The sequence below is a fragment of the Burkholderia sp. NFPP32 genome, from assembly GCF_900119325.1.
In the GTDB taxonomy this organism is placed as follows: Bacteria; Pseudomonadota; Gammaproteobacteria; order Burkholderiales; family Burkholderiaceae; genus Burkholderia; species Burkholderia pyrrocinia_C.
In genome coordinates, this window is sequence record NZ_FPJP01000003.1 from 270166 (window position 1) to 326632 (window position 56467).

The window sequence follows — 56467 nt, forward strand, 5'->3', positions numbered from 1 at the left end:
CGCATTCATCGTGTGATGCGACTTGTGGCAATGGAACGCCCAGTCGCCCGGGCGATCGGCGGTGAACTCGATCGCGCGCATCTGGCCCACCGCGACATCGGCCGTCACTTCGGGCCAGCGCGCCGCCGGCGGAATCCAGCCGCCGTCGGTGCCCGCGACTTCGAAGCTGTAGCCGTGCAGGTGGATCGGATGGTTCGTCATCGTCAGGTTGCCGAAACGAATCCGCACGCGGTCGCCCGCGCGCACCGGCAGCGGGTCGATGCCCGGGAACACGCGCGAGTTGAAGGTCCACATGTTGAAATCCGTCATCTCGTTCACGCGCGGCGTGTAGCTGCCGGGATCGATGTCGTACGCGGCGAGCAGGAACACGAAGTCGCGATCGACCGGCATCGTGCCGCGATCCTTCGGGTGCACGATGAACATGCCCATCATCCCCATCGCCATCTGCACCATCTCGTCGGCGTGCGGGTGATACATGAACGTGCCGTGCGATTCGAGCTGGAACTCGTAGACGAAGGTCTTGCCTGGCGGGATATGCGGCTGCGTGAGGCCGCCGACGCCGTCCATCCCGTTCGGCAGCCGCAGCCCGTGCCAGTGGATCGTCGTGTGCTCGGGCAGCCGGTTGGTCACGAAGATGCGGACCTTGTCGCCTTCGACGGCCTCGATCGTCGGGCCCGGCGACTGGCCGTTGTAGCCCCACAGGTTCGCGTTCATGCCGGGCGCCATCTCGCGCACGACGGGCTCGGCCGTCAGGTGGAATTCCTTCCAGCCGTTCTTCATCCGCCACGGCAGCGTCCAGCCGTTCAGCGTCGCGACGGGCGTGTACGGGCGGCCGTTGGGCGGCACGAGCGGCGGCTGCGTGGCGGTTTTCGCCATCGTGGGCGCTTCGGGCAGCGACGCGGCGCCGGCCTTGCTGACCATCGCGGCGCCCAGCAGCGCGGCGCCCGAGCCGCTGAGAAATTGTCGACGGGACACCATGTCAATGACCTTCAGGATGCGTTGCGGGCGCCGGTTGCGCCGCGGGTGAGGAAGCCGGCTGCGGCGCAGCATCGGCGTTGGGTTCGGGTTCGGCGGAAACCGCCGCGCGCGGCGCGGGGCCCGAAGTCGGCAGCCGGCCGCCGACGGCCATCTGCAGATCGGTTTCGGCGAGCCAGTAGTCCTTCAGCGAATCGATGTAGCCGTTCACCGCGCCGACCTGCTCGCGCGCATCGGCCAGCAGCTCGAACACGCTCGCGAGCATCCCGTTGTAGCGCAGCAGCAGCTCGTCCGAGATCGTCTTGCGCAGCGGCACGACTTCGTCGCGATAGTGCTTCGCGACGTCGTAGCTCGTCACGTATGCCGCGTATGACTCGCGCACTTCGGAGCGCGCGTCGATGGCCGTCTTCGCGAGCCGGTTCGCCGACTGCATGTAGACGGCCTCGGCCCGCGCGACCTTCGCGCCGCCCCAGTCGAACAGCGGAATCTCGACGCTGATCTCGTAGCCGTGCTCGTGGCCCTTGCCAGTCTCGTAGTTGTTCACGTAGCCGAGATCGACCGCGTTGACGAAGCGCGTGGCCTTGCTGAGGCCGAGCGACGACGCGACGCCCTGCGTCTGCAGCTTCGCGGCCTGGATATCGAGGCGGTTGCTCATCGCAAAGCGTTCGAGATCGGGCAGGTCCGGGCGCGCGTTCGGCAGGTCGGGCAAACGGTCGGGCAGCGCGTACTGCATGCGCTCGCCCCACAGCCCCATCGCGCGCGTGAGCTTCTCGCGCGCGGCCACGGCCTGCTGGCGCGCCTTCGCGTGCTGCGCGACCGCGTCGGCATGGAACGCCTGTTCGCGCGCGTAATCGAGCCGGCTGAAGTTGCCGGCCTGCCGCATGCGCTGTGCGAGTTCGGCAGCCGCGCTCGCGGCATCGCGCACCTGCTGCGCATAGTTCGCGGCCTGCTCGGCGGCGACGGCCTCGACATACGCGCGGCGCGCGTCGGCCGCCGCCTTCAGCATCGCGTCGGCCGTTTCGAGCTTGGTCTGTTCGAAACGGCGGCGCTCGATGTTCGTCGCGAGCGGCATCGTCAGCAGCGCGAACACGTTCGCCGAGAACGTGCGGCCGAGGCTCAGCTCACCGTCGCCGGCGCGCGTGCGGCTGAACGAGAAGCGCGGGTTCGGCAGCCGGCCGGCCTGCACGAGGTCGGCCTCCGACAGCCCGAGCTCCGCATACGACGCCTGCAGGCCGCGATTGTTCAGCAGCGCGACCTGCACCGCGTCGTCCATCGACAGCGGCTGCGCGAGCAATTCCCGGGTCCGCTGGTCGACGGCTTCGCGGTCGGCATCGGTGCGGACGACGACGGCGTCTTTTCCGATCCGTTCCGACGCGGTGGACGACACGGCGCCGAAGCCGCCGTCCTTCGAAAACGTCGTGCAGCCCGCGAGGAATGCCAGCGCGACCGCAGCCGCGACGATTCGCGGCGATATCGACAGGTTCTTCATCGCGCGGCCCCTCCGTGCATCGAATGGGCGCCGCCGTTGCCCGCCGGGTCGCCGGGCTTCGCGGCGCCGGTCGTGCGCCCCTTCGCGGGCCGTTCCATCACGTCCCGGTTCAGCTGCTTCCAGCCCGGGCCTTCGTCGTCGCGATACGGCCGGTAGCCGTCGAACGCGGACGTCACGGTGACGTCCGGCACCGTCGCGGCGGCGTCCGCCGGATCGGGAAGCGGGGGTTGCGCAGGCGCGAGCGACGGCACGATGGCCGCCGCGCTCAACAGCGCCGCAGTGATCAATCGCATGAATGAGTCTCGTCGTGAGTCGTCCGGCGGCTGGCGTGCAGCCGGCGGAATGGATTGCGGGTCGCGGCCGGTCGGCCGCGGGCAGGGACTAGACGGGAGTCCGGCGAGGCGGCCGCTCGATGCCGCCGGTCAGGAACGACACGACGACGGCCGAAGGCGGATACGACGCGATCGCGATGCTGGCGTCCGCCGCAGCCGGCACCGCTCGCACACCCGACATGCCCGTGCCGAAGCAGCAGGACACACAGGCGGCGCACGACGCCGCGCGGCTTTCGTGATCCCCGTGGTTCCCCCGCGCGCCCTGCTCGGTCGACATCGTGTGCGGCGCCTCTTCCGCATGCGGCACCGCAGCGCCCGCGCACTGCATCGAAACGGTCGCGAACGACTGGATCGGCAGGCTCAACGCCAGCAGCACGACGAGGATGAATTTGCGCCAGTACGACATGGAAACGGAATCAGGCAGGCAACGATCGGATCGGCCGGCGCAGCGCCGCGACGGCGCGCTCCGGGGACAACACGGCTGCAGCTTATCGCCGCCGCCGTGACGACGACATGGTCGAAACATGACAGGATTTTCATGAAACGCGGGCGAAGCGGCGAGTAAGCACTTCATGAAATTTCCGTCATCCGGCGGTCATCTTTCGCGCACGCTCGGCGCCGTAAGCTCAGGCGTTACACTGACCGGCTGGAACCACGGACAGCCTGCCTCACCATGCGGATACTGATAGTCGAAGACGAACCCAAGATGGCGTCGTACCTCCGGAAGGGGCTGATGGAGGCGAGCTACACGGTCGACATTGCGGAGAACGGCAAGGACGGGCTGTTCCTCGCGCTGCACGAGGATTTCGATCTCGTCGTGCTCGACGTGATGCTGCCGGAGATGGACGGATTCGAAGTGCTCCGGCGGCTGCGCGCGCAAAAGCAGACGCCCGTGCTGCTGCTCACGGCCCGCGAGGCGATCGAGGACAAGGTCGCCGGCCTCGAACTGGGCGCCGACGACTACCTGCTCAAGCCGTTCGCGTATGCCGAGTTCCTCGCGCGCATCCGCTCGCTGCTGCGCCGCGCGCCGCGCAACGTGCGCGACATCCTGAATGTGGCCGATCTCGAAGTCGACCTGATCAAGCGCCGCGTGCGGCGCGCCGACCACCGCATCGACCTGACCGCGCAGGAATTCGCGCTGCTGCAACTGCTCGCGGAACGCGAGGGCGAAGTCCTGACGCGCACCTTCATCACGTCGCAGATCTGGGACATGAATTTCGACAGCGACACGAACGTCGTCGATGCGGCGATCAAGCGGCTGCGCGCGAAGATCGACAATGCTTACGACAAGAAGCTGATCCACACGATCCGCGGCATGGGTTACGTGCTCGAGGATCGTTCGTGACCGCGAGCCCGGCTTCGTATTCGCTGCTGCGGCGCCTGACGCTCGCGTTCGCCGTCGTCGCCGCGCTCGTGTTCGCGCTGACCGGCGCGTACCTCTATCGTTCGCTGTCCGCCGAACTGACGCGGCGCGACGACATCGAGATCTCCGGCAAGCTCAACCAGTTCCTGCAGCTCGCGCACGCGAGCGGTTCGACGGCCGCGCTGCGCGCCGATCCGGCCGTGTTCCACGAGGTGCTGCTGTCGCATCCGGGCGTCTATCTCGGCATCTACGACGGGCAGAACCGCACGCTCGTCGAGCACACCGACGAAGCCGGCAATACGCTCGCCACGGTGATCGCCGCGCCGCATGCGGCCAGCGGAACCGGTAAACCCGGCGACCCGTTCACCTGCTCGCCGCCCGGCATCGGTGCGTCGCGCTGCGTCCATGCACGCGCCACGCTGCCGTCCGGCGAGGCAATCCAGGTCGCGCTCGCACGCACGGCGACGGATCGCCAGTCACTGCTCGAAAGCTATCGCGTCGACATCTGGCTCGCGGCGGCCGTCGGCGCGCTGCTGGTCGGCGCGCTCGGTTATGCGGTCGCGTCGCGCGGCCTGCGCCCGGTCGAGAGCCTCGGCCGGCAGACGTCGCTCATCGAGGCGCACAACCTTAACGCGCGCCTCGACGCGCGCGGCGGCCCGGTCGAGCTGCGCGAGCTCGCGACCTCGGTCAACCGGATGCTCGACCGTCTCGAACGCGCGTTCGTGCGGCTGTCGCAGTTCTCGTCCGATCTCGCGCACGACATGCGCACGCCGCTCGCCAACGTGATCAGCTCGTCGCAGATCACGCTGTCGCGCGCACGCACGACCGAAGAATACGAAGCGCTGATCGATTCGAATATCGAGGAATGCGAACGGCTGCAGCGGATGATCGAGAACATGCTTTTTCTCGCGCGCACCGACAATGCGCGGCAGCACCTGAAAACCGCAGAACTCGACGCGGGCAGCGAACTGCGCAGGCTCGCGTCGTATTTCCAGGCACTGGCCGACGAGGCCGGCGTGCGCATCGACGTGCGCGGCAATGCGCCGGTCGTTGCTGACGCAACGCTATTCCGGCGTGCGGTCAGCAACCTCGCGTCGAACGCGCTCGAACATGCGCAAGCCGCGTCGACGATCGAGCTGGCCGTTTCCGTGCAGGCCGGTTACGCGGTCGTCGAGGTCACGAATCGCGGTGCCGCGATTCCGCCCGAACAGGTCGACCGGATCTTCGAGCGCTTCTACCGCATCGATTCGTCGCGGCACGGTGCGGCGCGAAACGCGGGGCTCGGGCTGGCGATCGTCAAGTCGATCATGGAATTGCATCGCGGCAAGGTCGAGGTCGCAAGCAGCGACGGACGCACGACGTTCGCGCTTTACTTTCCGCGCGGCAGCGATAGTTAGTTTGGCCGTTCGCTGCCGGCTTGCGATCACCGCGCTTGCGCGGCGCCGAACGATCCGCGCAGGCGCACAAGCAGCACGATGGTCGCCGCGCTGAACACCGCCCCCGCGTAGAACGTGGCCGCGGCGCCCACGCTGTCCCACAGGATGCCGGCGACGACGCTCGATACGAGCGTCACGACACCGCTGAGCAGATTGAAAACGCCGAACGCCGTGCCTCTCAATTCGGACGGCGCGGCTTGCGCGACCATCGTGGCGAGCAACCCTTGCGTCATCCCCATATGGAGCCCCCACAGCGCCACGCCGACGAGTACGGTTCCCCAGTGCGTGCCGTGCGCGAGCACGAGATCGGCTGCGATCAGCATGACGAGTCCGGCCACCATCAGCTTCGTGTGGCTCGTCGTGTCGGCGAGCTTGCCGAACGGATAGGCCGACAACGCGTACACGGCGTTCATCGCCACCATCACGAGCGGAACGAGCGCGACGGGTACACCGCTGCCCATCGCTCGCAGCACCAGGAAAGCCTCGCTGAAGCGGGCCAGCGCGAACACGGCACCGACGGCGACGACCCACCAGTAGCGCGCGCCGAGTTGCTTCACGACGTCGCGACGGATCGGGTTAACGCGCTTGTCGCCCGGTGCGCGCGCCGGCTCCTCGATACCGAACGCGAGCAGCGCCACGGCCAGCATGCCCGGGATCACGGCCAGCCAGAAGGCTAGGCGGAAGTCGTCGCGCCACATCAGCATGATGGCGACGGCCAGCAGCGGCCCGAGAAACGCACCCACCGTGTCGAGCGACTGCCGCAGTCCGTACGCGGCGCCGCGCAGGTGGACCGGCGTGACGTCGGCCACGAGCGCGTCGCGCGGAGCACCACGGATTCCCTTGCCGATCCGGTCGACGATCCGCGCCGTCACCACGACGCCGATCGTCGGCGCGATGGCGAACAGCGGCTTGCTGAGCGCGCCGAGCCCGTATCCGGCGACCGCCAGCCACTTGCGATTGCGCAGATAGTCGCTCAACGTGCCGGAGAACACCTTGACGACCGGCGCCGTCGCCTCGGCGATCCCCTCGATGACACCGATCGCGGTCGCGCTCGCGCCGAGCCCCGCCATCAGGAACATCGGCAACAGGCTGTGGATGATCTCCGACGATACGTCCATCAACAGGCTGACGCAGCCCAGCACCCAGACGCTGCGCGGAATTTGACGAAGAATGCCGGTCGACGATTCGGTCTGCATGGGTCGCTCTCGATTCGGGAATCCTGACACGGGATACCACCGATACTATTGCAGGCCCGTGACACGCGGCAGGCATGGGCTATCTCGCGCGCCTGATACGTCCTTCCGCGCCATCTGCAAAGCAGGACATAAGCTGGCCGCTTCAGGCTTTCGCTACCACCATCACATCGGGCTGGGCATCTAGCGCGGGACATCACCGGATGCGCCGTCAAAGCGGACGCGCGCGGCATGGATGTCGGGATAACGACGATCGGCCCAATCGATGAGGGCCGCCATCGGGTCCAACAGGGATTGGCCTAGCGGGGCCAGACGATATTCGACGCTTGGCGGGCTGGTCGGAAAAACATGGCGGGTGATGAGTCCGTCGCGCTCCAGATCGCGGAGTGTCTGGGTAAGCATGCGCTTGGAAATGTCCGGGATGGCTCGGTGAAGCTCACTGAAGCGCTGCGATCGCGTCGCGAGTTCCATGATCATGAGCATGCTCCATTTGTCGCCGATGCGGTCGAGCACGTCGCGAACCGCGCAGTGTGCGGGCTGGGCGTCGCCCACTTGACGTTGATATCGGCTGAATCTCTCGATCGCATTCCGGGCGGTGCTCATTCGGGTTCCCTTTAACTCTTCTGGTAACAAAAAAGTGCCTCCTTCCGGCGCGAGGCTTAGGTCTCTATGATAGACCTGCCCTCAAACAAGGACCGTCCATCAGGGAGTTCCCATGTTAGACCCCGTTCCCGGCGGCCTTCCGTACCAGTCACCCCAGCCGCAGCCCCAGCCGCAGAAATGTTGGCGTTCAAGGGCAATATCAATTTCAGGAGAAACACATGTTCTTAGTAATGGGAATTACAGGACGCGTAGGTGGCGCAACAGCCCGACATCTGCTGGCGCAAGGCAGGAAATTACGGGCGCTAGTCCGCAATCGAGAGAAGGCGACGAATTGGGCGGATCGAGGTGTGGAACTGATCGACGGCGACTGGAATGATGCGGCCGCCGTAGAGCGGGCGCTCGAAGGGGTCGAAGGTGCATTCGTCATGCTGCCGGCTGTTTGGGCACCCTCGCCTGATTTCAGCGAAGCAAAGAGCGTGATCGCGAACTATGTCGAGGCGCTGACCAGGGCGGTACCGCCGCGGGTGGTCGTGTTGTCGTCGATGGGGGCGAACCGAACCAGCGGGCTGGGAATGATCACGGCCCTGTCGCTTCTGGAACAAGGACTGCGCCGCCTGACGTTGCCGATCGCCCATGTACGAGCCGGCGGGTTTTTCGAAAACTTCCTTTACGGCCTGCACGTCGCCCAGGGCGGCACGCTACCCGTCTACTACAACCCGACGAGTCGGAAGTCGACCATGGTCGCGACCGACGATGTCGGCGCCGAGGTAGCGGCGCTGCTGACCGGGCCCGCGTGGTCCGGGCATCGCGTCGTAGAGCTTGGCTCGATGGTCAGCGCGGATGAAGTCGCGGCCCAGCTGGGCGAAGTCTTGCAGCGCGACGTCAAGGCCTTTGCCATCCCGCGGGCCGGGTGGCCGGCGGCATTCGAACAGATTGGCATCCCGAAGGGCCAGACCGGATCGGCCGAAGCGATGTTCGATGCCGTCAACGCAGGCTGGATGGACCTCGGCGTCGCGGGTACGGAGCACGTCGTGGGCACGACGTCCCCTCGCGATGTCTTTGCGGCGGCCCGCAACGCCGCTACGGCATGAACAACGGAGATCGGCCGGCCACGCGGCCACACTGGCCCTCGGCAGCGCCCTCATCAGGGAAGGTAGAACGAATGTCCAAGATTTCCTGGCGCCAGGTATTACCTTGGGTTCTCGCCGCCTTTTTCGTCGTGGGATCGCTCAGCAACATCATCGCCCCGCGATCTATCGTTGAGGAATACTTGAAGTGGGGATATCCGCACTGGTTCCATTTCGTGACTGGTTCGCTGGAACTCATGACCGCCGTTCTGCTGGCGCGAGCACCGACGCGGCTGTGGGGCGCGGCGCTCGGCTGCACCGTGATGCTGGCTGCGCTGGCAACCGTCACGGTCAACGGCGAATACGGACATGGAGTGGCGCCACTTGTCGTGGCGACACTATCGATTGCTGTCGGCTGGATTGCCTGGCGTCAGCGGCTCGCTGCCGGTTCCAAGGCGTGGTCCTGAACCTTGCGCGGCCTTCAAGATGATTCCGCGCGAGCAGGTCGTGCGCGACATCGTGGCGGGTATCGGGCGACGCGCCGACATGATTGTCGCGCCAAAGTCCAACGCCATCGCCGCCAAGGCGCCCGGTTTCCTCAGGCGCTTCATTGAACGCGCCACTTTTCGCAGCGGCGACATCGAACGCGCTGCCCGGCATTGTTGTGCGCAGCCGCCAGTAGACCCCAACGCGTGTTCGTCATCAGGTTGAATTGAATGACGCATTTTGAGGGTTATACGACCTTTGAGCCATTCGAGTCGGGTTCCATAATTTGCACAGGTATCAAGCCGGAACACGAGCACAAGCGCGATTGCGCGTTGTGCGTCCGGTTTGACCAATCTCGAGCAAAGAAAGGAACCGAAGATGAGGCTCAAGGACAAGTCAGCTTTGATTACGGGCGGTACCAGCGGCATCGGTCTCGCGACCGCCAGGCTTTTCATTGCAGAAGGCGCCCGAGTTGCGGTTACCGGTCGCGACGATGCAGTGTTCGAGCGCGTGAAGGCCGAGCTTGGCGAGAATGCGTTGGTTCTCAAGGGCGACGTACGTTCGATCGAGGACATGCGAGCGATTGCCGCAGAGGTAAAAGAGCAGTTCGGCGGGCTGGATGTCGTGTTCGCCAACGCTGGTTGGGCTTTCCCGTCCGCGGTCAACGACATCGACGACCACCTCTACAACGAGATCATGGACATCAACGTCAAGGGCGTGGTGTTCACGCTTCAAGCGGTGCTGCCGGACTTGCGAGAGGGTTCCTCAGTCATCCTCAACACGTCGTTCGTCGCCCAGACCGGCAAGCATGGCATCTCGTTGACCGCGGCGGCGAAGGCCGCCGTGCGATCGCTTGCCCGTAGCTGGTCCTACGAGTTTCTCGATCGCAAGATCCGGTTCAACGCGATCGCGCCTGGCGGCACGGACACGCCCCTGCTCAGCAAGTGGGGGATGTCGGACGAGGATGTCCGCAACTTCAAAAGCGAGTTCGCGAAGACCATACCGGTCGGCCATCTGGGAAAGGCAGAGGACATTGCCTACGCGGCGCTCTATCTCGCCAGCGACGAATCCTCCTACGTTGTCGGCAGCGAGCTGGTTGTCGATGGCGGCGCCTCGCAGCTTTAAGCCTGCGCTTTCCGATTCAAGAGCCCTGCACGTTCTTCCGGCTCGTCCACACCTTGATCACACGTCCACCCGCATGCGTGTCGTGGTGGTTTTCAATCCGGCCCCAACCCTGTTGCGCACGGAGGGGGCCGAAGCGCAAGGAGAAATGATCTTGACCGACAGTAGCGAAAAGAATGCCTACGGAAAGGCACTCACCGGAGCAGGCCGCTCGCGCCGCGATATTCTCAAGCTCGGCAGCATCGCCACGCTCGGCGCCGTGCTGGGTGGCGGAGCCCTGCTTGGCCACACCACGCCTGTTCTCGCGCGGGCCGCCAGCAACGGAGAACTTGCTCCGGATGACCCGCTCAACATTTTGATTGTCAATTACGACGGCGGGACGCTTCTCGACTTCGCCGGCCCCAGCGAAATTTTCCACCGGCTACCGAATACGAACGTTCGCTATGCGAGCCTCAATGGGGGTAACGTGACCCTCGAATTCGGGGTCGTGTATGGCAAGACCGAACGACTGGCCGATATCGAAAAGACGGACCTGATTCTGGTGCCCGGCGGGTCCGATTTGACGGCGCCGATGCGGCCCGAGTATCAAGCGCAGATCCGGCGTCTGGCGGAAAGCGCCAAACATGTAACGTCGGTTTGCAACGGATCGCTGGTGCTTGCTGCGACGGGCATTCTCAAGGGCAAGCGAAGCGCCTGCCATTGGGCCTTCGTCAACAAGCTGTCCGACTATGGCGCGATCCCCGTGCCGGATCGGTTCGTGGAAGACGACAACGGCCGCTTCATGAGCGGCGGCGGCGTGACGGCGGGCATCGATTTCGCACTTCGCGTCGCAGAGAAGCTGCGCGGTCGGCAGGCCGCCGAATTCACGCAACTCGTGATCGAATACGATCCCGCTCCGCCGTTCCATTCCGGTCATCCCAGAGACGCACGGCCGGAACTCATCGCGATGGTCGACAAGGAACTGCCTGGTGCATCCAAGGGGCTCGCACGAATCCCTGGCGTTCGCTGAGATGCACGCGGTCAATGTCTGCGAGGACTTGCACGCGTTTCGATGAAGCCGCGGCCGACATCGCTTGCCTCACCTGCCCAAGCTGGCGCAGGCCCTTCGATTCAAACCCTGATCGGAAATCCTGAAATGCAACAGATTCGTCGTTTTACTGCAGCCCTTGCAGCCTGCTCTTCCTTTTTCGCGTTTGCGGCGCCAGCCATTGCCGGCGGCCCGCAACCTCAAACCGAAGCGGCCATCAAAGCCGAGAACGCGCGATGGGCGGATGCCTTTGCGCGAGGGGACTACGACGCGATAGGCCGTCTGTATACGAAAGACGGCGCACTCCTGCCGCCCGGCGGCGACAGGGTGACGGGGGGCAGCGCGATTGCCGCGCACTTCGCCAACGGGTATGCCGGGGCAAAACCCGACACCGTATCGTTCAGCAATTACGAGTTCTACGGTAACGACCGGACCGTGACGGAGGTTTCGGATGCGGAAATCCGCGACCATGTTGGAAACCTCAAATACCGCGGTAAGCAGGTCCTCCTCTTTCTGAAGGAGGGCGGCGCTTGGAAATTGCATCGCGACATCTGGAATGATTACGCTGCCCGGAAGTCCGATGGCCATTGAGCGCCCCGCGATCCAGGCAGTCACGTACCGCGAGCGCCAATAGCCCGGCGCTCGATCAGCGCGCACTGTTCAATCTGCTCTCGCGTCGGATCGCCTGCGGAGGGTGGCCATACAGTTTGATAAAGGCCCTCCGCATGCGTTCCGGATCAGTGAATCCCACGGCCAGAGCAATTTGTTCGATGGGTTCACTACCGTCCTGCAGGCGCAGCCTCGCAGCTTCGACGCGCAAACGTTCGACCGCCTTGGCAGGGGTTTCGCCGGTTTCCCGACGAAACGCTCGTCCGAACTGCCTCGGACTCAATCTTGCCGCATCGGCGAGTCGTTCCACTGGTAGCGCTTCGGCCAGATGTTCTCTCGCGAAGTTCAGCGCGATGCGGATACGATCCGATTCAGGCTCCATTTGCGACATGGCGGAGAATTGGGACTGCCCGCCCGGTCGACGGTACGGAACAACCAGAAGCCTGGAAACAGCGCGCGCGACTTCCGCACCCATATCTCTTTCGATCAAGCCGAGCGCCAGGTCAATTCCGGAGGCAATGCCCGCCGACGTCCAGATGCGGCCGTCTACGATATAGATGCTATCGCCCTCGACCCGGGCGCGAGGGAAGCGGGACTGCAACAGCGCCGCGTACCGCCAGTGCGTGGTTGCTCTCAAGCCGTCCAGCAAGCCGGTTTCCGCAAGCAGAAACGCTCCCGTACACACGCTCGCCACCCGCGACGCCCTGGCGCACAATTTCCTGGCAGCGGCGATGTTCCCCGGTGTCTGCATCGGGCTGATATCACCGCCCACGAAAACGACGGTGTCAAACATGCGCCTTCCGACCGGCTTGGTCTCGATCGAAAGGCCGGTATTGCCACGTACCGGGCCTCCAGACTCCGAGATGACATGAAGATCGTACGGAGTATGGCCGGCGGCTGTGGCCACCTGATTAAAAGCCGACAGTGGCCCCCCAAGATCGAGAGCGTCGTAGCCACTGCAAACAAAAAACCCGATTCGATGCATGACGGAGTCGTTGGCCGAATACCCTGAGAAGGCGTATTTTACGGACATCCCTCAAATCGTGCCATGCAGGCGGAAATGACGGAAAAACGTCATTTGCCCGTCACCCACCAGCTGAAGTGTCATTGGAACGGTAACGACTTCGATCGATTACGCGCCGCGGCACGCCCCGCGACCGGCTCACTCTGCCAGCAATTCAGCACCGCGGCGCGACGAGATGCCGGCCAGCTGGTCGGCGGGCTGCGGCCGTGCGAACAGGAAACCTTGTCCCTGGTGGCAACCGATCTCCTGCAGGAAAGCCAGCTGCTTTGCCGTCTCGACGCCCTCCATCACGACATCGAGCCCCAGCGCGCGCCCCATCGCAACGATCGCTCGCACGATCGCGTCGTCCGTGCTGCCCGAACCGCAGTCCGCGAGGAACGACTGATCGATCTTCAGCGTATCGACGGGCAGATCCTTCAGATACACCAGCGACGAATAGCCCGTACCGAAATCGTCGATCGCCAGGCTGATCCCCCGCGTCGCCAGTTCGCGCAGCAGGATGCCCATTTCCTCGCGAGTGTTCATCGCCATGCTTTCGAGCAACTCGAGCTGCAGGCATTCGGCCGGCAATGCGGTTTCGCTGAGAATGGTCGTCAGGTCGCTGAGGAAGTGGTCGGTAAAACACTGCCGTGCCGACACGTTCACCGACACACGCCCGAACTCGAAGCCCTCGTCGAGCCAGCGGCGCGCCTGCCGGCAGGCTTCGTGCAGCACCCACCTGCCGATCGGGACGATCAGCGCGGACCGCTCCGCCAGCCCGATGAAATCGCCCGGCGGCACCAGGCCCCTGCGTGGATGCAACCAGCGCAGCAGCGCCTCCACGCCGACGATCCGGCCGCTGGCCAGATCGTATTGCGGCTGGTAGAACAGGCGGAATTCATTCTGCTCGAGCGCGCGGTGCAACTCGCCGAGCGTCTCCAGCTGCTCGATCGCCGACGACGTCATCTTGCTCTCGAAGAACTGGAACACGTTCCTGCCGCGGCTCTTCGCGCCGTACATCGCCTGGTCCGCGAGCAGGATCAAGTCCTCCGCCTCGGTGCCGTCGTCCGGATAGATGCTGATGCCGATGCTCGGCGTCACGAAGATCTCGCGATCGCCGATATCGATCGCCCGCCCCACTTCGTCCAGCAGCTTGCGCGCAACTCGCCCGACGTCGCGGACATCGTCGACCTCCTCTAGCACGAGCGCGAATTCGTCACCGCCCATGCGCGCCACCGTGTCGTTCGCGCGCACTTTCGCGACGATGCGCTCCGCGACCATCTTCAGCACCTCGTCGCCGGCGTTGTGGCCGAGCGTATCGTTGACCAGCTTGAAGCGGTCGAGATCGAGGTACATCACCGCGACCTTGCGACCGAGCCGCTTCGCGTGGACGATCGCGTGCGCGAGCCGCTCCTCGAACAGCATCCGGTTCGCGAGATTGGTGAGCACGTCGTGCGTCGCGAGATAGCCCAGCCGCTCCTCCGCCTGGCGCCGCTGCGTGATGTCGGAAAAGATCGCCGCGTAGTGGGAGATCTCGCCTTCGCTGTCGCGAATGCTGGTGATCGTCAGGTATTCGAGAAACAGCTCGCCGGTCTTGCGGCGGTTCCAGATTTCGCCTTGCCAGTGGCCATCGGTCGTTAGCGAATGCCACAGCTGCTTGTAGAAATCGGGCGTCTGGCGCCCGGAACTCAGCAGGCCCGGGTTGCGCCCGATCACTTCGTCCTCGGTGTACCCGGTCAGGCGCGTGAAGGCCTGGTTGACGCGCTCGATCTTCGCGTGCCGGTCGGTCACCATGATGCCTTCGAGTGCCGATTCGAACACCCGGTCCGCCATGCGCAGGTTGAAGCGCGCGAGACCCAGCGCTTCGTCGCGCTCGCGCAAGGCGCTGCGCAGCTCGTTCGCGTATTCGTGCTCGATGCTCTGCAGCACGTCCGCGAAACAGAGCAGCCCGGTCAGCCTGCCATCGTCATCCTGGATGCCGACATGCCGCATATTGTGCTCGGTCATGAAGCGCTGCGCCGCATACAGGCTCTGCTTGGCAGTCAGCATCTGCAGCGGCTTGCTCGCATAGGCCCCGACCACACCTTGGGCCCCGCCGTCCGCCAAGAGCCGGACGATGTCCCGTTCGGTCAGGATGCCATGCTCGCCGTCGTCGTAGCCGACGAGGATCGCATCGAGCCGTTGCGCGCGCATCCGCGCGATGACTTCGTGCAGTGCGACCTGCTCGGGCACCACAACGGGCGGATGGACGCAGATCGATTCGATCGGCTTCAGGTGCAGGAAAAATTCCGGCCCCTGGTTCACGACGACGTCGGTCTGCGTCAGCACGCCGATCGCGGCGCCATCCCGGACCACCACGAAGTGCCGCACGCCCGACTGCTTGAACTTCATCGCGGCTTCACCCAGCGGCGTATCGGCCTCGAGCGTCAGTACCGGACGACTCATCACCTCGCAGACCGGCCTATCGAGTTCGCGCGGATCGTCGCCGGCCGACAGTGCATCATGCTCGGTCCAGATCCCGACGACCTGTTCATCCTGCATCACGACGATCGAGCTGCAACGTTCGGCGAACATGCGTCGCGCGACCTCCCGCACCGGCGTGGCAGGCGCGCAGGACAGAATCTGACGCGCAACGAGGCGCGCAATCGGAACATCGTAGCTGCTCGGATACATTCTCTAACCAAGACGAAAAATCCTCGCCGGCGCACGTCGATCCGGCAACCTTCGGGCTCGCCCGCGGCGGCAGGCAAGTTACGACCTCACTTGCCTCGAATGGTTGCGTACTCATCGAACTCGCAAACGGGGAATTGACCCATCGCTTGAGGCATCGCGGCGACGCGCGCGGCACTTTGGCCCCGAGACCACGGTCGACGCCCCCTTGTCCGGCGAATCCACATGCCGGCGCACCGCCCTCTCAGGGGCAGCCGCCCTGAGTTAACGGCAGATTCGGACAAGAGTTGAGTGCCACGACGACATCCGGGTTGCGCGGCGGCAAGTCGAGCGGCTGCGGGCAGGGTGAGGTCGACGGCGCGGCCATCGCCCCCCTTTATTGCGAGGCTCGCTGCGGGCGGTGTGCGGGCAGCCCACGCACCTGATCGTCGTACCAGGCAGCGGCAGCAAGCCAGAGCATGGTCAGGTCGTTGGGGGTGAAGATCGGCAATCCATTGCACGCTGCGCGGATTGCGTTGAACTCCCCCGATTCGGCTGCCTCACTGGCGTTCAATAGCAGACCCAGCTCGCCATGCCGTTCGAGCAGTGCCCGCCGGATATCGGCGTGAATCGGCGTCGTAGTCACGACGTCCTCGATCGTGCTGCCGAACAGCACATGAACCAGTGAGAACACGCCCGCAATGAACGCGGTCTCGGCAAACCGATCGTCATCGGGCCGCAGCCGGCCAGCGGCAAGTTCCATGAATCGCGCACGCGTGCCGCACAGCTGCGCCAGCGGATCGGAGCGCAGCGCGTCCAGACGTTCATCCGCAAACAGGAGCAACTGTGCCCAGCGCGCGATTTGCCGCGTGCCGACCAGCATGATCGCCTCACGCAGCGATGAAACTGCCTGGCTAAGCCCGACCGCGCTCGAATTGAGCAGCATCAGAAGTTGAATGACGAGGTTCGGAATCCGCTTGAGTTCGGCTTCGAGTTCGACAATCTCCGGTTCGCCGCCCAGAAGCACGAGCAGCCGCAGCAGCGCGTCGCGCGATGGCTTGATGCGCCGCGATGTCAGCACCTGCGGCTTCGCAAAGTAGTAGCCCTGAAACAGTTCGAAGCCGGCGCGCATGGCGGCACCATGGTCCTCCGGTGTCTCGACTTTCTCGGCGATCGAAACCTTCCCGTGCTGCCTGACGGCGTCGATCAGCTCGGCAAGGTGTTCGCGCGGGCATGCGAGAAAATCGATCTTGACGATATCGACGTAAGGCAGAAACTCGAACAGGCGCGGGGAAACCCGAGAAACGTCATCCAGCGCGAGCCGGTAGCCCGCGCGCCGCAGTTCGTTACAGCGCCTGCAGAGCGCCTCGTCGAACGTCACGGTTTCGAGGATTTCGAGCACGAAGCGTTCACGCGGCAACAACCGGACGATGTCGGACATCAGCACCGTCCGGTCGACGTTCACATAGCCGGTGCGATCGCCCAGTGCAGTGTTGAGGCCGATATCGCCGATGAGTCTCTCGATGACCTGCGCAGTGGCAGCAGCGTCATCCGTGATTCGGGCGAAATTGGCTGTCCCGGAGCGGAACAGCAGTTCGAATGCGTTCAATACTCCGCTGCGGTCCAGAATCGGCTGCCGCCCGAGGTAGACGTATTCCGGTGTGGCGGCTTTGCTGTCCGACGTCGGTTGATCGTCGGCGGGGCCGGGCAACGGTGCTCTTGTATTCAATCTTGAACGATTCCCTTTGAGTTGAGGTCTCGCGGATGCCAAGCGGGTATCCGTCGCATCCGGGGAGTTCGTTGCGCTGATGACTGGCGTCGTCTCCGGCATCTTCAACGCTCACGAAGACGCATGATAACCGTCCGAGCCGGCGCCGACCCGCGCGGTTTGCTCTGCCTGTCAGTCACTCGTGACGCGGATGGCCGCCTAAAAGCTGTCCCATTCTCCAGCCGCGGCGGTTTGCGCTGCCAGAACGGGCTGTGGTGCGGGCCGATCCGGGGCTGACCTGGCTGGAGTCCGGGCGCGCGTCCGAGCCGGAGCCGGAGCCGGAGCCGGAGCCGCAGTCGTGTGCGTTTGCGTGACAGGGCGGCTGACTTCGGCGTTGCGCGAGGCGTTCAGTCTGAACATTGAAACGGACGCTTTCAGATCGTCCGCCTGCGACTCGAGCGAGCTGGCGGCGGCCGCGGCCTGTTCGACCAGCGCCGCGTTCTGCTGCGTGACTTCGTCCATCTGCGTGACGGCCTGGTTGACCTGGCCGATACCCTTGCTCTGTTCCTGCGATGCGGCTGTGATTTCCCCCATGATGTCCGTCACGCGCCTGATCTCGTACGTAATCTCGCGCATCTTCGCACCCGCTTCCCGTACATGGCCGGCACCTGCCTGCACGCGCTCCACGGAATCGTGGATCAGCTCCTTGATTTCCTTGGACGCCGCCGAGGAGCGTTGTGCCAGCGAACGTACTTCCGAGGCGACCACCGCGAAACCCCGTCCCTGCTCACCCGCCCGCGCCGCTTCGACAGCCGCATTCAGCGCGAGGATATTGGTCTGGAACGCGATGCTCTCGATGATACCGACAATGTTGGCGATCTTGTCCGAGCTGGCGTTGATGCCATCCATGGTTTCCACCACGCGTGACACGACGGTGCCGCCCTGCTCCGCCACCTGGGCAGCCTGCGCGGCGAGTTGGCTGGCCTGACTGGCATTGTCGGCATTCTGGGTGACGGTAGAGGTCAATTGCTCCATGCTGGCCGCCGTTTCCTCGAGCGAGGCGGCCTGCTCTTCGGTGCGCTGCGACAGGTCCTGGTTGCCCGCCGCAATCTGGTGCGTGGCGGTAGCGATCGAGTCGGCCGAAACCTTGATCGTACCGATCGTCTGCGTGAGCTGCTCCTGCATGCACTTCATCGAAAAAAGCAGGCTCGAGCGGTCGTCCGGCGCGGTCTTCACCACGGCGGTCAGATCGTTGCCGGCGATCCGGTTTGCAATCTCGGCGGCATAGGACGGCTCACCGCCCAGTGAGCGCAAGATGCCGCGGTTGAGCAGCAACACGACAACCGACAGGGCGCCGGCCAGTACCACCAGAATCCCGAGGCTCTGGTACAGCGTCGAGCGGAATGCGGCATCGAGGTCGTCGACATAAAGCCCCGTCATGAGAATCCAGTCCCACGGCTGATAGGTCACGTTGTAGACGATTTTCGGCGAGGCTTCGGTTCTCCCCAGTTTCGGAAAGGAATACGCGGTAAAACCCCGACCGGCGTGCTTGATGACGGCGACCGTGTCCCTGAAGAAGTAGACGCCGTTCGGATCCTTGAAATCGCCGACGTCCTTGCCTTCCAGTTCCGGTTTTGCAGGGTTCATCAGTGCCGTCGGCTGCGAATCGAGGATCACGAAATAACCGTCTTCGCCGTACCGCATATTCCGGACGCTGTCCAAGGCCCGCTTCTGGGCTTCCGCTACCGGCATGGCGCCGGCGGCAGCCTGATCGCCAAAGGTCTTGACCACGCTCAGCGCGATCTCCGCTGCATGTTTCAGGTCCGCCTTGCGCTCCTCCAGCCGCATTTCTCGAGTCTGGTAAGCGTTGTAGATCGATATTCCGGCGAGACACAGCAGGCTCAGGATGAGTGGCAACCAGAGTTTCTGCGCAAATGACAGCTTCATGTGCTTACCGACCTTGCAGATTGACCAACGGGTAGGGGAAGGTGCGAAGCTGCACTCTGCAGAGTGCAGCTTCGACGGAATACTTCCAGATAACGGCCCGAGATCGATCGCGATTAGCAGTCGATTCTGGAGCAGTCCCTTGCAGAACTTGCCAAAATGCTGGCTGCCGATATGTGATGAAAGCACGCGCGGGCGTCACCGAAGAAAAACGCCGGACGCCGGAACGGGGGCGCGAGGGAGCGGACAAGAGACGATCAGCGCCTGGTGGATTCCTTCACATTCAGGGCGACCAATCAATGCGCCAAGGACCAGGAGGCACGTCAACGGCCGTTCACGATCAGGTAACGGTCATACACGATAGTTGGCATGAAGGGCGGCTCGAGGTCGGACAGCGACATCCATGGCAATCCGCGAAGAAGCATTTTTTCGAAACGAAGGCTTGTCGAAAGAAATCCGCTCCGCTAGACTGCCCTCCGTCTTTGGGGAGTAGCCTGCTTTCCGTCCCCGGAAAGCGAACGCGTCAACACACTCGGCTTTCGGCCGTGGCGCGTTCGGCCGATTCGGTCTGGCGAGACCATGGGCGCATCGCGTCGTTCCTGGTCGGACGTCGGCGGATGTGCCATGGTTCGTCAGCGTCCGACCACGGAGTTCCCATGTTCCTCCCAGCCGTTCCCCCACGCCCCATCGCCCGCTACGCACCAGCCTGCGGAGGTGCCGCATGACGTTCATGTTCGTCGAACTGGCATTCATGCTGCTCGTGATCCTCGTGGCCGCCGAACTCTTCACCAATGCGCTCGAACATCTCGGCGAACGCCTGAAGATTTCCGAAGGCGTGACCGGTTCGCTGTTCGCGGCCGTCGGCACCGCGCTGCCCGAAACCATGGTGCCGCTGCTCGCGCTGGCCGGCGGCACGGCGAACCAGGCGGTGAACGAGGAAATCGGCGTCGGCGCGATTCTCGGCGCGCCGCTGATGCTCGCGACGCTCACCACCTTCCTGATGACGCTCGCCGTGATCCGCTCGCGCGGGCTGCGCGGCACGATCGCGCCCGAACGCACCGGTTTCGTGCGCGACATGAACTACTTCCTGGCCGCGTTCTCGCTGGCGACCGCGGCGATGTTCGTCCCGCATCACAACTGGGCCGTGCGCGCGCTGCTTTCCGCGATGCTGGTCGGCATCTACGCGATGTACGTCGTGATGACGTTCCGCGCGTCGAACCAGCTCGTCGATGCCGGGCACGGCACCGAGGCGCCGCACACGATGTTCCTGGCGCGCACGGGCCTGCCGACCAACCTGGCGACCATCGCGCTGCAGTTGCTGCTCGGCGTCGCGCTGCTGGTCGGCGGTGCGAAGGGCTTCATTCACGGCGTGGAGGGCGTGTCGCACGTGCTCGGCATATCGGCGCTGCTGCTGTCGCTGATCATCGTGCCGATTGCCACGGAATTGCCGGAAAAGGTCAACAGCGTGCTGTGGATCCGCCGCAAGAAGGATACGCTCGCGTTCGGCAACATCACCGGCGCGATGGTGTTCCAGGGCACGTTGCTGCCGGCGATCGGCATCATGCTGACGCCGTGGGAGCCGCGCCTCGAAGTGCTGACCGGCGTGATCATTACGCTCGCGGCGGCGGCGTGGCTGCGCGTCAATGCCCGGCCGCGCGGGCTCGCGATCTGGGCGTTGCTGGCGAACGGCGCGGGTTATGTGGTGTATCTGTTCCTGACGCTGGCGCGCTGACGCCGGAATCGGGCGCATTGCCCGATACGCGCACACGCGCGGACGCGGCAACGTCCGCCGCGCCGGCACGGTGTGCATCGTTGCACGGATGCGGGCGAAAGCAACACCCGCATCCGGACGATCAGGATGCCTTCACCAGCTTGACGATCGTCAGCGTGCCGTTGACGTTCTCGATCCGGACCTTGACCTTGTCGCCCACATGCACCTGCGCGAGCATGGCCGCGTCCTTCGCCTTGAACGCCATCGTCATCGGCGGCATCCCGACGTTTTCGAGCGCGCCGTGCTTCAGTGTGACCTTGCCGGTCGCGGCATCGACCTTCTTCACTTCGGCATCGGTCAGCGCGGCATTCGATTCGGCCGAGCCATCGGACGACATCTTCATGCCGGACATGTCCATGCCCGACATGTCGCCGGCGGCAAAGGCCGGCGTTGCAAGAGCGCCGATCGCGAGAACGGCAGCGGTGGTAGCAATCAGTTTCTTCATCGTGATTCTCCGGTTTGGGTGGATGGCACGTTCATGCCGTGAGGAACTGCATCGGAATGCCGCGCATCGCTCGCGCGTCGCACACGGCGGCGCTGAAGCAGAAGCCACGCGGCGGGAATGACGAACATCGACAGCAGCGGCGCGGTGACCATGCCGCCGACCATCGGCGCGGCGATGCGCTGCATGACTTCGGAGCCGGCGCCGTGCCCGACCATGATCGGCACGAGGCCGGCGAGCACGACGGCAACCGTCATCGCCTTGGGCCGCACGCGCAGCACCGCGCCTTCGCGAATCGCATCGAGCAGCAGCGCATCGGTCAGCGGTTCGCCGGCGTCGAGCCGGCGCGTCAGCGCGCCTTTCAGGTACAGCAGCATCACGACGCCGAATTCGGCGGCCACGCCCGCGAGCGCGATAAAACCGACCGACGTCGCAACGGACACCGCATGGCCGAGCCCCCACACGAGCCAGAAGCCGCCGACCAGCGCGAACGGCACCGTCGACATCAGCAGCAGCGCATCGGCCGCCGAGCCGAACGTGAGGAACAGCAGCAGAAAGATCACGACGAGCGTCACCGGCACGACGGTGCGCAGCGTCGCCGCCGCGCGTTCGAGATACTCGAACTGCCCGGACCACGCGATCGAATAGCCGGGCGGCAATGCGACCTGTTGCGCGACGGCCTGCTGCATCGCGCGAACCGCCGTGCTCAGATCCGTGCCGCGAAGGTCGACATACACGTAGCCGGACAGCCGCGCGTTTTCGCTGCGGATCATCGGCGGACCATCGGCGATCGCGATGCGCGCGACGTCGCCGAGGCGGATTTGCGCGCCGCGTGCCGTGACGACCGGCAGTTGCCGCAGGTTCTCGAGCGAATCGCGAATCTCGCGCGGATAGCGGATGTTGATCGGAAAGCGCTCGCGCCCCGCGATCACTTCGCCGACGTCCTCGCCGCCGACCGCCGACGACACGACCGACTGGATATCGGCGACCGACAGCCCGTAGCGCGCGGCGGCGAGCCGGTCGATGTCGACGTCGATGTAGCGGCCGCCGTTCAGCCGCTCCGCGAGCGCGGACGTGACGCCCGGCACGTGCTTCACAGCTGCCTCGACCTGCGTCGCGATTGCGTCGATCCCCTTCAGGTCCGGCCCGGAGATCTTCACGCCGACTGGCGTCTTGATGCCGGTGGACAGCATGTCGAGCCGGTTGCGGATCGGCGGCACCCAGACGTTCGACAGGCCCGGCACCTTCACCGTGCGATCGAGTTCGTCGACGAGCTTCTCCGGCGTCATGCCGGGCCGCCACGCGCTGCGCGGCTTGAAGCGGATCGTCGTCTCGAACATCTCGAGCGGCGCCGGGTCGGTCGCGGTATCCGCGCGTCCCGATTTGCCGAACACGGTGTCGACCTCGGGCACGGTCTTGATCAGCCGGTCGGTCTGCTGCAGCAGCTCGCTCGCCTTGTCGGCCGAGATGCCCGGCAGCGCAGTCGGCATGTACAGCAGGTCGCCTTCGTCGAGCGGCGGCATGAATTCGCCGCCGAGCCGCGACAACGGCACGGCCGTCAGCACGAGCGCGACGATGGCGACGCCGATCGCGAACCACGGGCGCCGCAGCGTCGCTTCGAGCAGCGGGCGGTAGAGGCGGATCAGCACGCGGTTGATCGGATTCGCGTTCTCGCGCGGAATGCGGCCGCGCACGAGATAGCCCATCAGTACGGGCACCAGCGTGACCGACAACCCGGCGGCCGCTGCAATCGTGTAGGTCTTCGTGAACGCCAGCGGCGCGAACAGCTTGCCCTCCTGCCCTTCCAGCGAAAACACCGGAATGAACGACAGCGTGATGATCAGCAGCGAGAAGAACAGTGCCGGCCCGACTTCCGCGGCCGACGCCGCGACGAGTTCCCAGCGGCGCGCGGCCGTGATCGGCTCGCCGGGATGCGCGTGGTCGTATGCTTCCAGATGCTTGTGCGCGTTCTCGATCATCACGATCGCCGCATCGATCATCGCGCCGATCGCGATCGCGATCCCGCCGAGCGACATCAGGTTCGCGTTCACGCCCTGGTAGCGCATCACGATGAACGCGGCCAGCACGCCGAGCGGCAGCGACAGGATCGCGACGAACGCGCTGCGCAGATGGAACAGGAACACCGCGCAGACGATGCCGACGATCACGAATTCCTCGATCAGCTTGTCCTTCAGGTTGCCCACCGCGCGCTCGATCAGTTGCGAACGATCGTAGGTCGTGACGATCTCGACGCCGGGCGGCAGCGAACGCTTCAGGTCGGCGAGCTTCGTCTTCACCGCGTCGATCGTCGTCAGCGCGTTCTTGCCCGAGCGCATCACGATCACGCCGCCCGTCACCTCGCCCTGCCCGTTCAGCTCCGCGATCCCGCGCCGCATCGCCGGGCCGACCTGGATCCGCGCGACGTCGCCGAGCAGCACCGGTGTGCCCGCGTCGTCGGTGCGCAGCACGACGTGCCGGAAATCGTCGAGCGTGCGCAGGTAGCCGAACGAACGCACCATGTACTCCGACTCGGCCAGCTCGACGACCGATCCGCCGGACTCCTGATTGGCCTGGCGAAGCGCGTCCGAAACCGTCGCCTGCGTGATCCCGTACGCGCGCAGCTTGTCGGGATCGAGCACGACCTGGTACTGGCGCACCATGCCGCCGATGCTCGCGACTTCGGATACGTCCGGCACCGCCTTCAGCTCGAACTTCAGGAACCAGTCGTTGAGCGCGCGCAGTTGCCCGAGATCGTGATGGCCGGTGCGGTCGACGAGCGCGTACTCGTACACCCAGCCGACGCCGGTCGCATCCGGCCCGAGCGACACGGTCGCGCCCGCCGGCAGCCGGCTCTGCACCTGGCTCAGGTATTCGAGCACGCGCGAACGCGCCCAGTACGGGTCGGTGCGATCGTCGAACAGCACGTAGACGAACGCGTCGCCGAACGACGAGTATGCGCGAACGGTTTTCGCGCCGGGCACGCCGAGCAGCGTCGTCGTCAGCGGATAGGTGACCTGATCCTCGACGACCTGCGGCGCCTTGCCCGGATACGACGCCTTCACGATCACCTGTGTGTCCGACAGGTCGGGCAACGCATCGAGCGGCGTCTGCCGCAGCGAATGAACGCCCCATGCGGCGATCAGCACGGTGGCCAGCAGCACGAGAAAACGATTGCGGACGGACCAGCGAATGATGCGCGCGATCATTGCCCACCTCCTTGCGGCTCGACCTTCGTCAGCCGGTAGCCGTCGTCGGTCTGCGTGAACGCGAAGCGCACGGTCTGGCCCGGCTTCACGTCCGGGAACGCCCGTGCCGACGGCTTGCCGAACGCCATCGTCATCGCGCCCCAGCCGAGCGCCGGAACCGGCTGATGCGAGAACGTGATGTCGTCGGCCGTGACCTTCTCGACCTTGCCGGTGGTTTCGTAGATCGGCGCCGCTGCCGCTGCGGACGATGCCGGCGTGCTTGCTCCCGCGGCCCGCTCCAGCTTCGGCAGCACGCTTTTCAGGCTGGCTTCCGAATCGATCAGGAACTGCCCCGATGCGACGACCGTATCGCCTTCGTTCAACCCGTCGAGCACTTCCGTGTCGCCACCGACGTCGTTGCCCACCGTCACCGACACCGGCTGAAGCCTGCCGTCGCCGTTCTTCACGATGACGATCGTACGCTTGCCGGTCGCGATCACCGCTTCGGACGGCACGAGCAGGCGCGATACCGACTCCTTCGCGGCGACGCGCACGCGCATCAGCATGCCTGGCGTGAGCTTCAGCGCCGCGTTGTCGATCTCCACGCGCGCCTGCAGCGTGCGGCTGCCCGTGCTGATGCCGGGCAGCACTTCGCGGATGCGCCCGGTGAAGTGCCGCGCCGGATCGCCCGCGAACGTCGCGTCGACCGACATCCCCGGCCGCACGTTCAGCGCGAGCGCTTCCGGCACCTCGACGATGAGCCACAGCGTCGACAGCCCGGCGATCTTCGCGAGCGTCTGCCCGGGCGCGACCATCGCGCCGTCCCGCACGTTCAACTCGCTGACGACACCGGTTTCCGGCGCGCTCAGCACGATGTGCGTCTGCGCGCGGCCGGTGCGATCGAGGTTCGCAATCATGCCGTCGGGAATCGACAGCGCCCGCATGCGTGCACGCGACGCATCGAGCAGGCTGCCGTCCATCCCGCCGCGCTTGAGCGCGAGATATTCCTCCTGCGGCGCGAGCCAGTCCGGCACGAACAGCGACGCGACCGGCGCGCCCTTCGCGATACGCTGCATCGGCGCGCGCGCATAGAGACGGTCGATGTAGCCGGTGACGCGCGACTGGACGACGTCCGCGCGCGATTCGTCGAACTGCGTGGTGCCAACCGCGTCGAATCCGGCTGCTGTCTGCTGGCGTCGGACGGTCGCATAGCGAATGCCGAGGTTCTGCTGCAGTCCCGGATCGATCCGGATTCCCGACGAACCTCCGCCTTCGTCCGCATAGACGGGCTGCAACTGCATGTCCATGAACGGCGATTTGCCCGGCTTGTCGAAGTGCTGGTTCGGCACCATCGGGTCGTGCCAGTACAGCACCTTGCGTCCCGTCTTTGGATCGGTCTCGCCGGCTGGTTCGACAGCTGGCGCTGCGACCGCCCCCGTTCCGACCGCCGCATGGCGGACGCCCGCGAAATAGCCGGCGCCGAGCAGCACCGCGGCGGCAAACGTCAACAGCGCCGCGCGCGCCAGTGATTGCTTCGTCATGAGGTTCTCCTTCACTGCGCGGCGGCCAGCGTCGCCGGCACGACCTGATATTCGAGCTGCGCCCAGGTCTGCGACACGTCGCGCCTGAGATCGAGCACCTGCAACTGCGCTTCCAGTTGCGCGCGCCGCGCGGCGAACGTGTCGGCAAGCGAACCCGTGCCGGCCCGGTAGGCGGCGCTGGCGAGCTGCACGCGCTGATCGGCGGCAGGCAGTAGCGCCGCGCTCAGGTTCGCGATGCGTTCGCGGCCGCTCGCCAGCGTTTCGGACTGCGTGCGGATATCGGCCTGCACCTGACGCAACGTGTCCTCGTACATCAGCCGCGCCTTCGTCGCGAGCGCGGCCTTCTCGGCGACGTCGCGGTTCTGGCGATTCTTGCGGTTGATCGGCAACGGAATCGAGACGCCGACGGACACCATGTTCGAATACGCGCCGCCGCGCTGCTGGTACGCGATCTCCCACGTCCAGTTCGGGCTGCGCTCGCTGTTCGCGACCGCGGTGTCGGCTTCGGCGACCGCGATGTCGCCTGCGGCGGCGACGAGCGCCGGTTGCGACAGACGCAGTTCGTCAGGCGGCAGCGACGACACGAAGGATTCGGGCGCGGGTGGTGTGCCCGTCACGTCCGCAACCGGCGTGGCCGTCCAGCGGGCAAGCGCGATGAGTGCGGTGCGATACGCCTGCTGCGCCTTGAGCACCTGATCCTGCGTTTGCGCGAGCATCGCACGGGCCTGCACGACATCGCCCGCGCTCGCCTTCGCGCCGCGATACGACGCCTGCGTCGCGTCGAGTTCATGGTTCATGTGCGCGAGCAGCGCCTGCTGGAGCGCGAGCACCTGCTTTGCGTAGACGGCGTCGAGCCAGGCCGTCGCGGTCTGCCGGCGCACGGCGGCGAGCTGCACGAGATAGCCCGCGCGTTCGCGGCCGACCTGCTCGTCGGCCAGCGCCGAGCGCAGCCGCCGCTTGTCGCCGGACACCCATTCCTGCTCGATGCCGATGCGGCGCATCGTCATGAAGTCCTGGCCGACGGTGAAGCGTTGCCCGCCGTTGACCGGCAGGTTGTCGATGCCGGCCTTGAGCATCGGGTCCGGCAACTGGCCGGCCTTGACGGCCGCTTCCGAACTCGCGCGCACCGAAGCCTGCGCGGCCTGCATCGAAGCGGAATGATCGGTGGCGGACTGCAGCGCGGCGTCCAGCGTGAAAGGCGACTGCTGCGCGTGAACGGCGCCCGCCGCCAGCAGCGCGGCCCACAGCACGGGCGCGCGCCGACACGCACGCCGCATGCGCGGCGTGCCGAAATCGAATGACATGGTCTAACCCCAACGTCGGAACCCAAAGGGATTCCACGTCCTGAGCACAGGACGAACCTCACCGCCTGGGCGGTGAACCGGTCGGATCGGGATCAGCTAATGCGTGGAGGGCGCCACAACCCGCTCGGGTCGCGGGCCGGGACGGACTGCGTGTAGTGGAAGACGATCGTGCTGGCGAATGCAGCGGGACGGGTGACGTCGACGCGGGTGGCAGGGTGATAGAGACTGCCGAACTGGCATTGGGCCGTCACCTTGCAGGCCATGCCCTTGGCTTTGGCCTTCGCTTTCGCGCTGTCGGCGGCGGGCGACTTCATCGAATCGCAATCGCTCATGTCGGCGGACATCTTCATGCCGGTATCCGCTTCCATCGACATCGTGTGCTGCATCGGACATTCACCGGTCAGGCCGCTCGCTGCCAGCCCGCTGATGGGCAGCACCGCGCAAAGCAGCAGCAGGATGAAGGTTCGAAGCAGTTTCATGGCGGCGATTATAGCGCGGCATTTTTGCTGCGTGGCGGCGCGTCGATATGAAGGAACGGTCGCGGTGCGGCGGGATGACGCACCGTATCCGCGACCGTCTCTGCGCGCTACCGCGACAGGCCGTCCGCCGCCAGCACGGCCTGCACTGCCGGCCGCTCGCGAACGCGCTCGTACCACGCGCGCAGATGCGCATACCGGCTCAGGTCGATATCCGCGTTGTACACCGAACGCATCCAGTCGGCCTTGCCCCAGCCCGTCAGCGCGAACAGGTACGCATCGGCGACGGTGAACGTGTCGCCCGTAACGAACGTCTTGCCGTCGAGCTGACGGTCGATCCATGCAAAGCGGCTGTCGAGCTTCTGCCGCGCCGGCTCTACGTACTTCCCCGCCTGCACCGCGTACAGCAGCGGGATGAAACCCTTGTGGATCTCGGTGCCGAGGAAGTTGAGCCATTCCATCAGCCGGTAGCGCGCGAGCGTGCCGTACGCGGGCGCGAGCGCGGCTTCCGGGCGCAGATCCGCGAGATACTGCGTGATCACCGGCCCTTCGCGCAGCATCGTGCCGTCGTCGAGTTCGAGCAGCGGCACGTAGCCGAGTTCGGTCACGTCATAGTAGTTGCGTCCGCCTTCGACGACATGCTTGCGCGCGTCGACGTTGACGATCTGCGCGTCGATGTCGCCTTCGTGCAGCACGATGCGGATCGCCTGCGAACAGCTTCCGGGAGCGTGATAGAGCTTCATGCGTTTCCTTCGTTGGTTGTCCGTGTATCGATTCGCCGCGACGCGGGCGCTAATATCTCGCATCGGCGCACGGCCGGGAAGACGGCAGTCGTTTGTGCCGTAGTCACAAAAAATTTACCGACCAGGGTTCAGCAGGATGAAAACGAGTGCGACGGGATGTTCCGTTGAAGAAGCGATGCGCCTGCTCGGCGGCCGCTGGCGGCTGCTGCTGGTGTCGTATCTGCTCGACGGGCCGCGGCGCTTCAGCGACCTGCGCCGCGACATGCCGGGCATCTCGCAGCGCATGCTGACGCTCGACCTGCGCGCGCTGGAAGACGCGGGCCTCGTGCGGCGGACCGTCTATCCTGAAGTGCCGGTGCGCGTCGAGTACGATCTGACCGCGGACGGCGACCGGCTGCGGCCGGTCGTCGAAGTGATGCGCGAATTCGGGCTGTGGCTGAAGGCGCGCGATGCCGATGCGTCGTGCGATACCGGCGCGACGCCCGAAGCCGCGGCTGCGATCGAAACTGCAAGCCGCTCCCCCCGATAACCTATTACGCAGGAACCTACGTTCATGGACCTTCACGCTACCGTCGGCGCGGCAACGTCCGACCTCGACGACGACGAAAGCTTCGCCAACATCTACTGTCACGACGCGGAGCAGGATTATTGCTTCGCGCTGTCGCGCTTTCCGGACGACACGCTGATCGAAGTGATGGTGCGCGACCAGATCAACCTGCGCGTCAAGGATCTGTCGGTGCGCCTGACGGACGACTCGATCGACGTCGAGATCGAACCGGGCATCGCCACGCGTCTCGACGGTCAAACGCGTTACGTGATCCATCTCGCGCCAGGCCAATATGATCCGGTTGCGCTGCGTGCGGCGCTGAAGGAGATCTTCGTCGGCAAGAGTGGTTATCGCGACGAAAGCGCGGGCGGTTAGTCGATCGCCTGTACGCCGGCGCGGACTTCTCGCGCGCAATCGCCTACATCGCCGCGATGGCGCTCGCGGGCAGCCTGTCGTACGGGCTGCTGGTCGGCAAGGTCGAGCGCATCAACGCTTGACCGTTACGCGGGAGGCACGCGCGTGCCGCCCAGCGCGTCAAAACCTCGAGAACCCGTCGCGCACGAGGTCGTGCGGATTTCGTCCACCCCGAAGTCGAGCTTCGTGAATTCGCCGATGCCTGCGCCGGGCGGCAGGATGTCCTTGATCAGTTTGGTCATCTGAATCTTTCGTCTCTCGATTGAATGAGGCAGAGACAAAATTACTCATTTACACTGCTCCGGTATGTCCCCTTCGAGGGGCACAAGCGATGTTTTGCGGAGCGCGAAGTCGCAGGGACGCCCGCCGGTGTTTCCCCTTGATGACGTTTTTCACCGCAATCGCTACAATCCCGCCGCCTCTCACCGGGGAACCGCATGCTGCCGAACGTGAACCCCTTCCACCGTGACAATGACCGCTTCAACGTGTCGTTCAAGGCGCTGGGCGAGCTGATCGAGACGGTCGGCACGCCGCATTTCGTGCCGCGCCTCACGCAACTGCTGAACGACGTGGTGCCGCTCGACGTCGCGCACGTCGAACGCTCGCGCGTCGACCGCACGATGCCCACCGGCTACCGATGCGAATGGATCGGCAGCAGCGGCATCGGCACCGCGACGTCGGACATCTCGGACGTGATGACGCTCTACTACGAGCGCTTTCTCGACAGCGACCCGCTGTTCGCGGGGCTGCGCGGCAAGACGGGCACGATGCTCGTCGTGCGCGACATCGCGGCGATCCCGCCCGGCGAATTCCGCCAGCGGCTGTTCGACGACGTGCATATCGGGCACGAATGCGTGCTCGCGCGCGGCACGCGCTATTCGCAGCATTCGATCGCGCTGGAGCGCGGCCGCGACCGGCCGCCGTTCACGCTCGCCGAGATGAACCGCTTCCGCAGCATCAGCGACGTGCTGTTCCCGCTGCTCGAACTGCATGCGTCGACCACCGCCGTGCGGCGCGTCGCGCATCCGACGCCCGAAGTCCATCCGCTCGCGCAGTTCGATGCGCGGATCGCGGCCGACGGCGTGAAGCTGTCGAAGCGCGAATACGAAACCTGCAAGCACCTGATCTCCGGCAAGACCGTACCGGAAACCGCCGGGATTCTCGGCGTGCGCGTCGCGTCGGCCGAGTCGTACGTGAAGCGCGCGTTCGCGAAGCTCGGCGTGCGCACGAAACGCGAGCTCGCCGCGTGGGGTTCGGCCACCACCGCATTCCCTTCCGCCGGATCGCACGACGGCGCCGTGCCGCCCGCAAACGCGTACTGACTGCGCGGCCGCCTTCGGTTGCGCCGCGTCGATGTGCCGGCGCCACTCGCATTGAGATCCGTCGATGTCAACGGTGCGACTTCAAAATCTTCGCGCGGGCGGCTGGAATATTCGCACCGGATTCCCGGGCAGCCGGCGCGCGAGCAACGCCGTCACTGCCGATGTGCCGCCGCTTCCGCCTCGGTATCGTGATACTCGACAAACGCCGTGATCTTTCCGTTTTCGATCGTAAACAGATGCACCCACTCGTCCTCGTACGTGCGCCCGGTCGAATGGACATACCAGCGTTGTGTGCCGAGCACGACGACCCTGTTGCCGCTGGCGATGAACTCGAGCGGCTCGAACCGTTTCGCGGTCTGCGTCGATGCAAGCACCCCGAAGAACGCCGCGACCTCTTGAGGCCCATGTCGTCTGCCAGCGAACGGAATGATACCGGTCAGCCCCGGTATGAACCAGTCGACGCTTTCGGAGAGCGTCTGCAGGATGCCGTCGATATCGGCCCTGCCGAACGCCGCGTACGCCTGCTGCACCAGTTGAACGTTGCTTTGCTCGGTCATCGTGCCCTCCCGTCATCGCCGTTCGCAGCATTGAGGCGCGAAGCCCGGGCTGCCGTCAATTCAGCATAGTCGAACCGCAGGACGACACACCTAGGGTTGGCGAGCAATCGAGCGACGCCGATTTGATATGAGCAATCCGGGGCACTGCCAACCTGCCGCGACGATGACATGCACCTGAATCTTGCCGGCCACCGGCCCGTCGCCAGCGTCATTGCCGCATCACTTGCGTGTCGCCACGATGAACAGGCGCGGGAACGGCAGCAGCACGGTGCCGTCGCCGAGTACCGGATAACCGTTCGGACCGGCGAGCGCCTCGCGATAACGCGCGAGGAACGCCCGCTGTTCGCCGTCATCGAGCGCCGCGAGGAACGGCCGCAGCGCACTGCCCTTGAACCATTCGACGACCGCGTCCGCGCCCCCGCGCAGCGGGTGGTAGTAGGTCGTGCGCCACACGTCCACGCGCGAACACAGCGGCGACAGCAGCGCGTAGTAGTAACGCGCGTCGAACCGTTCGGTGCGCGCCGCGCCTTTCAGCTTGTCGGCCCACGGCCCGGCCGCGGCGACTTCGCGCATCAGCCGGTGCGCGGGTTCGTCGAGATTGTCGGGCATCTGCACCGCGAGATGGCCGCCCGGCGCGAGCCGGCGGACGAGCATCGGAAACAGCGTGTCGTGCGCAGGCACCCATTGCAGCACCGCGTTCGACAGGATCAGGTCGTAGCCGCCCGGATCGTCCCACGCAGCCACATCGGCGATATCGAAACGTAGTGCCGGCAGGCGCTTGCGTGCGGCCGCGATCATGTCCGCCGACGCGTCGATCCCGTGGATCGTCGCGTCGGGTGCGCGTGCGATCAGCGCTTCCGTCGAATTGCCGGGCCCGCAGCCGATGTCGATCGCCGTGCGGATCGGCGTGCGCGGCACGGCGGCCAGCAGGTCGCGCACCGGCCGCGTACGTTCGTCCTCGAATTGCACGTACTGGCTCGCGTATTGATCGAGTGGGGTCGTCACGATGGTTCTCCTTGTCGGCATGGTCGGCGTCGCCGAATTCGGGTGCCGGATGCATGCGGCCGCCGATGCAGCGCATTCTGCGACTGGCGCAGCGCTTCAGTAAAATGAATTTAATATCGTTATTGATTCAAATTTCTGATGAAGATCGATACGCTCGGTGTACAGGCTTTCGTCGCGATCGCCGACGGCGGCAGCTTCAGGCAAGCGGCCGACACGCTGCACGTGACGCAAACGGCAATCACGCAGCGGCTGCGCAAGCTCGAGTCGTTTCTCGGCGTCGCGCTGGTCGAACGCACGACGCGCCGCACCACGCTGACCGAGATCGGCCTGCGCTTCCTGCCGCAGGCGCGGCGGCTGCTGAACGAACTTTCCGATGCGCTGACCGAAATCCGCGAGACGGGCCTGAGCCAGCGCGGCGACGTCACGATCGCGTGCGTGCCGACGGTCGGCGTGCAATACCTGCCGCGCATCCTGCGCGCGTTCTCCGGCCACCGGCCGCACGATCGCGTGAAGATCCTCGATCACGCATCGGCGTCGGTGCTGCAGGCCGTGCTGCGGCGCGAAGCCGAATTCGGCATCAGCATCGCCGGCGACCAGCACCCCGAACTCGTCAGCGTGCCGCTCACGCACGACCCGTATGTGCTTGTCTGCCGCGACGATCATCCGCTCGCGAAGCGGCGGCGCATCCGCTGGGCGGCACTGCAACCGCATCCGCTGATCTTCGCCGGCGAAGTGAGCGGCAATCGCGGGCTGCTCGAAGGTGCGCTGAAAACCAGCGGCGTGTCGCTGCATTCGTTCTACGAAGTGCAGCGCAGCTCGACCGCGCTCGGGCTCGTCGCCGAAGGGCTCGGTGCAGCCGTGGTGCCGAAGCTCGCAATCCAGAAGAACGCGTATCCGATGATCCGCACGATCGAGCTCGTCGAGCCGTCGGTATCGCGCACGCTCGTGCTCGTCACGCGCAAGAGCGCGCAACTGTCGCCCGCGGCGCGGGCGCTCTACGACATGATCGTCGAACGCGCGACGCCTGGGCGGTGATTCGCGAGCGGGATAGGCATTGCGCTTGCCGCCACCCGCTTGCGATGTCGGCGGATGTCAGGAACAGGCCGGTGGCCGCGACAATGCGCTCATTTGATCTTCGCGACGACTGCCCCTTCATCAGCTGAAGTCGTCGGGTAGATAACATGTCCTCCGCGCACAACCGGGAACGGCGATCAGGGCGGCGGTAGGCCTAGACGGCGCCGCCGAAAAGCGCTTGGAATCCGTCCTGACACAGCCGGAGCATATCTTGCGGTTCGATGTGCCGACCAGGTTTCGCGATCTCGGCCGCGGCGCGGATGGTGTCGTTCACGTCGGCAAATAACTCGTCGACCCCGGCACGAACAGATCTTTGTTGCTTATCCGACAGAGTACCCTCGAGGTTCTTCCATATTCGGACCAAGTCGTCTTCAATCGCGCCACTGAAGGTGTACATGGCATCGTAGATGTAGAGCACGTCCTGAGGCCGCTTTTCTACGGCTCGATCGCCACGGATCAGAAGCTTCTGGACCATGAAACTCACGGGGTTCGGGATGCGCAGGTCCGGCACCGCTTCACCGAGGCCCGACTCCTCCGCGGGAATCGTCACTAACCACGGCTCGTACAGCAGTACCTCAAGATGCCGCAGTTTTTGTGCGACCACACCTGCTTTGGCCTCGGTCGCATCAGGTTCGGTTTCCGTGGTGCCCTTGATGCGCCGCCTCGGGCTGCCGGTCTGCGGAGTCAGGAATTCGGCGTAGAACCCGTTGGCGTTCCCGCCGAGTGTGTAGCGCGTCGCTGGAGGCCGGAAATCACCTCCGCGAGTCGGTTCCGCCTTGAAGCCTGCGCCCTCCAGGGCCGCCAAGATACTTCCCTCGAGCGCGTCGTGTTCCGCGTATGCCACGTCGGCGTCCTGGGTGAAGATCGGCTCGTGTTCGGGCTCATAGGCTCGCGGTTCATATCGATAGAGCCGAAAAGCCCAGCCCCCGACGAATACGATCTTCGAGCGCCACGGTTCCAAAGTCATCGCGAGATGACTGAATTCGACGAGTTCGCTCACACGCTTTCTCCAACCACGCCGGCAAGAACGCCATGCTCCAGTTCGGCAGCCTGTTCCGCACCTCGCGCCGGATGAGCCGAAACATCGAGCCAGGTCTGAATGATGTCCGTGACCCGCAGACCGTCGCGGTAAACAACGCCACGGTCCAACGATTGGGGAAAACCGGTCTGCTGCAAGACAAGATCAGGGCGCTCCCCCTCCTTGGCTCGGCGCAGCGGTCGCCAGTGCTCCGCCTCCATCAGGTCATGAACCCAGATCGTCGGCGGTACACCTTTCACATGTCCGAAACCAAGCGCGTCGGCTGCGGCAAAAAGGCCGAGAACACCGCGCTCATTCTTGAGCAGCTTATGCAGCTGTGTATCGGGCGCTCCCGGCAAAAGGAACTTCATGGGCAGCGCCAACGGCGGCCTCTGGTATTCACTCTTCCATCGTTTCGCGAGCTTTCCCCGCTGCACGATCTTCAGGAACGGCTTGGTTTCAATGAACCCTTCCCGCTTCAAGGCGTGGATCAGCCGCGTGGCCGTCATGACCGAGGTGCCGGCCGTGCGCGCGAGATCGGTCGCGGTGGCGTAATGCTTGCGCTCGGCACCGATCAGGCCTTCGCCCTTGATATCTGTCGCCAGCAGAAGTTTGAGCATCCACTGGGTAAGGTCCGAGAATGTCAGGCGCGGCTGGGTGCTATGACCGCTGCTGTAGGAGCGATTCCGTTGGTTCGAACGTTCAGAAATGTCCAAGCCGGGGAATTGGACATATCGAGTCCCGTCCGGCGAGAGCACGGCGAATGGTTCACGATTGCCGTACGCCGTGTGGAATTCCACCAAGCGGTTAATGAGAGACGGCGAAACGCTACCGACCCAGATCAGGACGGCGGGCCGCATCCCCTGCCGCTCCGCGTGCGTGCGTGCCTCGAGGAGTGCCTGAGCAAAGAATGCCGTGACACGATCGGCGCGCCCCTCATTGAACGCCTTGAGAACCGCGAGGTACGACGGGCCTTGATCGTTGGCAACGATGATGTCCCCGACGTGATCGGGCTCCGTAGTTTCCATTACGCTCCAGCCATCGGCTTCCTCGAACAGGTTGTGGAAGGCGTTGAGCGCAAGGTGTTCGGGCAATTCGCTTGAAAGTGGCTTCATCTCATACTCACGTGGCCATGAGAAATCACTTGGGTGCGAGAATCACATGGACATGATAAATCACACGGCCATGTTACGATTATCATGGGGCTGTCGCAAGACCCATTCAATCCGGTACTATTTTTTTGGTTCATCTCGAATTCCCGTGGATGTCGCTTACCGCCCCGAAGCGGTCGATCAAGCCTCGTCGGCCACCGTCTTCGTTGAACGGTTGCTCCGGGAGGCGACGCGATCAGCCCCCTACGACCACGTAAACGATTGCTCCTGAGCCGTACGCCGAAAATCGACCGGAGCGTTCAACCTCGTTTCCGGTTACTGGCCAGCCAAGATGCTCGCTTGCCAAGAGATTTCGAAATGCGATTCCCGCTGGATCACATGTGAGAGCGAGAAATGACCAGCCTGAAGTAATTGGCAAAGAGCGGGATAGGCATTGCGCTTGCCGCCACCCGCTTGCGATGTCGGCGGATGTCAGGAACAGGCCGGTGGCCGCGACAATGCGCTCACAATATCTTGACCATGAACACGCGTGCGGTCCCTTCCGGCTCGCACGGCACTTCGCCGAAGGTCTCGTAACCCTGCTTCCGGTAGAAGTCCGGCGCCTGGAACGAGATCGTGTACAGCACCGCGCGTGCGCACCCGCGCCGTTTCGCTTCCGCTTCGGCCTCGCGCAGCAGCCGGCTGCCGAATCCACCGCCGCGCAGCGATTCGGGCAGGTAGAACAGATCGATGAAGAACAGGCCGAGCGAAGTCCGGCCGGTGAGGCCGCCCAATACCTCGCCGGTCGCGGGATCGGTCACGTAGACGTCGAGCGCGGCCGCATCGGCGCGCCCCGTCATCGCGTGGTTGAATTCGCCGAGCTTGCGGCTGATGAAGTCTCGTGCGGCCGGCTGCTCGGTGTCGGTCAATTGAAGGGTGACGTCGGAATGGGCTGTCATCGGGCGAACGCGTGCGTGAAAAGGCCGCCGGGCGTGCAGCACCCTGCGGGCGTCGCACGACTATAGCGCGTCGCCCGCGCGCCGGCATGCGGCCGAATCGAGTGCAACCGGCGCTGCCGCTGCAAAAGCACAAACGGCGGGCGCATCGCGCGCCCGCCGCTTTGTTGCACGTTGTCGCGTTGCGTCGGCACACGCCACCGCGAACGCCGCCTTCATGTCGATCACGCTGCGCCGCTCGCGCACGACATACCCGGCGGCATGAAAGCCGCCGGGCGAACCGAAGGATGGGGAAAACGCGCAGCCGAGGCGGCTACGCCGTGCGACCTGTGCGTCGCGCGGATCACGTCACTTCGCGTTCAGTTCCTGCCAGCGCCGGTAGACGCCGATCGCGTCGCCGTGCTTCTGCTGCACCATCGGCAGCCGCCGCTCGCCGATCGGCTTCGCATATTCGGCATAAAACGTGTCGAGCTCGAAGTACTTGCGGTCGTCGCGGTAGAACGGCGCGTAGTCCTCGCGCGTCGTGATGTAGATCACGCGCTTCGGGCTGCAGTAGTACAGCGATCCGAGGCACATCGGGCACGGGCTCGCGAGGATGTAGATCTCGCAGTCGGTCAGGTGTTCGGTGCCGAGCTTGCGGCACGCATCGCGCACCGCGAGAATCTCGGCATGCGCGGTCGGGTCGCTGGTCTGCGCGACGAGGTTCGGGCTCTCCGCGACGATCTCGCCGTCGCGGACGATCACCGTCGCGAACGGGCGTCCGCCCTCTTCCACGTTCTTCATCGCGAGATCGATCGTGCGTTTCACAAAATCCATGACTGTGTCCTCATTGAAACGGAATGGCGGGAACGTGCGCCGGCCGATGGCCAACTCACGTCGGGCGAACCTGCGCGGCGCCGCCGGTCCGCGGCACCGCGCAGGCGTCTGAACAGTCAGAACGGCTTGGTCGGCAGGTACTTGCCGTCGAGCGTGATCACCGCGCGCGAACCGCCTTCGGGATCGTCGACCTTCTTCACGTCGAGCCGGAAATTGATCGCGCTGATGATGCCGTCGCCGAACTTCTCGTGGACGAGCGCCTTCAGCGTCGTGCCGTACACCTGCAGCATTTCGTAGAAGCGGTAAATGGTCGGGTCGGTCGGCACGCGATCGTCGATGCTGCCGCGCAGCGGGATCGTCTGCAGCAACAGCACCGCGTCGTCGTCGAGGCCGAGCTTGTCGGCAACGACGCGCGCGGCGCCAGCCGGCAGCGCGTGCTGGCCGAGCAGCGCGGCCGTGACGAACGCTTCGCTGAGGCCCGTGCCTTCGGTGAGCTGCGCGAACGACAGGTTCTTGCGCGCCTTCGCGAGAACGACGGTCTCCGCAAGCGCGTGGCGGGCGGTCTGACTGTGCTGTGACTGAATCATGGCAATACCTCGTGGTTGGGTAGGAACGGTTCAGGCCGCGACGGGAAGCGTCGCGGGTGTGGCGCGGACGTCGGGATGGTCCGCCAGGGAGACGAACCGGCCGGTCGCGCCGTCGTGGGCGTCGATGCAGCCGGATTCGATGTCGTAGACCCAGCCGTGCAGCGCAAGACGCCCTTCTTCCAGCGCGAGTCGCACGGCAGGGTGTGTCTTCAGGTTCGCGAGTTGCGCGACGACGTTCTCGCGCACCATCGAGTCGATCCGCTCGCGTTCGCTGCGATGCATGCGCGCCTCGTTCACGACGCGCGCCGAATCGGCGTAGCGCAGCCAGTGACCGACGGCCGGCATGTGGTCCATGCACTGGCAGGTCGCGATCGCGGTCATCGCACCGCAATCGGAATGCCCGCAGATCACGACGTCGGTCACGCGCAGCGCGGCCACCGCGTATTCGACCGAGGCCGACACGCCGCCCGGCTCGGGGCCGTACGACGGCACGATATTTCCGGCGTTTCGGATCACGAACAGATCGCCCGGTTCGCGCTGCGTGACGAGCTCGGGCACGAGCCGGCTGTCCGAGCACGAGATGAACAGCGCGCGCGGGTTCTGGCTGCGCGCGAGATCGCGGAACAGCGCGGCGCGCTCCGGATAGGCGTCGCGCTGGAACTTCAGAAAGCCTTCGATGATGTCCTTCATCGCGTGTCCTCCGGTGTGGGTGAAATCGATGAAGGGCAGGTTACGCCGGACTTCCAATAACGTAAAAGACTGATTTATGATCAACCGGATAAGCACGACTTATAGGAATCGCCATGCTGCTGCGCCATATCAACTACTTCCTGGCCGTCGCCGAACACCGCAGCTTCACGCGCGCGGCCGCCGCGCTGCATGTTTCCCAGCCCGCGCTGTCTCAGCAGATCCGCCAGCTCGAGGAGACGCTCGGCGCGCAGTTGTTCGACCGCACCGGGCGTGTCACGCGATTGACGGACGCCGGCGACGTGTATTTCCGCTATGCGCGGCAGGCGCTGCACGATCTCGCGGAAGGCCGGCGTGCCATTCACGACGTGCAGGATCTCAGCCGCGGCTCGCTGCGGATCGCGGTCACGCCGACCTTCACGAGCTATCTCGTCGGGCCGCTCGTCGAGGCGTTTCACGGCCGCTATCCGGAAGTGTCGCTGTCGGTGCGCGAGATGTCGCAGGAGCGCATCGAGGCGCTGCTCGTCGACGACGAGCTCGATGTCGGCATCGCGTTCGAGGAGGTGCAGACGGCGGATATCGAAGCTAAGACGCTGCTGGTCGAGACGCTTGCGCTCGTCGTGAACTGTCGGCACGCGCTTGCCGGGAAACGCAAGGCCGGCCTGCGCGTGCTGCACGACGCGCCGCTCGTGCTGCTCACGGCCGAGTTCGCGACGCGTGTGCAGATCGACCGTTATTTCCGCGAGCACGACGTGCGGCCGCGTGTGCTGATGGAAGCGAATTCGCTCGGTGCGGTGATCGAGATCGTGCGCCGCACGAATCTCGCGACGCTGCTGCCCGCGACGATCGCGACCGGGCACGACGATCTCGTCGCCGTCGCGCTCGACCCGACCGTGCTGCGGCGCACGGCCGTGCTGCTGCAGCGTAAGGGGGCGTACCGGAGCGCGGCCGCGCGCGCATTCGTCGAGTTGGCGCTTGCGCAGGGGGCGGGGAAAGCGAAGAGGGAGGGCGATTCACGTCCGGCGCGCCACAAGGCGGCCGGCAAATGAACGCCCGAATTACATCGAATCGACGCGAAGACGCGCTTCAGTTGTACCCGAGAATCGCCACCGCCGCGACGTCCGGCCGATCGTGCGTATTCCCGACGAGCGACGTCATCGGCTCCTGCAGCACGGACTGATACGACGTCACGCGCGCCTCCTCCGGCACGCCCGTTTCATCCGATACCGGTTCGTCGAACGCGTCGAAACCGCTATCAAACCCCGACTGCTTCTGCGAAAAAGTCATCTCCACTCCTTTGATATGTCGTTGATGTTCTAACTGGCCTGCTTCAACTCCGCCGCATGCGCGGGCGCGCCGTCATGCGCGGCCTCCGATCGCGCAAGCTGCGCGCGCGTACGCCGCGTGATGTGAATCACCGCGAACACGACCGGCGCGATCAGCAGACCTTCCGCCAGCTCCGGATCGACCGGCAGGTTCATCACGTGCAACGCCTTGAACGCCGCCGTCGCGAGCGACAGCACGTAGTACGAAATGGCCGCCACCGACAGCCCTTCGACCGCGTGCTGCAGATGAAGCTGATTGCGCGCGGTGCGCTCCATTCCAGCCAGCAGGCGCGTCACGTCCTTTTCCTGCGCGAGGTTCACGCGCGTGCGCAACAGATCGACCGCACGTGCGATCCGCGCGGCGATCTGCTCGTGGCGCGCCCATACGCTGCGGCACGTCTCCATCGCCGGCGCAAAACGCCGCTCCATGAATTCGGCGATCGTCGGCATTCCTTCGATACGCTCCTCGCGCAATTCCTGGATGCGCGCCAGCACGAGCTTCTCGTAAGCGCGCGATGCACTGAAACGCGCGCCCGAACCCGACAGCGATTCGACCCGCACCGCGAGATGGGTAAGCTTGACGAGCAGCCCCGCGTCGTCGCCGTCGGCGCCGCTCGCGTCCATCCGCTGCATCAGCGCATGCAGTGCCGCGTGGATCTCGTCGAGTTCGCGGCTCATCCGGCGCGCGACGGGCAGCGCGAGCAGCGCCATCATCCGGTACGTTTCGATTTCGTACAGACGCTGCAGCAGGCGGCCGCCCTGCTCCTCGCGGAAATCCTCGTCGACGACGAGAAAACGCATGAAGCCGTCGTCACGCACATGCCAGTCGCAGAACACCTTGCCGCCGCCGAGCACGTTGCTGCCGACGAGCGCGGGCCCGTCGATCCAGCGGCGCAGGTCGCCGCAGACGAGCCGCGCGGCATCGCCCGACAGCAGTTCCATCCGCACCGCGACGAAACGGATTCCCGCGAGCCGTGCGAACCACGCGGCCGGAATACCTTCGATCGCGAGATCGTCGAAATAGCCGGTGTCGCGACGCGGCGCGACGAACGTGAAGGTCGAGAATTCGGTGTGACGTTCCCACTTCAGGTGCCAGCCGCACGGCGACTGCACTGCGTAGTGCGTCGCGCCTTCGTGCGGCGCAGCAATGCCGGTGTCGCGGCACAGCGCGTGCAGCAGCGTTTCGTGGATGTCGGGCTGGCCGTCCGCATAGATCGCGTAATGCGTGAGCGACACGGCTTCGGCAAGCCGCAGGAACGGCCGCGCATGCAATTCCGCGGCCAGTGCGGCGCGCAACGGATGGTCCATCATCGATACACCACTCTTCCCTGTTCAAGCTTGCGTGCCGGGCAAAACGCCAGCGTGATCGCACTATGGCAGACACATAGCAACAATAAAAACGCATAATGCTGATCGTTACGTTCAGTTTTCCTGATACCCATGAAGATGCTCGATCACGACGTGCTGGCCACCGTCGTCGCCGTCGCGGAGACCGGCAACATGACCCGCGCCGCCGAAGCCGTGAACCGCTCGCAGTCGGCCGTGAGCATGCAGATCAAGAGCCTGGAAGACGCGATCGGCCGGCCGCTGTTCGTGCGCAAGCCGCGCAGCATCGTGCTGACGCGCGAAGGCGAGGTGCTGCTGGGATTCGCCAGACGAATGCTGGCGCTGCGCGACGAGGCGTGGGCGGCCGTGGTGCGGCCGGAAGTGACCGGCAAGGTCGTGATCGGCGTGCCGGACGACTATGCGTCGTCGCTGCTGCCGTCGGTCCTGAAGAAATTCTCGGCGACCTACCCGAAGGTCGAGATCCAGGTAATGGGGCTGCCGAGCAGCGCGCTCGCGCCGCTGATCAAGGACGGCACCGTCGATCTCGTGTGCGGCACGCGCATCAAGGGGCTGACCGGCGACTTCATCCGCCACGAGCCGATGGCGTGGGCCGCGATGACGAACGGGCCGCGCGTGTGGGAAGAGCGGCCGCTGCCGATCGCGGTGTTCATGCCGGGCAGCGTCGCGCGCGAGAACGCGATCCGCAGCCTCGAACGCGCGAAGGTGCCGTATCGCACCTCGTATGAAAGCCCGAGCCTGCTCGGGCTGCTCAGCATGGTCGAGGCCGGCCTCGCGGTCGCGCCGCTCGCGCGCTGCGCGATTCCCGCGCAACTGTCGATGCTCGGCCGCTCGCACGGGCTGCCCGACCTGCCGCCGCTCGAACTGATTCTCGCGCGCAGCACGAAATCGAAGCGGCCGCCGTGCGACTTTCTCGCGGAGCAGTTGATGGAAGACCTTCAGCGTCAGACCGGGCAAACCGGCGACGCGTGATCAGCGCGTCGCGCGAAACCCGGCCGCGGCCAGCGCCGCATTGACGTTCGCCGCGACCGCATCGACGAGTGCCTCGAGCGTATCGCCGTGCACGTGCGCATGTTCCGGCGCGACATGCTCCGCACGTTGCCAGCCCCACTGCGCGCCCGACGCGACCGACAGCGTCGCGCCGAACCGCTTGCCGTGACGGCGGCCGAAGATGCTCACGCGCCGCTCGTCCAGATACGCCTGCTCGGGCAGACAAAGGCCGATCTCGATCGCGACCTGATCGGGGTCGTTGACCCGTGCGGCCGGATTGACCTCCGGCGCGAACACCTTGCCGATCCGCAACGTCACGCAGGTCTCCCAGGCCGCGAGCGGTCCGCCGGCCGCGTCGACGCGCTCGGTGTCGACCGACCACTGATGCCCGTCGGGCACGACGATCGCCTGATGCAGCAACATTTCGGCCACGCGCACCGTCGTCACGAGCTGCCGCGCGAGCTGCCGGCCCGACGGCAGCGACGCCGTCCGCGCGCGGCGACTTGCCGGCCGCGCGGTCCGTACTTCTTCGGTGAGGTACATGAACCCTCCGTATTCAGGATCGGCGCCGCGCACGACGCGGCGCACGAACATCCGCCGCCGGCGGGCGGACAGCACCGCGACCGGCGATCCGGCGGCGAATCGAACGAGCAACAAGCAACCGACGCGCAATAATCGTTCCCCGACTCACCGGGGCTGCGGCCCGACGCGCAACCGGCGCGCGACGGGCCCGATCACCGCGTCGGCCTGCTGCGCGATCAGCACATGCAGCGTGAAATCCAGATCCTCCGGCGCGATCTCGAAGTGAACATGGATCACGTCGCGCACGGCCCGCGCGCTGACGACATACACGCCGAGCGGCGAATGCAGCAGCGCCGCGAGGCGGGCGCGCGCGCGTTCGCCGGAATCGGCCGTCAGCGTGACGGGCAACTGCAGGCGCGGGCGCGGCGGCGGGAACGGAACGACGTTGTTGCGTGCGCCGGCGCGCATCTGGCGGCCGGCGACATCGAAGGCGGGAACGGGATGGATAAAGGTCATGGAGCGGACGGAAGCCGTCTCGGCTGTTCGACACATGCCCAGCATAGAAGACCGCGCATAAACGCCGTGCAAAAAAACGGCGCGGCGGTGCAAAAAACGGCATGCGGGGTGCCGCCCCCGTCATCGACACCTTCGCTCTGCCCATCCTCATCGCTACCGCCTACGACCACGCGTCCCGTCAACCATGACAGGTCGACATCCGCCCCGCCTCCGATACACTTGTGCGCGGCCTCGACAGTCAGTTCCGGCAATCGCCGCCGACCCGGCCCCCGCCCCATTGAGCGCGCCCCCGGTGACACGATCCGCCGGCTGGCCCGCACGGCACACCTCCCGATCACGATCCGATGGAGTCCCGCTTGAAAACCTGGCGCCACACGCTGCTTGTCTTTGCCGCCGGCCTCCTCACCGCCGCCTCCACATCCGCCCGTCCTGTCTGCACGGTCGTCGCCGATGCCGCCACAGGCCGGATGCTCGTCCAGCAAGGCGATTGCGCGACGCGCGTCACACCGGCATCGACCTTCAAGGTGGCGATCAGCCTGATGGGCTTCGACGCCGGCTTCCTGAAGGACGAACACACGCCGACACTCGACTTCCACGCAGGCTATCCCGATTGGGGCGGCGCCCCGTGGCGCGAGCCGACCGACCCGGCGCGCTGGATCAGGCTGTCGATCTTCTGGTACTCGGAACAGGTCGCGCAAGCGCTCGGGCCGGCACGCTTCCAGCAGTACACGAACGCATTCGGTTACGGCAATACGGACGTGACCGGCAAGCAGGGAGAACTCAGCGGCGTGATGGGTGCATGGGTCAATTCATCGCTGCAAATTTCGCCGCTCGAACAGGTCGCGTTCATGCGCAAGATCGTGCACCGGACGCTGCCCGTCAGCGCGCACGCGTACGACATGACCGAGCGCATCATGCTGATCGACGCGCAGCCGGGCGGCTGGACCGTGCACGGCAAGACGGGCACGGGCTCGCCGGGCTTCAAGTACGATGCCGCGCACGCGTACGGCTGGTTCGTCGGCTGGGCGACGAAGGGGCCGCGCACGCTCGTGTTCGCGAACCTGATCCAGGACGACAAGCGGCAGACGCCGAATGCGGGCTTGCGCTCGCGCGATACGTTCCTGGCCGCGCTGCCGGCGCTCGCCGAACCGGGCCGGCCGCAATGAGCGCCGGCCCGCGCAACGCACGGATCGACCTGCTGCGCGGCGTGTCGATCGCGCTCGTCCTGCTGCATCACTTCAACATCGCGTATCCGCTGCGCGACACCGCGCTCGCGCGCGTGCTCGGCTGGGACACGGTCCATGCGATCGTGCGCAACGGCAACTACGGCGTGACGATGTTCTTCGCGATCTCGGGCTACCTGATCACGTCGAATGCGCGCCGCCGCTGGGGCAGCCTCGGCGCGCTCGACGCGCGCGCGTTCTACGTGTCGCGCATCGCGCGCATCGTCCCGTGCCTGCTCCTGCTGCTCGCGCTCGTCAACGGCCTCGCGGCGGCCGGCGTGCCGATCTTCACGAACCATGCGCCGCAGGGCGTCGCCGTGTCGTTCTGGCTCGTGAATCTCGCGTCGCTCACGTTCTGGATGAACGTGCTGATCGGCGCGTACGGATGGGTCAACTACGCGCTCGGCGTGCTGTGGTCGCTGTCGGTCGAGGAGGTGTTCTACCTGTCGTTTCCGCTACTGTGCATCGCACTGCGCCGCGACACGCGGCTGTTCGCGTTCTGGCTGCTGATTGCTGCGATCGGCCCCGTATACCGCTTCACGCATCCGGGCGACGAAGGCGGCTTCCTCTATGCGTACTTCGCGTGTTTCGACGGCATCGCGATCGGCTGCTGCACTGCATTGCTCGCCGAACGCGCGCGCTGGCAGACGCTCGCTGCAGCGCCCGTGCAATGGTTCGCGGCAGCGGCGATGACGGCGCTCTATCTCGCGTGGCCGATCGCGCAAAGCCATGTGATCGGGGTATCCGCGATGGCGCTCGGCACGGCCGTGCTGCTGATCGGCGCGCATGCGGAACGCGAACGCACGCATGGCCGCGTGCTCGCGCCGCTGCGCTGGAGCGGCCGGCTCAGCTACGAGCTGTATCTGTTCCACCTGATCGTGCTCGGCACACAGCGCACGTTCTGGCCGCCGTCTGCCACGCATGGCGACGGCAAGCTGGCGCTGCTCGTCGCGTATCTGGTGCTGTCGGCCGGCTTGAGCGCGGTCATCGCGCGCGGCTATGCGACACCGCTCGACCGCTTCATCAAACGGGTCGCGTCGCGGCCCGCGGCGCGCGTGCCGGACGGCGCGCGCTTCTAGCGCTTCTAGCGCGGCATCGGCGATCCCTGCCGGGTAACGGCGGGCCAAAAATACCGGCCGGGGCCCGGCCGTATCGCACGACGATACCGGCCGCCCTGACCGCAAGCCCCGCTTGCGAAGCGTCGATCGACCGCGACAGCGTCATCGGTCGCGCGTCGGTCAATCCAGGTAGTCCGCGTATTCCTTGTGCGCATAGCCGGCAAGCGCCTGCCACGGCAATGGCGCCCGTCGCGCAGCCGGCTCCTGGGTCAGGGTCAGCTTGCGCACGACACGACCGTCGGCACTCCGGTATTCGACCGACAGCGGCGCCTGCAGCCGTTCGCTCCACAGGATCCGGTTCACGCCGCGCGCGCCGGGCGACTCGACCGCCTGCTCGTACCAGCGGGTGCCGGGCGCGTCGCCGGGCTTCGCCGCGCCGAGCCGCTTCAGCTGCGACGGCGGCGTCACGTAGTACGCGTTGTCCCACGAGCCGTCGAAGCCCGTGGTTTCGTACTCGGCCGGCGGCACGCTGACGACCGTCCGGGTCGCCGCGTCCACATACTCGATGCGCGCCGTCTTGCCGTCGTACGTGACGTGACGTGCGGCTGCCTGGAAGTTGAAATGCTTGTGGCCGGCATGGGCGGCGGCCGGTTGCACGCCGGCGCGCGGCGGATCCTGGCGCATACGGCCCGCGTCGTGGTCATGGTCGTGATCGTCGCCATGACCACCGCCCGCCGCCCCGACGGGCAGCACGCGCTCGACCCACACGTGCCCGTCGCGCCGAACCATCCGTTCGCGATACATCGTCGTGCGCGTCACGCCGTCGGCCGTGACCGTGCGGCTTTCGTGCAGCAGCACGGCGTCGAGATCCGCCGCCGCAAAGGCCGGGAGCGCGGTCAACCCGCAAGCGAGCACGCAGAGAAGCTGGCGTTTCATCGGGTGTTCCCGTTCATCATGAAGCAGCCGGCCTCAGAAACCGAACGCCGATCGCACGAGGCCGAACACCTTCGTGTTGTCGATCGTGCCCTTGAACGCCTTCGCATCCGCGCCGTCGGCAAACAGCATCACGTCGCCGCCGCCGTGCGTCTCCGAGCCCGCACTGCCCATCCGCACGCCGACTTCCTGCAGGTACGCGTCGTTCATCGCCGTGGCCGAATCGACCGATGCGCGCACGTTCGGCCGGTTCGCGCCATTGCCGAACACCAGCGTCGTGTAGGTATTGCCGTCGGCATCCTTGCTCGGCTGACCGTCGCGATAGTTGCGGCTGATGTCGAGAATCGGATTGCCGCGCTTCGAATAGCCGTTGATCGTCATCGTGTGGTCGTGGTCGGCCGTCACGACGATCAGCGTATTCGACAGGTCGACCTTCGACAGCGCAACGCGAATCGCCTCGTCGAATGCCGCCGTATCCTCGAGCGCGCGCTTCGCGTTGGTGCCGTGCAGCGCATGGTCGATCCGGCCGCCTTCGACCATCAGGAAATAGCCGTTCGAGTTCTTCGACAACACGTCGATCGCTTTCGACGTCATGTCCGCGAGGCTCGGCTGCGTCGGCCCTTCGCCCTTGCCCGCGACGCGGTCCAGTTCGTACTCGAGATGGCTCGTCGAACTGAACAGGCCCACCAGCTTGCCGTTGCCGGCCTGCGCGAGCTGGTCCTTGGTAGCCACGACCGTATAGCCCTTCGTCTTCATCTCGTCGAGCAGGTTGCGCCCGTCCGCGCGCCCACGCTTGTTCGCGACCGGATCGAACGGCGTCCAGTGATTTCGGCCGCCGCCCATCAGCACGTCCACGCCGTCGCCAAGCGCCGCGTTGTAGCCGGCACCGCCCGGCGCCGCCTGCGCGGCGATGTCGTACTGCGCGTCGCGATGGCAGATGTGCGAATAGGTCGCGGCGGGCGTCGCATGCGTGAGCTCGGTCGTCGTGATCGCGCCGACCGCCTTGCCGCGCGCCTTCGCCAGCTCCAGCAGCGTCGCGACCGGCTGGCCGTTGCCCGGCGCGCAGTTGTTGACGGTCTTGTTGCCGTTGACGTCGCTGCCCGGCGCGACCGCGCGCGTGTCGGACGACATCGACAGCACCTCGTTGTTCATCTTCACGCCGGTCATGTACGCGGCCATCGACGGTGCGCTGTCGGTGGTCTGCGCGTCGTTCGAGAAGGTCTTGACGCGCGCGGTGCGGGCCAGCTTCTCCATCGTCAGTTGTCCCGACTCGCCGACCTTGTAGATCCGGCTCGCCGTCACGGTCGTCGGCCCCATGCCGTCGCCGAGAAAGAAAATCACGTTCTTCGCCTGGCCGGCGGCCTGCGCCGCGCCGCATGCGAAACCCACGACGGCCAACGCCGCCGCGATGCACTTGATGGTCGACATCCTGTATTCCCCTGTACCCGTGTTGTCGGCGCTCAAAGCTGCACCGCGTTGCGCACCAGCTCGAAGACCCGGTTGTTCTCGATCACGCCGTGGAACGCATCCGCGCCGCGGCCGATCGCACCGAGGAACACATCCGTGCCGCCGTGCGTCTCGCTGCCCTTGTCCATCCGCACGACCGCCTCCTGGCGATAATCGTCGGCGCCCGTCACCGCGTCGGTGAGCGCGGTGCCCGCGCGACTGCCCTGCACGCGGTTTTCGCCGTTGCCGAAGCCGATGATCGTGTACGGCGCGCCGTCCGCGTCCTTCGCGACCGCGCCCGTCTGGTAGCTGCGCAGCACGCCCAGCACGCCGGGCTTGCCCGCTTCGGTCTTGCCGGTGCGCGCCGCATAGCCGTTCAGCACCAGCGTGTGATCGTGATCGGCCGTGACGACGATCAGCGTGTTCTTCAGGTCGGGATCGGTCTTGCGCACCTTGTCGAGCGTCGCCTTGATCGCGTTGTCGAACGCGACCGTGTCCTGCAGCGCGCGCTTCGCGTTGGTGTCGTGCAGCGCGTGATCGATCCGGCCGCCCTCGACCATCAGGAAATAGCCGTTCGGGTTGTTCTGCAGCACGTCGAGCGCGCGCGTCGCCATGTCGGCAAGGCTCGGTTCCTTGGTCGCACCGCGATCGAGGTCGTAGCTCATGTGACTCGACGAAAACAGGCCGACCAGCTTGCCGCTCTTCGTCGCATCGGCGGCCAGCAGGTCGTCGCGGTTCCGCGCGAACGCGTAGCCCTTGGCCTTCAGTTCGTTGACCAGGTTGCGTCCGTCGGTGCGCTTGCCGCCGCCGTCCTTCGGTACGAAGAATTGCGTGCCGCCGCCGAGCACGACGTCGACGCCGTCGCCGAGCGCGCCGTTGTAGCCCGCGCCGCCCGGCACGAGCTGGGCCGCGATGTCGTTCTCGGCATCGCGATGGCACACGTGCGCATAGGTCGCGGCGGGCGTCGCGTGCGTGACGCGCGTGGTCGTCACGACACCGGTGGCCATCCCTTTCGCCTTCGCGATCTCGAGCAGCGTCGACACCGATTTGCCGTTGTTCGCGCCGCAGTTGCCGGTGAGGCCGGCGGTCGGCTCGATCGCCTTCGTGTCGGGCGACATCGAAATCACTTCGTTGTTGGTCTTGACGCCGGTCATGTACGCCGACATCGACGGCGCGCTGTCCGTCACCTGCGCATCGTTGGAATAAGTCTTCACGAACGCAGATTCGGGCAGCGTATCGATCGTGAGCGCGCCGTCTTCACCGACCGCATAGATGCGCGCGGCCGTCAGCGTCGTCATCCCCATGCCGTCGCCGAGGAAAAAGATCACGTTGCGCGCCGCCGCCTGCACGGGCGCGGGCGTCGAGCTGGTCGGGCCGTCGTCGCTGTTGCATCCGGCAAGCGCAAAGGCGCCGGCACACAGCAGCGCCGCCATTTTGATTCGATTCATGTTGCCGGTTCCCCCCGGTGTTGCTGCTTTCGAAATGAAAGGCAATGGTAGGAATCTGATGTGACGGCAAGATGAATGGAAATTGGAAGGATCGGTATGACTTATGAAAGCAACCGGCGCGGCGCCATGTCCGGGCGCCTTGCGCGCGGCCGCGTCAACCGGCGTGTTCGGTGGCGGCGCCGCGCACGGTCACGATGCGCGCGGGCGGAATATTTGCCCAGACGATACGGCTGCCGGAGGCAACAAATGCCGAATCGCCCAGCGGATGACGGCCGGGCGAGCGCAAGTCGTACGTGAATTGAATCATCACGCCGTCGGCCGACAGCACGCGATGGCATTGCTCGACGATGGCCGTCACGTCCTCGCGCGGCAGCGTGCGCAACGGCAGGCACGACACGATCGCATCGACCCGCGCGGCGGGCGGCAGCAGCCGCTCGAGCTGCCGCGCATCGCCCCATACGATCGACACATCCGGAAAGCGTCGCCGCAGGTGCTGCACGAACGCCGGTGAACGCTCGACCACGACGAGGCGCCGTGGCGCGACGCCGCGTTCGAGCAACGCCGCGGTGATCGCACCGGTGCCGCCGCCGAGTTCGACGACCAGCCCGTCGCCGTCCGGCACCGCACCAGCCATCTCGCGCGCCAGATGCCGCGAACTCGGACACAACGCGCCCACCGCGGCCGGGCGGCCGACCCACTCGCGCACGAACAGTGCCGAGACACGCCACGCGTTCGGCCAGATCATTGGCCGGCCTCGATCTGTTTTGCCTTCAGCCTTGACGTGCCGATGACTTCGCGAGGCAGGGCAACGGCGACACGGGGCTTTTGCATGGGCATCCTCCTGGACGATCCGGTCCGCCGCAGGAAGAGCGACGATCAAATCGATTCTAGGAAACGAAAACTTAAGGCGACGTGAAGATTGTCCCTAATATCCCGCGCCGCCGCATCCGTGAGTGGGCCGCCGACGGGAGCGAAGCAGCGTGACCGATCGGGAACGAACGGCACGCCGCACCGCGCGCGGCACCGCCTCACCTCAGGTTGGTTCTCGCCAGCTCGACGATCTCGTCGCCGCGCCCGCTCAGGATCGCGCGCAGCATGAACAGGCTGAAGCCCTTCGCATGCGCGATCTCGATCTTCGGCGGCATCGCGAGCTCGTATTTCGACGTGACGACGTCGACCACCGCCGGCCCGTCATGCGCGAACGCCGTGCGCAATGCCTGCTCGACGTTCTCCGAATGCTCGACGCGTACGCTGAAGATACCCGCGCCCTTCGCGATCGCCGCGAAATCGGTCGGGCTCAGGTCGACGTTGGTATCGAGATAGCCGGCCGCCTTCAGCTCCATCGACACGAAGCCGAGCAGGCTGTTGTTGTACACGACGATCTTGATCGGCAGGTTGAGCTGCCGCGCGCTCAGCAGATCGCCGAGCAGCATCGACAGCCCGCCGTCGCCCGACAGCGACACCACCTGCCGCCCCGGATGCGCACCCTGCGCGCCGAGCGCCTGCGGCATCGCGTTCGCCATCGACCCGTGGTTGAACGAGCCGTGCAGTTGCCGCTTGCCGTTCATCGTCAGGTAGCGCGCGGCCCACAGCGTCGGCGTGCCGACGTCGGCCGTGAAGATCGCATCGTCGGCCGCAACTTCGTCGACGATCTTCGTCAGGTATTGCGGATGGATCGCGCGGCCCGGCGGCTCGGCCACCGCGAGATCGTCGAGCCCCTTGCGCGCGGCCGCGTAATGCTTCAGCGCATTCTCGAGGAAGCGCCGCTGCGTCTTGCGCGTCAGGCGCGGCAGCAGCGCGGCGATGGTTTCCTTCACGGTGCCGACGAGGCCGAGCGCGAGCGGCGCGCGGTGGCCGAGCTGCGAGCCCTTCCAGTCGATCTGCGCGATCTTCGCGTTCGACGGATAGAACGGCCGGTACGGGAAATCCGTACCGAGCATCAGCAGCGTGTCGCACGATTCCATCGCGTGATAGCCGGAGCTGAAGCCGATCAGCCCGGTCATCCCGACGTCGAACGGGTTGTCCCACTCGACGAACTGCTTGCCGCGCAGCGCGTGCACGACCGGCGCGCCGAGCGTGTCGGCCAGCGCGACCACTTCGTCGTGCGCGCCCTGCGTGCCGCTGCCGCACAGCAGCGTGACCGCGTCGGAGCCGTTCAGCAATGCCGCGAGCCGGTCGAGATCGGCATCGGCCGGCAGGATCGACGGCGGCGCCGATTCGCTCCACGCCGGCGCCTCTTCCGGGCCGTCGCCGAGCGCGATGTCGCCCGGCAGCACGATCACCGCGACGCCGCGTTCCTCGATCGCGGTGCGCATCGCGCGCGCGAGCACACGCGGGAACTGCGATGCGTTGGTCACGAGCTCCGCGAAGTGGCTGCACTCGCGGAACAGTTCCTGCGGATGGGTTTCCTGGAAGTAGCCGAGCCCGATTTCGGTCGACGGGATGTGCGCGGCGATCGCGAGCACCGGCTGGTGATTGCGGTGGCAGTCGTACAGCCCGTTGATCAGGTGCAGGTTGCCGGGGCCGCAGCTGCCCGCGCACACCGCGAGCCGCCCGGTCGATGCGGCATCCGCGCCGGCCGCGAACGCGGCGCTTTCCTCGTGCCGCGTGTGCATCCAGCGGATCGCCCCGATCTGGGCCAGGCTGAACGACAGGCCGTTCAGGCTGTCGCCCGTCACGCCCCAGATGCGCTCGACGCCCGCCGCCGCGAGCGTCTTCGCCAGGTATTCCGCCATCGTCTGTCTTGCCATCGCGCCCTCACTCGTTGATTGATCGAGACATGCATGAACCGGCCGTGCGCTCGCACGTTTCGCCGACCGGACGAGCATACGCGCCTGGCCCGCGCCGCGTCGCGACGGTGCAATCGGGCCGACTGCCGTATGAGGCGCACGCACGCGATTGGTTCGATCCGGCGCCTCGCCGCGCGGCCGGCGTCATCGTTTCGTCACCATTGCGCAGGCGAACGGACAGGCTGGCTGGTGCCGCGCTCAACCCCAGTCGGACGCCGACTCGTCCGGATCGACAAGCGTGAGCCCCGCCGCCGGCAGCGGCAGCGCGGTCTTGTAGCGCACCTGCTTCAGCGCGAAGCTCGACCGGATGTTCGACACGCCGGGAATCGTCGTCAGCCGCTCGATGATGAAACGCTCGAGCGTGCGCATGTCGGGCATCACGACGCGCAGCAGGTAGTCGGCGTCGCCCGACATCAAATAGCACTCCATCACCTCGGGCCGCTGCGAGATCGCTTCCTCGAAACGCTGCAGCGCGTCCTCGACCTGCTTCTCCAGGCTGACCTGGATGAACACGTTGATCCGCAGCCCGAGCGGCTCGGGATCGAGCAGCGTGACCTGCTGCCTGAACAGCCCGAGCTTCTCCAGCGCGCGCACGCGGTTGAAGCACGGCGTGGTCGACAGGTTCACCGCGCGCGCCAGTTCCGCGTTCGTGATCCGCGCGTTCTGCTGAAGCTGGTTCAGGATGCCGATGTCGATGCGGTCGAGCCGCTTGGGGGAGGTGCTCATGGTTTGAATATTCCTTTTCTCGCGACGATTCCGGAATATTTACACTATCCAGAGGCAAATTCCCAATGAAATCAGACGCATATTCTGTGATTCGACGCGTAGCATGAGTCCCATTGATGCGTGCCGCTGCCGGCGCGTGGGAGACTCATATGACGGATCTGTCGAACGGTATCGAACACGCGCAGCGCGCGGCCCACGCGCGCACCGATGCGGACCCGGAAGAAACCGCCGAATGGCTCGAGGCGCTCGACGCGGTGGTCGCGCACGTCGGCCGCGACCGCGCGCAATACCTGTTCGACCGGCTCGCCGAGCATGCGCGCGCAACCGGCCTCGCGTCGCCGCGCACGCCCGTCACGCGCTACCTGAACACGATTCCGCCCGCCGAGCAGCCGCCGTATCCGGGCGACCTTGACCTCGAGGACCGGCTGTCGGCCGCGCTGCGCTGGAACGCGCTCGCGATGGTCGTGCGCGCGAACCGCGCGTACGGCGAACTCGGCGGCCACATCGCGAGCTATGCGTCGGCGTCCGACCTGTTCGAGACCGGCTTCAACCACTTCTTCCGCGCGGCGTCGCCCGCGACCGGCGACGCACCCGGCACGGCCGGCGGCGATCTCGTGTACTTCCAGCCGCATTCGTCGCCGGGCGTCTATGCGCGCGCGTATCTCGAAGGCTTCCTCACCGAGGATCACCTGAAGCATTACCGCCGCGAAATCGCCGGCCCGGGCCTGTGCTCATATCCGCACCCGTGGCTGATGCCCGATTTCTGGCAGTTCCCGACCGGCTCGATGGGGATCGGCCCGATCAATGCGATCTACCAGGCGCGCTTCATGCGCTACCTGCAGCATCGCGGCCTCGCGAACACCGCGGGCCGCACCGTGTGGGGCTTCTTCGGCGACGGCGAGATGGACGAACCCGAATCGCTCGGCGCGCTGTCGCTCGCCGCGCGCGAGGGGCTCGACAATCTCGTGTTCGTGATCAACTGCAACCTGCAGCGGCTCGACGGCCCGGTGCGCGGCAACGGCCGCGTGATCGACGAACTCGAAGCGCAGTTCGCGGGCGCCGGCTGGAACACGATCAAGGTGCTGTGGGGCTCCGACTGGGATCCGCTGTTCGCGCGCGATCACGCGGGTGCGCTCGCGCGCGCGTTCGCCGATACGGTCGACGGGCAGTTCCAGACCTTCTCCGCGAACGACGGCGCGTACAACCGCGCGCGCTTTTTCAGCCAGGACCCCGCGCTCGAAGCGCTCGCCGCACAGCTCACCGATGCGGAGATCGACCGCCTGCGGCGCGGCGGCCACGACGCGCGCAAGCTGCACGCCGCGTATGCGCGCGCGCTCGCGCACCGCGGCCAGCCGACCGTGATCCTCGCGAAGACGATGAAGGGTTATGGGATGGGCACGGCCGGCCAGGGCCGGATGACGACCCATCAGCAGAAGAAGCTCGACGTCGACGATCTGAAGGCGTTCCGCGACCGCTTCCGGTTGCCGCTGTCGGACAGCGACGTCGAACAGTTGAAGTTTTACAAGCCAGCGGAAGACAGCCCGGAAATGCGTTACCTGCATGCCCGCCGGGCTGCCCTGGGAGGCTATCTGCCCAGAAGGCGGACAGCGGCATCGAAGGGGCTGACCGTCCCTTCGATGCCGGCCTGGGGAGCGTTCGCGCTGGATGCGGCCGGCCGCGAGATGTCGACGACGATGGCGCTCGTGCGCATGCTCGCCGCGTTGATCAAGGATCGCGACATCGGTTCGCGCATCGTGCCGATCGTGGCCGACGAAGCGCGCACGTTCGGCATGGCCAGCCTGTTCCGGCAGGTCGGCATCTATTCGCCGCTCGGCCAGCGCTACGAGCCCGAGGATCTCGGCTCGATGCTCTACTACCGCGAGGACACGCGCGGCCAGATCCTCGAGGAAGGCATTTCGGAAGCGGGCGCGATCTCGTCGTGGATCGCCGCCGCGACGTCGTACAGCGTGCACGACCTGCCGATGCTGCCGTTCTACATCTACTACTCGATGTTCGGCTTCCAGCGCATCGGCGACCTGATCTGGGCCGCCGCCGACCAGCGCTCGCGCGGCTTCCTGATCGGCGCGACGTCCGGGCGAACGACACTCGGCGGCGAGGGCCTGCAGCACCAGGACGGCAGCAGCCACCTCGCCGCGTCGACGATCCCGAACTGCCGCGCGTACGATCCGGCGTTCGCGTACGAAGTCGCGACGATCGTCGATGCGGGCATGCGCGAAATGGTCGAGCAGCAGCGCGACGTGTTCTATTACGTGACCGTCATGAACGAGAACTACGCGCAGCCGTCGATGCCCGACGACGATCCGGCCGCGCGGCGCGATGGCATCCTGAAGGGCATGCACCGGCTGCCGTCCGGTTCGAACGCAACGGCACGCGTGCAATTGCTCGGCTCGGGCGCGATCCTCGGCGAAGTGCTCGCCGCACAGCGGATGCTGAAGGACGACTGGGGCATCGACGCGGCCGTATGGAGCGTCACGAGCTTCAGCGAACTGCAGCGTGACGGGATGGAAGCCGAGCGTCGCGCGCGGCTCGACGACGACACGCACTCGACGCCGTACGTCACCGCCGCGCTCGCCGCGACGCGCGGGCCCGTGATCGCTGCAACCGACTACGTGCGCGCGGTACCCGAACTGATCCGCGCGTACGTGCCGCGCCGCTACGTGACGCTCGGCACCGACGGTTTCGGCCGCAGCGACACGCGCGACGCGCTGCGCGCGTTCTTCGAGGTCGACCGCGCGAGCATCGTGCTCGCGGCGCTGAAGGCGCTGGCGGATGATGGCGAGCTCGATGCGACTATCGTGCGCGACGCGCGAGAGCGTCTCGGCAAGTCGGCATATCCAGGCGTCGCGCCATGGCAGCGCTGACCGGACGACGCGACCGCGCAGCAGCCGACGACGATTCGTCGACCAAAACAATACGGCCAACTAGCCGAAGAGGCGTGGATCCAGCGCGAACGCTTCCTTGCCGATCACTTTCACACTCGAAGCAAAATCCGCATGCAGCGGGTTCAGCAGCAAGTTGAAGTCGGTCGGGCAGACGACTGACGGTACGCGCATCGCCAACTGATCGCCCGCTTCAAGCCAGACGCGCCCGATCCGGGCAGTCGACTCCGGATCCTGCGACAGTACCGCCCAATCGTCCGGCAGGTCCGGCTGGTACGCATTGTCATGGACGGTGTCGGGCACCTCCAGCGTCACTAAAAAAAATCCGCCAGCGGGAAGCAAGCCGGACATATGGACGAGTGACTCGAGCAACGACGTCGACGCATGGCAGCAGGTGTACAGCACGCGCATGCCGCGAGGATTCCAGCGGCCACCGGCGATCGCCGCGCCGTTCCCGCTCAGGTCGTCGGCCAGGTAGTGCCCCTTTCGTTCTTTCGCGAGACGATACAACCTCACGCGCCGACCCCGAACTGGGCACGGTTCAGAATGTCGCGCACCCGGTCGTAGCCGGGCTGTACGTCGAGCACTTCGAGCGGCTTCAAACCGTCGAGCTCTGCGTTCGCCCGGCTCATCCACGCCGCTGCGCGCTCGCTGTCCTCAAACAGATCGGTGGCGAGATCCAGTACGTAGAGCACGCGCGCAACG

Annotated in this window: 54 protein-coding genes, 1 pseudogene and 1 riboswitch (2 of these 56 running past the window's edge); of the genes and pseudogenes, 18 read left to right on the forward strand and 37 right to left on the reverse strand. The window is 65.8% G+C overall.

Features of this window, described 5'->3' with window-relative positions:
- From BT264_RS08220 to BT264_RS08235, 4 genes are all read right to left on the reverse strand, one after another.
- On the reverse strand, positions 1–978 hold the 5' portion of the coding sequence (locus tag BT264_RS08220) for a multicopper oxidase family protein (protein ID WP_072438338.1). The gene continues 318 nt to the left of window position 1, outside the view; only the first 978 of its 1296 coding nucleotides appear in the window; its start codon is at positions 976–978; its stop codon lies beyond the left edge, outside the window.
- Between the two features lies 1 nt (position 979).
- A complete protein-coding gene (locus BT264_RS08225) occupies positions 980–2464 on the reverse strand; it encodes a TolC family protein (protein WP_072438336.1) in 1485 nt (494 codons plus the stop codon).
- On the reverse strand, positions 2461–2757 hold the full coding sequence (locus BT264_RS08230; protein ID WP_072438334.1) for a hypothetical protein: 297 nt from the start codon (positions 2755–2757) through the stop codon (positions 2461–2463). Before BT264_RS08230 ends, BT264_RS08225 begins: the two co-directional genes overlap by 4 nt.
- Before the next feature lie 88 nt (positions 2758–2845).
- Positions 2846–3202, reverse strand: a complete 357-nt coding sequence (locus BT264_RS08235) for a hypothetical protein (RefSeq protein ID WP_072438332.1) — start codon at positions 3200–3202, stop codon at positions 2846–2848.
- 267 nt (positions 3203–3469) lie between these two features.
- On the opposite strand from BT264_RS08235, the gene BT264_RS08240 reads away from it, so the two are divergent.
- Both BT264_RS08240 and BT264_RS08245 read left to right on the forward strand, forming a co-directional pair.
- The gene (locus tag BT264_RS08240) at positions 3470–4141 is read left to right on the forward strand and encodes a heavy metal response regulator transcription factor (protein ID WP_072438330.1); all 672 of its coding nucleotides are present in this window, start codon (positions 3470–3472) and stop codon (positions 4139–4141) included.
- Positions 4138–5556, forward strand: a complete 1419-nt coding sequence (locus BT264_RS08245; RefSeq protein WP_072438328.1) for a heavy metal sensor histidine kinase — start codon at positions 4138–4140, stop codon at positions 5554–5556. The genes BT264_RS08240 and BT264_RS08245 overlap by 4 nt, the downstream gene beginning before the upstream one ends.
- Before the next feature lie 26 nt (positions 5557–5582).
- Here BT264_RS08245 and BT264_RS08250 read toward each other — a convergent pair whose 3' ends face one another.
- Positions 5583–6791, reverse strand: a complete 1209-nt coding sequence (locus BT264_RS08250; RefSeq protein ID WP_072438327.1) for an MFS transporter — start codon at positions 6789–6791, stop codon at positions 5583–5585.
- 180 nt (positions 6792–6971) lie between these two features.
- Positions 6972–7391, reverse strand: coding sequence for a winged helix-turn-helix transcriptional regulator (locus BT264_RS08255; RefSeq protein ID WP_072438325.1), 420 nt, complete (start codon positions 7389–7391; stop codon positions 6972–6974).
- A gap of 218 nt (positions 7392–7609) precedes the next feature.
- On the opposite strand from BT264_RS08255, the gene BT264_RS08260 reads away from it, so the two are divergent.
- From BT264_RS08260 to BT264_RS08285, 6 genes are all read left to right on the forward strand, one after another.
- On the forward strand, positions 7610–8482 hold the full coding sequence (locus BT264_RS08260) for an NmrA family NAD(P)-binding protein (RefSeq protein WP_072438323.1): 873 nt from the start codon (positions 7610–7612) through the stop codon (positions 8480–8482).
- Between the two features lie 71 nt (positions 8483–8553).
- Positions 8554–8925 (forward strand): DoxX family protein, encoded by a 372-nt coding sequence (locus BT264_RS08265; RefSeq protein WP_072438321.1) that lies wholly within the window; start codon positions 8554–8556, stop codon positions 8923–8925.
- A 19-nt stretch (positions 8926–8944) separates the two neighbouring features.
- Positions 8945–9169: a hypothetical protein gene (locus BT264_RS08270; RefSeq protein ID WP_256260588.1), complete on the forward strand. Its 225-nt coding sequence runs from the start codon at positions 8945–8947 to the stop codon at positions 9167–9169.
- A gap of 153 nt (positions 9170–9322) precedes the next feature.
- Positions 9323–10069, forward strand: coding sequence for an SDR family oxidoreductase (locus BT264_RS08275; RefSeq protein ID WP_072438319.1), 747 nt, complete (start codon positions 9323–9325; stop codon positions 10067–10069).
- 151 nt (positions 10070–10220) lie between these two features.
- Complete coding sequence (locus BT264_RS08280; RefSeq protein WP_072438531.1) at positions 10221–11075, forward strand: DJ-1/PfpI family protein; 855 nt, start codon at positions 10221–10223, stop codon at positions 11073–11075.
- Positions 11076–11201: 126 nt separating this feature from the next.
- Complete coding sequence (locus tag BT264_RS08285) at positions 11202–11684, forward strand: YybH family protein (protein ID WP_072438316.1); 483 nt, start codon at positions 11202–11204, stop codon at positions 11682–11684.
- A 55-nt stretch (positions 11685–11739) separates the two neighbouring features.
- On the opposite strand, the gene BT264_RS08290 is transcribed toward BT264_RS08285, so the two are convergent.
- From BT264_RS08290 to BT264_RS08305, 4 genes are all read right to left on the reverse strand, one after another.
- Positions 11740–12687, reverse strand: coding sequence for a GlxA family transcriptional regulator (locus tag BT264_RS08290; protein ID WP_072438529.1), 948 nt, complete (start codon positions 12685–12687; stop codon positions 11740–11742).
- Positions 12688–12864: 177 nt separating this feature from the next.
- On the reverse strand, positions 12865–15378 hold the full coding sequence (locus BT264_RS08295; protein WP_072438314.1) for an EAL domain-containing protein: 2514 nt from the start codon (positions 15376–15378) through the stop codon (positions 12865–12867).
- A gap of 373 nt (positions 15379–15751) precedes the next feature.
- Entirely contained in the window at positions 15752–17065 is a 1314-nt protein-coding gene (locus BT264_RS08300) for an EAL and HDOD domain-containing protein (RefSeq protein WP_072438312.1), read from the reverse strand.
- 216 nt (positions 17066–17281) lie between these two features.
- Positions 17282–19009, reverse strand: coding sequence for a methyl-accepting chemotaxis protein (locus BT264_RS08305; RefSeq protein ID WP_072438310.1), 1728 nt, complete (start codon positions 19007–19009; stop codon positions 17282–17284).
- 469 nt (positions 19010–19478) lie between these two features.
- Positions 19479–19615: riboswitch (yybP-ykoY riboswitch) on the forward strand.
- Positions 19616–19727: 112 nt separating this feature from the next.
- Here BT264_RS08305 and BT264_RS08310 point away from each other — a divergent pair.
- Positions 19728–20738, forward strand: a complete 1011-nt coding sequence (locus tag BT264_RS08310) for a sodium:calcium antiporter (RefSeq protein ID WP_072438308.1) — start codon at positions 19728–19730, stop codon at positions 20736–20738.
- Between the two features lie 121 nt (positions 20739–20859).
- Here the strand turns inward: BT264_RS08310 and BT264_RS08315 are convergent, their stop codons facing one another.
- The 6 genes from BT264_RS08315 to BT264_RS08340 all read right to left on the reverse strand — a co-directional run bounded on the left by BT264_RS08315 (position 20860) and on the right by BT264_RS08340 (position 28468).
- Positions 20860–21228, reverse strand: a complete 369-nt coding sequence (locus BT264_RS08315) for a copper-binding protein (protein WP_072438527.1) — start codon at positions 21226–21228, stop codon at positions 20860–20862.
- Complete coding sequence (locus BT264_RS08320) at positions 21219–24425, reverse strand: efflux RND transporter permease subunit (RefSeq protein ID WP_072438306.1); 3207 nt, start codon at positions 24423–24425, stop codon at positions 21219–21221. The genes BT264_RS08315 and BT264_RS08320 overlap by 10 nt, the downstream gene beginning before the upstream one ends.
- Positions 24422–25945, reverse strand: a complete 1524-nt coding sequence (locus BT264_RS08325; protein ID WP_072438525.1) for an efflux RND transporter periplasmic adaptor subunit — start codon at positions 25943–25945, stop codon at positions 24422–24424. The genes BT264_RS08320 and BT264_RS08325 overlap by 4 nt, the downstream gene beginning before the upstream one ends.
- A gap of 11 nt (positions 25946–25956) precedes the next feature.
- Positions 25957–27249: a TolC family protein gene (locus tag BT264_RS08330; RefSeq protein ID WP_072438304.1), complete on the reverse strand. Its 1293-nt coding sequence runs from the start codon at positions 27247–27249 to the stop codon at positions 25957–25959.
- Positions 27250–27341: 92 nt separating this feature from the next.
- A complete protein-coding gene (locus BT264_RS08335) occupies positions 27342–27728 on the reverse strand; it encodes a hypothetical protein (RefSeq protein WP_072438302.1) in 387 nt (128 codons plus the stop codon).
- 107 nt (positions 27729–27835) lie between these two features.
- Complete coding sequence (locus BT264_RS08340; protein WP_072438300.1) at positions 27836–28468, reverse strand: glutathione S-transferase C-terminal domain-containing protein; 633 nt, start codon at positions 28466–28468, stop codon at positions 27836–27838.
- A 136-nt stretch (positions 28469–28604) separates the two neighbouring features.
- On the opposite strand from BT264_RS08340, the gene BT264_RS08345 reads away from it, so the two are divergent.
- Together BT264_RS08345 and BT264_RS08350 are read left to right on the forward strand one after the other, a co-directional pair.
- Positions 28605–28997, forward strand: coding sequence for a winged helix-turn-helix transcriptional regulator (locus BT264_RS08345; RefSeq protein ID WP_072438298.1), 393 nt, complete (start codon positions 28605–28607; stop codon positions 28995–28997).
- A gap of 24 nt (positions 28998–29021) precedes the next feature.
- Positions 29022–29390 (forward strand): hypothetical protein, encoded by a 369-nt coding sequence (locus BT264_RS08350; RefSeq protein ID WP_072438296.1) that lies wholly within the window; start codon positions 29022–29024, stop codon positions 29388–29390.
- Between the two features lie 200 nt (positions 29391–29590).
- Here the strand turns inward: BT264_RS08350 and BT264_RS40440 are convergent.
- Positions 29591–29671: pseudogene (locus BT264_RS40440) on the reverse strand (cupin); the annotation flags it as partial.
- 195 nt (positions 29672–29866) lie between these two features.
- Here BT264_RS40440 and BT264_RS08360 point away from each other — a divergent pair.
- Positions 29867–30751: a helix-turn-helix transcriptional regulator gene (locus BT264_RS08360; RefSeq protein WP_072438289.1), complete on the forward strand. Its 885-nt coding sequence runs from the start codon at positions 29867–29869 to the stop codon at positions 30749–30751.
- 152 nt (positions 30752–30903) lie between these two features.
- On the opposite strand, the gene BT264_RS08365 is transcribed toward BT264_RS08360, so the two are convergent.
- Positions 30904–31308 (reverse strand): nuclear transport factor 2 family protein, encoded by a 405-nt coding sequence (locus BT264_RS08365; protein ID WP_072438287.1) that lies wholly within the window; start codon positions 31306–31308, stop codon positions 30904–30906.
- A 219-nt stretch (positions 31309–31527) separates the two neighbouring features.
- Positions 31528–32313 carry a trans-aconitate 2-methyltransferase gene (tam, locus tag BT264_RS08370; RefSeq protein WP_072438285.1) on the reverse strand — a complete coding sequence of 262 codons (786 nt, stop codon included), beginning with the start codon at positions 32311–32313 and terminating at the stop codon, positions 31528–31530.
- 138 nt (positions 32314–32451) lie between these two features.
- Here tam and BT264_RS08375 point away from each other — a divergent pair, with 138 nt between their 5' ends.
- Positions 32452–33348, forward strand: coding sequence for a LysR family transcriptional regulator (locus tag BT264_RS08375; RefSeq protein WP_072438283.1), 897 nt, complete (start codon positions 32452–32454; stop codon positions 33346–33348).
- A 193-nt stretch (positions 33349–33541) separates the two neighbouring features.
- On the opposite strand, the gene BT264_RS08380 is transcribed toward BT264_RS08375, so the two are convergent.
- The 6 genes from BT264_RS08380 to BT264_RS08410 all read right to left on the reverse strand — a co-directional run bounded on the left by BT264_RS08380 (position 33542) and on the right by BT264_RS08410 (position 38545).
- Positions 33542–34387, reverse strand: a complete 846-nt coding sequence (locus tag BT264_RS08380) for a GSU2403 family nucleotidyltransferase fold protein (RefSeq protein ID WP_072438281.1) — start codon at positions 34385–34387, stop codon at positions 33542–33544.
- Positions 34384–35520 carry a helix-turn-helix domain-containing protein gene (locus tag BT264_RS08385; RefSeq protein WP_072438279.1) on the reverse strand — a complete coding sequence of 379 codons (1137 nt, stop codon included), beginning with the start codon at positions 35518–35520 and terminating at the stop codon, positions 34384–34386. The genes BT264_RS08380 and BT264_RS08385 overlap by 4 nt, the downstream gene beginning before the upstream one ends.
- 500 nt (positions 35521–36020) lie before the next feature.
- Positions 36021–36455, reverse strand: coding sequence for a GNAT family N-acetyltransferase (locus BT264_RS08390; protein ID WP_072438277.1), 435 nt, complete (start codon positions 36453–36455; stop codon positions 36021–36023).
- A 345-nt stretch (positions 36456–36800) separates the two neighbouring features.
- Positions 36801–37268: a nucleoside deaminase gene (locus tag BT264_RS08400; RefSeq protein WP_034181908.1), complete on the reverse strand. Its 468-nt coding sequence runs from the start codon at positions 37266–37268 to the stop codon at positions 36801–36803.
- A gap of 116 nt (positions 37269–37384) precedes the next feature.
- Positions 37385–37855 (reverse strand): cyanase, encoded by a 471-nt coding sequence (gene cynS / locus BT264_RS08405; RefSeq protein WP_072438272.1) that lies wholly within the window; start codon positions 37853–37855, stop codon positions 37385–37387.
- Positions 37856–37885: 30 nt separating this feature from the next.
- The gene (locus tag BT264_RS08410) at positions 37886–38545 is read right to left on the reverse strand and encodes a carbonic anhydrase (RefSeq protein ID WP_072438270.1); all 660 of its coding nucleotides are present in this window, start codon (positions 38543–38545) and stop codon (positions 37886–37888) included.
- A 113-nt stretch (positions 38546–38658) separates the two neighbouring features.
- Between BT264_RS08410 and cynR the strand changes: the two genes are divergently transcribed.
- Positions 38659–39591, forward strand: a complete 933-nt coding sequence (cynR, locus tag BT264_RS08415; protein ID WP_072438268.1) for a transcriptional regulator CynR — start codon at positions 38659–38661, stop codon at positions 39589–39591.
- Between the two features lie 37 nt (positions 39592–39628).
- Here the strand turns inward: cynR and BT264_RS08420 are convergent, their stop codons facing one another.
- Both BT264_RS08420 and BT264_RS08425 read right to left on the reverse strand, forming a co-directional pair.
- The gene (locus tag BT264_RS08420) at positions 39629–39829 is read right to left on the reverse strand and encodes a hypothetical protein (protein WP_072438266.1); all 201 of its coding nucleotides are present in this window, start codon (positions 39827–39829) and stop codon (positions 39629–39631) included.
- Positions 39830–39858: 29 nt separating this feature from the next.
- Positions 39859–41178 carry a DUF3422 family protein gene (locus BT264_RS08425; protein ID WP_072438264.1) on the reverse strand — a complete coding sequence of 440 codons (1320 nt, stop codon included), beginning with the start codon at positions 41176–41178 and terminating at the stop codon, positions 39859–39861.
- A 129-nt stretch (positions 41179–41307) separates the two neighbouring features.
- On the opposite strand from BT264_RS08425, the gene BT264_RS08430 reads away from it, so the two are divergent.
- A complete protein-coding gene (locus BT264_RS08430; RefSeq protein ID WP_034181902.1) occupies positions 41308–42183 on the forward strand; it encodes a LysR family transcriptional regulator in 876 nt (291 codons plus the stop codon).
- Here the strand turns inward: BT264_RS08430 and BT264_RS08435 are convergent, their stop codons facing one another.
- Both BT264_RS08435 and BT264_RS08440 read right to left on the reverse strand, forming a co-directional pair.
- Positions 42184–42744: a hypothetical protein gene (locus BT264_RS08435; RefSeq protein ID WP_072438523.1), complete on the reverse strand. Its 561-nt coding sequence runs from the start codon at positions 42742–42744 to the stop codon at positions 42184–42186.
- Between the two features lie 144 nt (positions 42745–42888).
- On the reverse strand, positions 42889–43239 hold the full coding sequence (locus BT264_RS08440) for a hypothetical protein (RefSeq protein WP_072438262.1): 351 nt from the start codon (positions 43237–43239) through the stop codon (positions 42889–42891).
- 344 nt (positions 43240–43583) lie between these two features.
- Here BT264_RS08440 and blaOXA point away from each other — a divergent pair, with 344 nt between their 5' ends.
- Positions 43584–44405: an OXA-1043 family class D beta-lactamase gene (gene blaOXA, locus BT264_RS08445; RefSeq protein WP_072438261.1), complete on the forward strand. Its 822-nt coding sequence runs from the start codon at positions 43584–43586 to the stop codon at positions 44403–44405.
- Positions 44402–45541, forward strand: coding sequence for an acyltransferase family protein (locus tag BT264_RS08450; RefSeq protein WP_072438259.1), 1140 nt, complete (start codon positions 44402–44404; stop codon positions 45539–45541). The genes blaOXA and BT264_RS08450 overlap by 4 nt, the downstream gene beginning before the upstream one ends.
- A 159-nt stretch (positions 45542–45700) precedes the next feature.
- Here BT264_RS08450 and BT264_RS08455 read toward each other — a convergent pair whose 3' ends face one another.
- The 6 genes from BT264_RS08455 to BT264_RS08480 all read right to left on the reverse strand — a co-directional run bounded on the left by BT264_RS08455 (position 45701) and on the right by BT264_RS08480 (position 52862).
- Positions 45701–46456 carry a hypothetical protein gene (locus tag BT264_RS08455; RefSeq protein ID WP_072438257.1) on the reverse strand — a complete coding sequence of 252 codons (756 nt, stop codon included), beginning with the start codon at positions 46454–46456 and terminating at the stop codon, positions 45701–45703.
- 33 nt (positions 46457–46489) lie between these two features.
- Positions 46490–47881 (reverse strand): alkaline phosphatase, encoded by a 1392-nt coding sequence (locus BT264_RS08460; protein WP_072438254.1) that lies wholly within the window; start codon positions 47879–47881, stop codon positions 46490–46492.
- A gap of 32 nt (positions 47882–47913) precedes the next feature.
- The gene (locus BT264_RS08465) at positions 47914–49347 is read right to left on the reverse strand and encodes an alkaline phosphatase (RefSeq protein WP_072438252.1); all 1434 of its coding nucleotides are present in this window, start codon (positions 49345–49347) and stop codon (positions 47914–47916) included.
- 154 nt (positions 49348–49501) lie between these two features.
- The gene (locus BT264_RS08470; RefSeq protein WP_072438250.1) at positions 49502–50092 is read right to left on the reverse strand and encodes a class I SAM-dependent methyltransferase; all 591 of its coding nucleotides are present in this window, start codon (positions 50090–50092) and stop codon (positions 49502–49504) included.
- Between the two features lie 283 nt (positions 50093–50375).
- On the reverse strand, positions 50376–52097 hold the full coding sequence (poxB, locus tag BT264_RS08475) for a ubiquinone-dependent pyruvate dehydrogenase (RefSeq protein ID WP_072438248.1): 1722 nt from the start codon (positions 52095–52097) through the stop codon (positions 50376–50378).
- A gap of 237 nt (positions 52098–52334) precedes the next feature.
- Entirely contained in the window at positions 52335–52862 is a 528-nt protein-coding gene (locus BT264_RS08480) for an Lrp/AsnC family transcriptional regulator (RefSeq protein ID WP_072438246.1), read from the reverse strand.
- A gap of 149 nt (positions 52863–53011) precedes the next feature.
- On the opposite strand from BT264_RS08480, the gene mdeB reads away from it, so the two are divergent.
- Positions 53012–55744 carry an alpha-ketoglutarate dehydrogenase gene (gene mdeB, locus BT264_RS08485; protein WP_072438244.1) on the forward strand — a complete coding sequence of 911 codons (2733 nt, stop codon included), beginning with the start codon at positions 53012–53014 and terminating at the stop codon, positions 55742–55744.
- Between the two features lie 60 nt (positions 55745–55804).
- Here mdeB and BT264_RS08490 read toward each other — a convergent pair whose 3' ends face one another.
- Positions 55805–56278 (reverse strand): RES family NAD+ phosphorylase, encoded by a 474-nt coding sequence (locus tag BT264_RS08490; RefSeq protein ID WP_072438242.1) that lies wholly within the window; start codon positions 56276–56278, stop codon positions 55805–55807.
- Positions 56275–56467, reverse strand: the 3' portion of a protein-coding gene (locus BT264_RS08495) for a type II RES/Xre toxin-antitoxin system antitoxin (protein WP_072438240.1). 311 nt of this gene lie beyond the right edge of the window; 193 of the gene's 504 nt are visible here — the last part of the coding sequence; the start codon falls outside the window, past its right edge; it ends in the stop codon at positions 56275–56277. The genes BT264_RS08490 and BT264_RS08495 overlap by 4 nt, the downstream gene beginning before the upstream one ends.

Bases quoted from the DNA above. Each gene is read 5' to 3' on its own strand.
- BT264_RS08225 (WP_072438336.1), bottom strand. From the start codon at position 2,464: ATGAAGAACCTGTCGATATCGCCGCGAATCGTCGCGGCTGCGGTCGCG.
- BT264_RS08230 (WP_072438334.1), bottom strand. From the start codon at position 2,757: ATGCGATTGATCACTGCGGCGCTGTTGAGCGCGGCGGCCATCGTGCCG.
- BT264_RS08235 (WP_072438332.1), bottom strand. From the start codon at position 3,202: ATGTCGTACTGGCGCAAATTCATCCTCGTCGTGCTGCTGGCGTTGAGC.
- BT264_RS08240 (WP_072438330.1), top strand. From the start codon at position 3,470: ATGCGGATACTGATAGTCGAAGACGAACCCAAGATGGCGTCGTACCTC.
- BT264_RS08250 (WP_072438327.1), bottom strand. From the start codon at position 6,791: ATGCAGACCGAATCGTCGACCGGCATTCTTCGTCAAATTCCGCGCAGC.
- BT264_RS08255 (WP_072438325.1), bottom strand. From the start codon at position 7,391: ATGAGCACCGCCCGGAATGCGATCGAGAGATTCAGCCGATATCAACGT.
- BT264_RS08260 (WP_072438323.1), top strand. From the start codon at position 7,610: ATGTTCTTAGTAATGGGAATTACAGGACGCGTAGGTGGCGCAACAGCC.
- BT264_RS08265 (WP_072438321.1), top strand. From the start codon at position 8,554: ATGTCCAAGATTTCCTGGCGCCAGGTATTACCTTGGGTTCTCGCCGCC.
- BT264_RS08270 (WP_256260588.1), top strand. From the start codon at position 8,945: ATGATTCCGCGCGAGCAGGTCGTGCGCGACATCGTGGCGGGTATCGGG.
- BT264_RS08275 (WP_072438319.1), top strand. From the start codon at position 9,323: ATGAGGCTCAAGGACAAGTCAGCTTTGATTACGGGCGGTACCAGCGGC.
- BT264_RS08285 (WP_072438316.1), top strand. From the start codon at position 11,202: ATGCAACAGATTCGTCGTTTTACTGCAGCCCTTGCAGCCTGCTCTTCC.
- BT264_RS08290 (WP_072438529.1), bottom strand. From the start codon at position 12,687: ATGCATCGAATCGGGTTTTTTGTTTGCAGTGGCTACGACGCTCTCGAT.
- BT264_RS08295 (WP_072438314.1), bottom strand. From the start codon at position 15,378: ATGTATCCGAGCAGCTACGATGTTCCGATTGCGCGCCTCGTTGCGCGT.
- BT264_RS08305 (WP_072438310.1), bottom strand. From the start codon at position 19,009: ATGAAGCTGTCATTTGCGCAGAAACTCTGGTTGCCACTCATCCTGAGC.
- BT264_RS08310 (WP_072438308.1), top strand. From the start codon at position 19,728: ATGACGTTCATGTTCGTCGAACTGGCATTCATGCTGCTCGTGATCCTC.
- BT264_RS08320 (WP_072438306.1), bottom strand. From the start codon at position 24,425: ATGATCGCGCGCATCATTCGCTGGTCCGTCCGCAATCGTTTTCTCGTG.
- BT264_RS08325 (WP_072438525.1), bottom strand. From the start codon at position 25,945: ATGACGAAGCAATCACTGGCGCGCGCGGCGCTGTTGACGTTTGCCGCC.
- BT264_RS08330 (WP_072438304.1), bottom strand. From the start codon at position 27,249: ATGTCATTCGATTTCGGCACGCCGCGCATGCGGCGTGCGTGTCGGCGC.
- BT264_RS08335 (WP_072438302.1), bottom strand. From the start codon at position 27,728: ATGAAACTGCTTCGAACCTTCATCCTGCTGCTGCTTTGCGCGGTGCTG.
- BT264_RS08340 (WP_072438300.1), bottom strand. From the start codon at position 28,468: ATGAAGCTCTATCACGCTCCCGGAAGCTGTTCGCAGGCGATCCGCATC.
- BT264_RS08345 (WP_072438298.1), top strand. From the start codon at position 28,605: ATGAAAACGAGTGCGACGGGATGTTCCGTTGAAGAAGCGATGCGCCTG.
- BT264_RS08350 (WP_072438296.1), top strand. From the start codon at position 29,022: ATGGACCTTCACGCTACCGTCGGCGCGGCAACGTCCGACCTCGACGAC.
- BT264_RS08360 (WP_072438289.1), top strand. From the start codon at position 29,867: ATGCTGCCGAACGTGAACCCCTTCCACCGTGACAATGACCGCTTCAAC.
- BT264_RS08365 (WP_072438287.1), bottom strand. From the start codon at position 31,308: ATGACCGAGCAAAGCAACGTTCAACTGGTGCAGCAGGCGTACGCGGCG.
- BT264_RS08375 (WP_072438283.1), top strand. From the start codon at position 32,452: ATGAAGATCGATACGCTCGGTGTACAGGCTTTCGTCGCGATCGCCGAC.
- BT264_RS08385 (WP_072438279.1), bottom strand. From the start codon at position 35,520: ATGAAGCCACTTTCAAGCGAATTGCCCGAACACCTTGCGCTCAACGCC.
- BT264_RS08390 (WP_072438277.1), bottom strand. From the start codon at position 36,455: ATGACAGCCCATTCCGACGTCACCCTTCAATTGACCGACACCGAGCAG.
- BT264_RS08400 (WP_034181908.1), bottom strand. From the start codon at position 37,268: ATGGATTTTGTGAAACGCACGATCGATCTCGCGATGAAGAACGTGGAA.
- cynS (WP_072438272.1), bottom strand. From the start codon at position 37,855: ATGATTCAGTCACAGCACAGTCAGACCGCCCGCCACGCGCTTGCGGAG.
- BT264_RS08410 (WP_072438270.1), bottom strand. From the start codon at position 38,545: ATGAAGGACATCATCGAAGGCTTTCTGAAGTTCCAGCGCGACGCCTAT.
- cynR (WP_072438268.1), top strand. From the start codon at position 38,659: ATGCTGCTGCGCCATATCAACTACTTCCTGGCCGTCGCCGAACACCGC.
- BT264_RS08420 (WP_072438266.1), bottom strand. From the start codon at position 39,829: ATGACTTTTTCGCAGAAGCAGTCGGGGTTTGATAGCGGTTTCGACGCG.
- BT264_RS08425 (WP_072438264.1), bottom strand. From the start codon at position 41,178: ATGATGGACCATCCGTTGCGCGCCGCACTGGCCGCGGAATTGCATGCG.
- BT264_RS08430 (WP_034181902.1), top strand. From the start codon at position 41,308: ATGAAGATGCTCGATCACGACGTGCTGGCCACCGTCGTCGCCGTCGCG.
- BT264_RS08435 (WP_072438523.1), bottom strand. From the start codon at position 42,744: ATGTACCTCACCGAAGAAGTACGGACCGCGCGGCCGGCAAGTCGCCGC.
- BT264_RS08440 (WP_072438262.1), bottom strand. From the start codon at position 43,239: ATGACCTTTATCCATCCCGTTCCCGCCTTCGATGTCGCCGGCCGCCAG.
- blaOXA (WP_072438261.1), top strand. From the start codon at position 43,584: ATGGAGTCCCGCTTGAAAACCTGGCGCCACACGCTGCTTGTCTTTGCC.
- BT264_RS08450 (WP_072438259.1), top strand. From the start codon at position 44,402: ATGAGCGCCGGCCCGCGCAACGCACGGATCGACCTGCTGCGCGGCGTG.
- BT264_RS08455 (WP_072438257.1), bottom strand. From the start codon at position 46,456: ATGAAACGCCAGCTTCTCTGCGTGCTCGCTTGCGGGTTGACCGCGCTC.
- BT264_RS08460 (WP_072438254.1), bottom strand. From the start codon at position 47,881: ATGTCGACCATCAAGTGCATCGCGGCGGCGTTGGCCGTCGTGGGTTTC.
- BT264_RS08465 (WP_072438252.1), bottom strand. From the start codon at position 49,347: ATGAATCGAATCAAAATGGCGGCGCTGCTGTGTGCCGGCGCCTTTGCG.
- BT264_RS08470 (WP_072438250.1), bottom strand. From the start codon at position 50,092: ATGATCTGGCCGAACGCGTGGCGTGTCTCGGCACTGTTCGTGCGCGAG.
- poxB (WP_072438248.1), bottom strand. From the start codon at position 52,097: ATGGCAAGACAGACGATGGCGGAATACCTGGCGAAGACGCTCGCGGCG.
- BT264_RS08480 (WP_072438246.1), bottom strand. From the start codon at position 52,862: ATGAGCACCTCCCCCAAGCGGCTCGACCGCATCGACATCGGCATCCTG.
- mdeB (WP_072438244.1), top strand. From the start codon at position 53,012: ATGACGGATCTGTCGAACGGTATCGAACACGCGCAGCGCGCGGCCCAC.